Annotated in this window: 36 protein-coding genes and 5 pseudogenes (1 of these 41 only partly in view); 23 read left to right on the top strand and 18 right to left on the bottom strand. The window is 67.5% G+C overall.

Features of this window, described 5'->3' with window-relative positions:
* Both GGQ91_RS25090 and GGQ91_RS25085 read right to left on the bottom strand, forming a co-directional pair.
* Positions 1-1823, bottom strand: a pseudogene (locus GGQ91_RS25090) (glycosyltransferase); the annotation flags it as partial.
* Positions 1824-2178: 355 nt separating this feature from the next.
* Positions 2179-2781 (bottom strand): acyltransferase, encoded by a 603-nt coding sequence (locus GGQ91_RS25085; protein WP_043349829.1) that lies wholly within the window; start codon positions 2779-2781, stop codon positions 2179-2181.
* A 351-nt stretch (positions 2782-3132) separates the two neighbouring features.
* Here GGQ91_RS25085 and GGQ91_RS25080 point away from each other — a divergent pair, with 351 nt between their 5' ends.
* The gene (locus GGQ91_RS25080) at positions 3133-3657 is read left to right on the top strand and encodes a hypothetical protein (protein WP_179698451.1); all 525 of its coding nucleotides are present in this window, start codon (positions 3133-3135) and stop codon (positions 3655-3657) included.
* A gap of 197 nt (positions 3658-3854) precedes the next feature.
* Here GGQ91_RS25080 and GGQ91_RS25075 read toward each other — a convergent pair whose 3' ends face one another.
* On the bottom strand, positions 3855-5282 hold the full coding sequence (locus GGQ91_RS25075) for a MaoC family dehydratase (RefSeq protein WP_182593092.1): 1428 nt from the start codon (positions 5280-5282) through the stop codon (positions 3855-3857).
* 179 nt (positions 5283-5461) lie between these two features.
* On the opposite strand from GGQ91_RS25075, the gene GGQ91_RS25070 reads away from it, so the two are divergent.
* The 8 genes from GGQ91_RS25070 to GGQ91_RS25035 all read left to right on the top strand — a co-directional run bounded on the left by GGQ91_RS25070 (position 5462) and on the right by GGQ91_RS25035 (position 13601).
* Complete coding sequence (locus tag GGQ91_RS25070; protein WP_182593091.1) at positions 5462-7069, top strand: HAD-IIIC family phosphatase; 1608 nt, start codon at positions 5462-5464, stop codon at positions 7067-7069.
* Positions 7035-7346, top strand: a complete 312-nt coding sequence (locus tag GGQ91_RS28310) for a hypothetical protein (protein WP_083936015.1) — start codon at positions 7035-7037, stop codon at positions 7344-7346. The genes GGQ91_RS25070 and GGQ91_RS28310 overlap by 35 nt, the downstream gene beginning before the upstream one ends.
* Positions 7339-8376 carry a 3-oxoacyl-[acyl-carrier-protein] synthase III C-terminal domain-containing protein gene (locus tag GGQ91_RS25060; RefSeq protein ID WP_043349843.1) on the top strand — a complete coding sequence of 346 codons (1038 nt, stop codon included), beginning with the start codon at positions 7339-7341 and terminating at the stop codon, positions 8374-8376. Before GGQ91_RS28310 ends, GGQ91_RS25060 begins: the two co-directional genes overlap by 8 nt.
* Positions 8376-8603 carry a hypothetical protein gene (locus GGQ91_RS25055; protein ID WP_043349846.1) on the top strand — a complete coding sequence of 76 codons (228 nt, stop codon included), beginning with the start codon at positions 8376-8378 and terminating at the stop codon, positions 8601-8603. Before GGQ91_RS25060 ends, GGQ91_RS25055 begins: the two co-directional genes overlap by 1 nt.
* 10 nt (positions 8604-8613) lie before the next feature.
* Positions 8614-9336, top strand: coding sequence for an SDR family NAD(P)-dependent oxidoreductase (locus tag GGQ91_RS25050; protein ID WP_182593090.1), 723 nt, complete (start codon positions 8614-8616; stop codon positions 9334-9336).
* On the top strand, positions 9333-9998 hold the full coding sequence (locus GGQ91_RS25045; protein ID WP_343066859.1) for a PglD-related sugar-binding protein: 666 nt from the start codon (positions 9333-9335) through the stop codon (positions 9996-9998). Before GGQ91_RS25050 ends, GGQ91_RS25045 begins: the two co-directional genes overlap by 4 nt.
* Before the next feature lie 164 nt (positions 9999-10162).
* Complete coding sequence (locus tag GGQ91_RS25040; protein WP_182593089.1) at positions 10163-12805, top strand: glycosyltransferase family 2 protein; 2643 nt, start codon at positions 10163-10165, stop codon at positions 12803-12805.
* A gap of 4 nt (positions 12806-12809) precedes the next feature.
* Entirely contained in the window at positions 12810-13601 is a 792-nt protein-coding gene (locus GGQ91_RS25035) for a hypothetical protein (protein ID WP_182593088.1), read from the top strand.
* Positions 13602-13657: 56 nt separating this feature from the next.
* Here GGQ91_RS25035 and GGQ91_RS28305 read toward each other — a convergent pair.
* The 3 genes and pseudogenes from GGQ91_RS28305 to GGQ91_RS25025 form a co-directional block, all read right to left on the bottom strand.
* Positions 13658-14040: pseudogene (locus tag GGQ91_RS28305) on the bottom strand (IS630 family transposase); the annotation flags it as partial.
* Between the two features lie 114 nt (positions 14041-14154).
* Positions 14155-14832 (bottom strand): class I SAM-dependent methyltransferase, encoded by a 678-nt coding sequence (locus GGQ91_RS25030; RefSeq protein ID WP_182593087.1) that lies wholly within the window; start codon positions 14830-14832, stop codon positions 14155-14157.
* Between the two features lie 245 nt (positions 14833-15077).
* Positions 15078-23174 (bottom strand): rhamnosyltransferase WsaF family glycosyltransferase, encoded by an 8097-nt coding sequence (locus GGQ91_RS25025; protein WP_182593086.1) that lies wholly within the window; start codon positions 23172-23174, stop codon positions 15078-15080.
* 681 nt (positions 23175-23855) lie between these two features.
* Between GGQ91_RS25025 and GGQ91_RS25020 the strand changes: the two are divergent.
* From GGQ91_RS25020 to GGQ91_RS24990, 7 genes and pseudogenes are all read left to right on the top strand, one after another.
* Positions 23856-24927 (top strand): annotated as a pseudogene (locus GGQ91_RS25020) (IS110 family transposase).
* A gap of 17 nt (positions 24928-24944) precedes the next feature.
* Positions 24945-25225, top strand: a pseudogene (locus tag GGQ91_RS28300) (integrase core domain-containing protein); the annotation flags it as partial.
* A 119-nt stretch (positions 25226-25344) separates the two neighbouring features.
* Positions 25345-26112 (top strand): glucose-1-phosphate cytidylyltransferase, encoded by a 768-nt coding sequence (gene rfbF / locus GGQ91_RS25010; RefSeq protein ID WP_043349866.1) that lies wholly within the window; start codon positions 25345-25347, stop codon positions 26110-26112.
* A complete protein-coding gene (gene rfbG, locus GGQ91_RS25005) occupies positions 26112-27209 on the top strand; it encodes a CDP-glucose 4,6-dehydratase (RefSeq protein WP_182593085.1) in 1098 nt (365 codons plus the stop codon). The genes rfbF and rfbG overlap by 1 nt, the downstream gene beginning before the upstream one ends.
* The gene (locus tag GGQ91_RS25000; protein ID WP_182593084.1) at positions 27206-28468 is read left to right on the top strand and encodes a class I SAM-dependent methyltransferase; all 1263 of its coding nucleotides are present in this window, start codon (positions 27206-27208) and stop codon (positions 28466-28468) included. The genes rfbG and GGQ91_RS25000 overlap by 4 nt, the downstream gene beginning before the upstream one ends.
* Positions 28469-28473: 5 nt before the next feature.
* Complete coding sequence (locus GGQ91_RS24995; protein ID WP_182593083.1) at positions 28474-29019, top strand: dTDP-4-dehydrorhamnose 3,5-epimerase family protein; 546 nt, start codon at positions 28474-28476, stop codon at positions 29017-29019.
* A complete protein-coding gene (locus GGQ91_RS24990; protein ID WP_182593082.1) occupies positions 29019-29921 on the top strand; it encodes an NAD-dependent epimerase/dehydratase family protein in 903 nt (300 codons plus the stop codon). Before GGQ91_RS24995 ends, GGQ91_RS24990 begins: the two co-directional genes overlap by 1 nt.
* A gap of 14 nt (positions 29922-29935) precedes the next feature.
* Here the strand turns inward: GGQ91_RS24990 and GGQ91_RS24985 are convergent, their stop codons facing one another.
* The 3 genes from GGQ91_RS24985 to GGQ91_RS24975 all read right to left on the bottom strand — a co-directional run bounded on the left by GGQ91_RS24985 (position 29936) and on the right by GGQ91_RS24975 (position 33632).
* Entirely contained in the window at positions 29936-31420 is a 1485-nt protein-coding gene (locus tag GGQ91_RS24985) for a glycosyltransferase family 61 protein (RefSeq protein ID WP_343066858.1), read from the bottom strand.
* A 333-nt stretch (positions 31421-31753) separates the two neighbouring features.
* Positions 31754-32863 (bottom strand): aminotransferase class I/II-fold pyridoxal phosphate-dependent enzyme, encoded by a 1110-nt coding sequence (locus GGQ91_RS24980; RefSeq protein ID WP_043756255.1) that lies wholly within the window; start codon positions 32861-32863, stop codon positions 31754-31756.
* Positions 32864-32987: 124 nt separating this feature from the next.
* Entirely contained in the window at positions 32988-33632 is a 645-nt protein-coding gene (locus tag GGQ91_RS24975; RefSeq protein WP_051976374.1) for a NeuD/PglB/VioB family sugar acetyltransferase, read from the bottom strand.
* A 266-nt stretch (positions 33633-33898) separates the two neighbouring features.
* Between GGQ91_RS24975 and GGQ91_RS24970 the strand changes: the two genes are divergently transcribed.
* The 7 genes and pseudogenes from GGQ91_RS24970 to GGQ91_RS24935 all read left to right on the top strand — a co-directional run bounded on the left by GGQ91_RS24970 (position 33899) and on the right by GGQ91_RS24935 (position 45251).
* Positions 33899-36571 (top strand): glycosyltransferase family 61 protein, encoded by a 2673-nt coding sequence (locus tag GGQ91_RS24970; RefSeq protein WP_246410907.1) that lies wholly within the window; start codon positions 33899-33901, stop codon positions 36569-36571.
* On the top strand, positions 36568-37611 hold the full coding sequence (locus tag GGQ91_RS24960) for an NAD-dependent epimerase/dehydratase family protein (RefSeq protein ID WP_182593080.1): 1044 nt from the start codon (positions 36568-36570) through the stop codon (positions 37609-37611). Before GGQ91_RS24970 ends, GGQ91_RS24960 begins: the two co-directional genes overlap by 4 nt.
* 127 nt (positions 37612-37738) lie before the next feature.
* A pseudogene (locus GGQ91_RS28570) lies at positions 37739-38374 on the top strand (DedA family protein); the annotation flags it as partial.
* 605 nt (positions 38375-38979) lie between these two features.
* Positions 38980-41133: a glycosyltransferase family protein gene (locus GGQ91_RS24950; protein WP_182593078.1), complete on the top strand. Its 2154-nt coding sequence runs from the start codon at positions 38980-38982 to the stop codon at positions 41131-41133.
* A gap of 43 nt (positions 41134-41176) precedes the next feature.
* Positions 41177-42232, top strand: coding sequence for a glycosyltransferase family 2 protein (locus tag GGQ91_RS24945; protein ID WP_051976372.1), 1056 nt, complete (start codon positions 41177-41179; stop codon positions 42230-42232).
* Positions 42233-42397: 165 nt separating this feature from the next.
* Entirely contained in the window at positions 42398-42814 is a 417-nt protein-coding gene (locus GGQ91_RS24940; protein ID WP_043346792.1) for a hypothetical protein, read from the top strand.
* A 52-nt stretch (positions 42815-42866) separates the two neighbouring features.
* Complete coding sequence (locus GGQ91_RS24935) at positions 42867-45251, top strand: glycosyltransferase family 2 protein (protein ID WP_182593077.1); 2385 nt, start codon at positions 42867-42869, stop codon at positions 45249-45251.
* Between the two features lie 52 nt (positions 45252-45303).
* Here GGQ91_RS24935 and GGQ91_RS24930 read toward each other — a convergent pair whose 3' ends face one another.
* From GGQ91_RS24930 to GGQ91_RS24890, 9 genes are all read right to left on the bottom strand, one after another.
* On the bottom strand, positions 45304-46083 hold the full coding sequence (locus tag GGQ91_RS24930; RefSeq protein WP_075379853.1) for a class I SAM-dependent methyltransferase: 780 nt from the start codon (positions 46081-46083) through the stop codon (positions 45304-45306).
* A gap of 308 nt (positions 46084-46391) precedes the next feature.
* Positions 46392-48047 (bottom strand): SGNH/GDSL hydrolase family protein, encoded by a 1656-nt coding sequence (locus GGQ91_RS24925; protein ID WP_182593076.1) that lies wholly within the window; start codon positions 48045-48047, stop codon positions 46392-46394.
* Between the two features lie 23 nt (positions 48048-48070).
* A complete protein-coding gene (locus GGQ91_RS24920; protein WP_182593075.1) occupies positions 48071-49315 on the bottom strand; it encodes a discoidin/SUN/FTP domain-containing protein in 1245 nt (414 codons plus the stop codon).
* Positions 49316-49388: 73 nt separating this feature from the next.
* Positions 49389-50738 (bottom strand): coagulation factor 5 8 type domain-containing protein, encoded by a 1350-nt coding sequence (locus GGQ91_RS24915; protein WP_182593074.1) that lies wholly within the window; start codon positions 50736-50738, stop codon positions 49389-49391.
* 253 nt (positions 50739-50991) lie between these two features.
* Positions 50992-51942 (bottom strand): N-acetyl-gamma-glutamyl-phosphate reductase, encoded by a 951-nt coding sequence (gene argC / locus GGQ91_RS24910; protein ID WP_043389512.1) that lies wholly within the window; start codon positions 51940-51942, stop codon positions 50992-50994.
* A 169-nt stretch (positions 51943-52111) separates the two neighbouring features.
* A complete protein-coding gene (rpsI, locus tag GGQ91_RS24905) occupies positions 52112-52597 on the bottom strand; it encodes a 30S ribosomal protein S9 (RefSeq protein ID WP_043356850.1) in 486 nt (161 codons plus the stop codon).
* Positions 52598-52599: 2 nt separating this feature from the next.
* Complete coding sequence (gene rplM / locus GGQ91_RS24900) at positions 52600-53061, bottom strand: 50S ribosomal protein L13 (RefSeq protein WP_043356851.1); 462 nt, start codon at positions 53059-53061, stop codon at positions 52600-52602.
* 692 nt (positions 53062-53753) lie between these two features.
* Positions 53754-54368, bottom strand: coding sequence for a CoA-binding protein (locus GGQ91_RS24895; protein ID WP_051976370.1), 615 nt, complete (start codon positions 54366-54368; stop codon positions 53754-53756).
* 56 nt (positions 54369-54424) lie between these two features.
* Positions 54425-54940 carry the end of a nucleotide sugar dehydrogenase gene (locus tag GGQ91_RS24890; protein ID WP_052083562.1) on the bottom strand. The gene runs 783 nt beyond the window's last position, so 516 of the gene's 1299 nt are visible here — the last part of the coding sequence; its start codon lies beyond the right edge, outside the window — the gene reads right to left on this strand; its stop codon occupies positions 54425-54427.

Here is a 54940-nt window from a genome sequence, read left to right as displayed (position 1 = left end):
CCCTTGTAGACCGGGACGATCACGACGACCCGGGCCTGGTCGATGGGCAGGGCCCGGGGCAGGCGGTCCCATGCGTCGGGCGCGGGGGCCTCCATCGGCGGATAGGTGCCGAGATCCTCGGGGGCGGCCATCAGCCCGGCGGCCCGGCCCGTGCGCACGTAGTGCAGGAACGGCGACTCCCCCGCACCCAGGAGATGGCCGTAGGCCCGGCGGTAGAAGCGGGTCGAGAAGGTCTTGCTCGGATCGCGGTCCTCCTCCTGTCCGTGGGACAGGAAGTGGATCGCCGGCCCGTTCTCGAAGCCGCGGGTATCCGGGTAGCGCTTGAGGTACCAGGGCGCGTCGAAGAACGGCTCGATCAGGCGGGCCTGCTCGAACAATTCCGCGTCCTCCGCGGCCGGCGGCGCGCCGTAGCGCGGATCGAAGGCATCGCCCGCGAGGTCGTCGCCGCGCAGCAGCGCCCGGGCCAGATGGTGGACGAAGGGCGCGATGCCCGTCGCCTCCACGTAGGGATGGTGCGCGCGGTAGGCCCAGCCGTTGAAGTCGGCCCTGGGGTTGCGGCCCTTGCGCCAGCCGGTGTCGCAATAGTCGCGCACGGCGTCGTCCGCCTCGGACAGCCCGTAGCGCGCCCGGTAGAAGCCGTGGTCGAAATGCCCCGCCACCAGCCGCGCCTGCAGGTCCAGGAGCCCGTCCCGGTCGCAGGCCGCCTGCCCGATCGCCCCCAGCCAGCCCGTATCGGCGATCGGCGCCCGCGCCGGGCGCAGGCCGCAGACGCCCAGCAGCGCGGCCAGCGTCGAGCGCCCGGGCCCCGGGTCGCGCAGCTCCCGCCAGCCCGCCTCGGCGAAGTGCAGGTACGGCTCCCGCCCGCCCACGTCCGGGTAGGTCGCCCGGTACCAGTCCGCATCCACCGCCAGCAGGTTCAGCCGGTGCGGCTCGGCGAACGGCGCGCCCCCGGACAGCCGGGTCTCGGCGACGTAGCGGAAGAACGGGTCGTCGCCGACCGCCCGGCTGCCCGCGCGGGCCTGCACGAAGCCGGCCGGGTCGAAGTCCGGCCGCGGGCTGACCCGCGCCCGCCAGCCCTCCGTCACGTAGTGGCGCAGCAGCGCGGCGTCCGAGGCCCCGGCCAGCGCCTCGGCCTGGGGGCCGGGCAGGCGCTGCCGGTAATGGGCGGCGTCGAAGTAGGGGGCGAGGGTCTCCATCCGCAGGGCCAGCGCCGCGTCCGGGTCGGGCCGGGCGGGTCCGCCGTTGCGGACGTAGTGCACCAGCGGGTTCTGGGTGGCGAAGGTGAGGCCGCGGGTGAGGCAGTAGGCCAGGGTGTCGAACTGCGGTGCCGGCTCGCGGCCCTCGCGCCAGCCGGAGGCCATGTAGTGGTCGACCGGATCGACGCCGGCGGCGGCGAGGTCGGGGTTGTTGGCCAGGTAGAAGGCCCCGTCCACGAGGCGGCGGGCGAGGCGCTCGGCCTGGGCCGTGTCGGGCTTGGGCAGGGGCGCGCCGGCCGCCCCGCCCTCGCCGCCACCCTCGCCGCCGGCCCGGGCGCGCCGGCGCGTGAGGGCGTGCAGGAACGGGTTGATGCCGGCCCGGGCGAGGTAGGGGCGGTCGGCGAGGTAGGCGGCGGAGTCGAAGTCGGGGCGCGGGTCGCGCCCCTCGCGCCAGCCGCGGACGAGGTAGTCGCGCACCGGATCGGCCGTGATCCCGTACCAGCTCGCGTAGAAGGCCACGTCGACATGCGGGGCCAGAGTCGCGATCTGCGCGTCCGCGGTGACGAGATCGTTCGCCGCCGGAAGGCCGCGGCGCACCGCCAGCCGGATCAGCGGATTGCCGCGCATCCTGCGGTACAGGCGGAAGAACCGCTTCAACGCACCGCTCGCGCTGCGCCGCGCGCCGCGCGCGCCGGTCCGCGATCCGCGGCGTCGGAGGCGGTGCAGGCCACCAGCCCCGAGGCGGGCTTCGGCCCGGCGGCGCTTGAGACGAGACCTGAGGCTCGGAGGAGCATGTGTTCGCGCGGGCCGATTGTGGGCTTGATCGAAGGCGTGCCGGCGCGTCGGACGAGACGCCGTGTCGGCGGTTCATCGCCCTAACGGAACACGCGCACCGGGTAAACAACGGGGCTCCGACGGTGCTCCGCAGGACCGATCCGAGGCCCGGAGCCGTCCGCCCTCGCCTGCCTCATCGCGGGTGCGGTCAGATCAGGTCCGGACGCCACGTCACGTCCTCCCGCACGATGCGTGCGGGATTGCCGGCGGCCACGCAATGGGGCGGCACGGTTCCGGTGACGACAGCGTGTGCGCCGATGATGGCGTTGTCGCCGACCACGGAGCCTTTGAGGAGCGTGGCGTGATTGGCGATCCAGACGTGATTGCCGACGCGAACGGGCTTGGCCGGATTCAGCCGCTGCCCGGTATCCCGGGTGACGATCGAGTGAAAATCGCTCGTCGTCATCCAGACGCCGGACGCAATGGAGCAATCCGTCCCGATCTCGATCGCCTTCGCCTCGACGGGATTGAGATGGACCAGACCGGTGAAGCCGGTCCTGTCGCCGATGCGCAGGATCGAGCTGGGGCCGACATAGATGTTGGCCATCGAGAGCCGGACGTGCTCGCCGACATCGAACCGGCAGTTGGACTCGATGACGATGTGCATGTCCTTGTCGGACACGCAGCCTCTGCCTATGCGGATGTAGTTGTTGTCGCCGTTGATGTAGATCTTTCCGGCTTGGCTGTGCTGATCCCGCGAATCGATGTCGATGACATTATTCTCCCCTTTGTCGAAAATATTCAAAGACATAATTTGCTCTGCGGGATCTATGAATGCCCCTGGGCGCGACGCGGCCGACGTCCCGGAGCGGACGGCCGCACATCGAACCCGTGGAAGAACGTTCGCCTTCTGACGTGACGATTACGGTATCGGCGTGCCGAATTCGGAATCCGTCGAGATTCGGCAATTGCGCCGATGACTCCAAGCCGGCAGAGGCGTTCGAAGATGTCTCTAAGCCATCGGGCGTCGTCCTCACAACTCGCGCTGCCGATCGCGGGCCGTCACCGGGCCCGGCCGGCGAGCCTCCGCGCGCCTGTTGACGCCGCAATAGTCCTATGACGTATGCCGTCACCCAGCGAAATCATGGGATGAGGCCGTCCGGTGGCTGAGGACAACACCCTGACGAAGGCCCTGGTCGACGTGAGGGCGCGCAGGGCCGCGTTGCAGAGCGACTACGACCGGATCGGAGCCGAGCTGACCAAGCTCCGGGCGGCCGAGGCGGCGCTGACCTCGATCGTCGAAGGGATCCCGCTGGACGCCTCCGGTCTCCACGCGCCCGAAGGTCCGCGGGCCTCCGCGGCCGAACGCGCCGCGCCCGCCTCCGGCGGACGGCGCGGCGCCCGCGGTCCCCGGGCGAACTCGGCCAAGGGACGGCTGAAGGCGCTGCTCGGCTCGGCCGGCCCGCAGGGCCTGTCGCATGTCGAGATCGCCGAGCGGCTGCCCGACGTCGCGCCGAATACCCTCAACACCTATCTCAGCATGCTGGTGACCGGCGGCGAGGCGATCCGGAACGGCGACTTCTTCACGGCCGCCGCGCCCGTGGAGTCCGAGGACGGTGAGGCTGACGCCGAGGACGAGGCCGACCCGGACTCGGATGCGGAGGTCCAACACGACGCCGCCGAGTGAGCCGGGCGTCCGGCGAGGGCGACGGTGCCGCCTTTGGCGGGCGGAGCGAAACAAGACAGCGGCGCCGCGCGCGGAGATGTCGCGCTGGCCGGGCTCACCGTCCTGCGCTCGTGTCGGTGCAGGGGGGCGCTTGAATTGATCGACAGTCCTGTGACGGCCCCGTCCGGCCCGTCGATTCCGCGCCCCGGTCCTTCGGGTCAGGCCGACGCCATGCGCCGGATGATCGGCAGCATCAGCGCGCTCGGGGCGGCGGCCGGCACGGGGAAGATCGTGGCCGTCTGATCGGTCTTCACCCGGGGCAGCCGCTCGATCACGGTCCGCAGCTTCGGGAGCGTCCGCCCCAGAGTCGCGGCGAGGGTCTCGCCCGCGATCTTGGCCATGACGTATTCCAGGGTGTCGCGAGGCGCCTCGTCGATGGCGGTGGTCGACGGGTAGAAGGCCGCCACGGCGTCGCTGCGGTCGAGGCAGAACTGGCTCAGCTCGTAGAACGCGGCATTGTAGACGCGCATCATCGTGTCCAGGCAGGCCGGCTCGAAGGGCGCCCGCTTCTGGCGGAAGATGCGGGGCGTCGCGAAATGGTAGAGCTGCGACGGGCGCATCGTCAGCGCCGCGAGCTGCGCGGCGGCGGGTTCGGCGGCGTCGTAGCGGAGGACCTGGCAGCGCCCACCCGCGTCGCGGATCTCCCGGGCGACGGCCTCCGCCTCGTCGGCGCCGGACGCGTAGGTGATGCACACCGTCCCGCCGCCTGCGGCGATCAGCTTGGCGGTCGCCGCGCCGAGGCCCCGCGACCCGCCGACGATCAGCGCGGACACGTTGGCGAAGGCGCCCGGCTCCACCAGGGCCGCGAGGTCCTGCAGGCTCTCCTGCTCCACCGGCCGCGGGCGGACGAAGCCCTCGACCCGGGCCATGAGGCCGGGGCCGGCGGCGTCCAGCGTCACCGATTGCAGCATCGGCTGGAACCGCTTCACCGCGTAGCCGAGGCTCGAGCCGGCATCCCCGTCGGTGACGGTCACGTCGATCTTCGAGAGGATCGAGTGGAGGCCGGGCACGAACATGCCGACGAGCGTCGAGAGTCCGCCCAGGGCGGCGACCCGGCCGGGACCGAGGGCGCGGGCGAGGCGCGGCGCCAGCGCGGCGATCACCGCCGGGTCCGGCAGCGTGAAGGCTCCGGCGAGCCCCGTCAGGGCCGCCGGATCGCGGGCGATCGGCTCCGCGGGGATCGCGGTGGGCGCCGTCTCGACCGGCTGGGCCGGGGCTTTGTCCGCCGCGAAGGTCGCCTGGATCGTCAGGGTGCGGACGCCGTCCACCGCGAGGGACAGGCGCAGCTGCCCCGCGTCCGCCGCGTGGACCGTCAGCACGGTGCAATCCCCGACCAGCACGAACCGCTCGAACCGCATCTGCAGTGTCGCCAGCCGGTCGAGGGGATGGGCGTCGGCGCAGGCATCGAGGGCCCAGAGGGCGGCGTGGACGCCGTGGACGGCCCGCTCGCCGGCGAGCGTCCGCCGAGCCATCCGCGCATCCATGTGCATCGGGTTCACGTCCCCCGTGGCCCGCGCGAAGGCGGCCTGGTGCGCCTCGGTCCAGATCCGCGTCGCGGCGGCGTCGTCCGAACCGGATCCGTTCATCGCGCAGCTCCTCCTCGGCCGGTCCCCGCCCCGGCCGGGCTGGCCGGCCGCCGGGTGCCCGGCCCCTTGCTTTATGACACGCGATCTCGCAAGAGGGCGGCGCTCGCACGCACGGTAAGGGGCCGGTCGATCGCCGGAGGGCAGGCATCCGCAGGATGTCGCAGGGACCGGTATCGAGGATGACCACGGCTCGCGCCCTGTCGATCGGCTTCGTCGGAAACGTCGTCACCAACCCGTTCGGGAAGATGGCGGGCCGCCTTGCGGATCTCGCCACGGTCTCCTGCGAGCATCTCCCCATCGGACAGATCGAGCAGGTGCTGGCGGGTCCCGCCGCCGCCGACGTCCTGATCGTGCATCTCGACCACCGCTGGTTCTTCGACGTCGCCCCGGACGAGGCGGCCGTCGCCCGCGCGCGCGGCCTCGCCGAGCTGGTCTCGGCGCGGCTCGCCCGGGCGCCGGGGACGATCATCCTCAACACCGTGCCGTTCGTGCCATTCTCCTCCGTCGAGAGCGACCTCCACGACCAGCTTGATGCCCTGGCGCGGGTGAACGCGGTGCTGTTCGACCTCGCCCGGGCTCAGGAGCGGGTCAGCGTCGTCGACGCCGCCGGCGCCCTGGCGCTGCTCGGCTTCGCCAACGCCTTCCGCGAGCGCAACCGGTACATGTACCAGATGCCCTACGCCCCGGCCGCCGTGGACGCGCTCAACGCGCGCTACGCCGACGCCGTCGCGGCGCGGCTGCGGGCGCGGCGCAAGGTGGTGGTGGTCGACGCCGACAACACCCTCTGGGGCGGCGTCGTCGGCGAGGACGGGGTGGAGAACTTGGAGGTCGACAGCGACTATCCGGGGATCGTCCACACCCAGCTCCAGCGCCAGCTCCTGCGCCTGAAGGGCCTCGGGATCCTGCTCTGCGCGGTGACGAAGAACAACGAGGAGGATTTCCGCGCGGTCTTCGCCCAGCGCGCGATGCCGCTGCGGCTCGACGATTTCGTGGCCTACCGCAGCAACTGGTCGGAGAAGAGCGAGAACATCCGCGACCTCGCGGCGACGCTGAACCTCGGCCTCGACAGCTTCGTCTTCCTCGACGACAACCCCTTCGAGATCGAGGAGGTCCGCGCCCGGCTCCCCGGGGTCGAGTGCCACCTGTTCGACCGGACGCGTCCCGAGCAGGCGCTCACCCTGCTCGACGGCATCGCTTCCTTGCGCGCCCGGAACGTCACCGCCGAGGATCTGGCCAAGACGGAGCAGTACCGCGGCGAGGCGCAGCGGCAGGAGCTGCAGCGCTCGGCCGCCTCGATGGACGACTACCTCGCCTCCCTCGAGATCCGGGTTCATGTCGCCCGCAACAACCCGGGCTCCCTGCGGCGGGTCACGCAGCTGATCAACAAGACCAACCAGTTCAACCTGACGACCCGGCGCTACACCGAGGACGAGGTCGCCACCGCCATGCGGGAGGGCGGCGTCTACGCGGCCCGGGTGGTCGACCGGTTCGGCGACATGGGCATCGTCGGGGTCGCCATCGTCCGGGGCGGCGAACTCGAGACGTTCCTGATGAGCTGCCGGGCTCTCGGACGCCGCATTGAGAGCCAAGTTCTGCGCTACGTCTGCGGCGCAGAGGCCAACCCGGCGCTACGGGCCCATTACCGCCCGAGCGCCAAAAACCGCATGGTCGAGACTTTCCTGGACGAGAACGGGTTCGCGCTCATCGGCTCTGGCCCCGAGGGCAAGGACTATCGATTGACCCGAGGACCGGATGACACCGCCTACATCCACATCATCGCCGACTGAGGGCGCCGCCGCCGCGGCCCGAGCCACGCTGGACCGCCTCGTCGAGACATGGGGGCGCCCGGAACTCGCTGCGCTCGGTCCGGAGGACGACCTGTTCGACAAGATCGATTCTTTCGCGGTGGTGGAACTGCTGCTGGAGACCGAGTCCGAGATCGAGACCGTTGCGGGCCGTTACGTGCCGCTGGCCGACGAGAGCATCCTCGACAGCACACGCTCGCCCCTGCGCCGGCTCCAGAATTGGTTCGATTACGTCGCGGCCGCGGTGGCCCGTGGCTGAGCTGCGGTTCCGGCACGCAGGCCTCAGCGGCCTCGTCACCACGGTCGGCGGCCGGGCCCTCGCTTTCGACGCGGAGGCGGCCAGTCTCGGCATGTCGCCCGAGGAGGCCGAGCGGCTCAAGCGCGCGATGGGCTTCACCACGCGACACGTGGTCGTGCGCGACGACACGACGACGGCCGATCTCTGCTTGCACTCCGCCCGCACGCTTCTCGGCGGCCTCAGTCTGCGGCCGGAGGATCTCGACGGGCTGATCCTGGTCACGCAGACGCCCGACTACAGTTCGCCGTCAACGGCAATCAGCCTTCAGCACCGGCTCGGCCTGCGCACCGACACGCTCTGTTTCGACATGCGGCTGGGCTGCAGTGGCTTCGTGTACGGTCTCTCGGTCGCCTATAGCCTCGTCGAGTCGGGACTGAGCCGCGTCCTTCTCTGCGTCGGTGACGTGGCAAGCCGCATGGTCGCTGCGGACGACCGGGCCATCACTCCTATCATGGGCGATGCAGGCGCCGCCGTCCTGGTCGAGCGGCGCGACACCGACAGCGTGTTCCAGCTCCACAGCGACGGGTCGGGCGAGAAGGCCTTGTTCATCCCGCACAGCGGCCTGCGCGCGGATGCCGAGGACCGGGACAAGCCCGCTTCCATGCACATGGACGGGGCACAGGTCTTCAATTTTACGCTCAAGCGCGTCCCGCCGCTGATTACCGATATCCTGGCGGCCGCCGGCATGGGGCCGGAAGAGCCGGATTTCTACGTTCTGCACCAGCCGAACAAGTACATCCTGAAGAACCTGCAACGGCGCCTGGGCCTCGACGACGGCAAGCTTCCCTCGGGGACGCAATCCGTCTACGGGAACCAGAACTCAGCCTCGATCCCGGGCACGATCTCGGGCTTCCTGGCGGAGGATTTTTCGCACCGGCCGCTGCGCGCGGTGCTGGCCGGGTTCGGCGTGGGCCTGAGCTGGGGTGCGTGCGTGATCGAAACTGACCGGATCTACGCGCCGCCTGTCCTGAAGTTTGAGGAGACCACGTGATGACCGAGGCTGGGTTCCTGGATGAGCTCGGCGCGATCCTGGATCAACCGGGGCCGCTCGCGCGCGGCCAGAAGCTCGGCGAGATCGAGACCTTCGATTCCCTCGGCATCCTCAACATCATGGCGCTATTCGACACGTTGGGTCTCGAGGTCGAGCCGTCGCGTATCGCAGAGGCAGCCACCACCGACGATCTCCTCAGCATCGCCGGTACGAAGCTGCAAGCCTGAGGCGGTAAGCATGGCAGAGGCCGCGGGACACATCCTCGTCGTCGGAGCGAGCAGCGGCATCGGCCGGGCGGTCGCGGAGCGGTTCGCCGCGCAGGGCTCCGTTACGGCCCTCGCCCGTCGGACCGACCGCTTGGTCGAACTCGCGGCTGCCGGGATCGCCACGGTCGCCGCCGACGTGACGGATCTCGGCGCGATCGGCGGATTGCTGCAGGCTGCGGTCGCCGAGCGGGGCCTGCTGACCGGGCTCGTCTATTGTGCGGGCATGCAGATCATCAAGCCGATGCGCAGCCTGACCGTCGAAGAGGTCGAACGGCTCTACAAGACGAACCTCGTGGCCCCGACCCTGTTCGCCGCCGCCTTCGGCAACGCCCGGATCTCGACGCGCGACGCCGTATTCTGCGCCGTCTCCTCGGTGGCCGCGCAACGCCCGGAGCCCGCGATCGTCCCATACGCCGCTTCGAAGGCCGGGCTGGACGCATTGATCCGGGGCATAGCGCGAGAGCTTGCCCCCAGGCGAGCCGTCGGGGTTGCGCCGGGCTGGCTCGATACGGAAATGACGCAGGCGCATGCCCGGCTCTATGGAGAGGGGTTCAAAGAAGCCCTGGAGAAGCGCAGTCCGTCGGGAACGGCCACGGTGACGTCGGTTGTCGACGCCATCGCCTTCCTCATGTCGCCGCAGGCACGGCACGTGACCGGTGAAATCCTCCGGATCGATGGAGGAGCGGCGCTGTGACGATCGACCGCTCGTCAGGACTGGACATACCAACTGTGAAGCGTCTGGCTCTCATCGGCGGAGGGGGATTTGCCAAAGAGGTGGCGGAGATCGCCCGACTGAACGGTTTTGCGGTCCAGTCCGTCTACTCGACTCAGGAGCAGACCCAGGTGGCGCCGTGGCGCGGCTATCTGGATGAACTACTCGCGGACCGTGATCAGTACGATGGCGTTGCGATCGCCATCGGAGGGGTCAGCCGTCAGGTGATCAATGCTCGAGCGGATATCATCGCCTGGCTCTTCAAACACGAATTTGCCTGCCCGCCCTTGATCTCGCCGCACGCGATTGTCTGCGATGGCGTGACCATTGAGCCCGGTGCCTTCGTCGCCCACGGTGTCATCCTGAACGTCGACGCGCATCTTTCTGCGTTCTGCATGCTGAACTCAGCGGCCATTGTCGGACATGATGCACGTATTGGCAGAAACGCCACTGTGTCTCCGGGAGCTTTCGTAGGAGGTAAATGTTCTGTCGGGTCCGGCACCCTCATCGGGCCCCTCGCGAAGGTTTTGCAAGGACTGCGGATCGGCGAGAACGCGACGATCGGCATGGGATGCAACGTCATGCGAGACGTGAAGGACAATGCTGTCCTCTGGCCGCGACCGGATATCGTCGGAACCAGCTGAAGCGACGCGGTTCAGCAATCAGTCCGTTCAGTCAGCGCAGAACAACGTCGGGACTGCGTGCGGATGAAAAATGTCACGGGGCTGATACGTGGCGCACGCGGGCGCTCCTCATCGAACGCCGATGGCGTGTAAATATTTTATTTGTTTAGATCGGACATTTGGAGATGACCGAAGAGAGCGACATCCGAACTGTCATTGCTGGCGTCTTCGATGAGGATTGGTACCTTCATACGTATCCTGACGTCGCCGACGCCGGTGTCGATCCAATCTCTCATTATCTTTCAAGCGGCGCGGACGAAGGGCGCGATCCGCATCCTCTCTTCGATACGTCTTGGTATGCGGATCAGAACCCTGAGGTTGGGCAGACGGGGCTCAACGCGCTCGCGCACTATCTCCTTGTGGGCGCCGCTGGCGGAAAGGATCCGCATCCGCTGTTCGCGACCTCTTGGTATAGTGAACAGAGGCCGCAAATTCACGGCACAAGTCTCAACCCTCTCTTGGACTACATCGGCGCACCTGCACAAAGCCGTGTAAGCCCGCATCCACTCTTCGACAGCGCTTGGTACTTGCGCAACAATCCCGACGTGGCGGAGGCTGGGGTCGACCCTCTTCTTCACTACATCGGCAATGGTGAACGGGAGGGGCGTAGCCCAAATCCACTCTTCGATCCGGCATGGTATCTGCGGCAGTGCTCGGACGAGCGGCCACACGGTATGACAGCGCTCGAGCACTATCTTATAAAGGGAGCCGCACGGGGATTGGATCCGCATCCGCTTTTTGACACGGATTATTATGCGGAACAATGCACCCGGAGCCAGCTCGCGAGCATCAATCCCCTTGAACACTACCTTCGATTTGGAGTTCGGGACGCTTTTCGTCCGCATCCCCTATTCGACAGCCACTGGTATCTCAAGAAATATCCAGAAGTACTTGACGCTAACGTCAATCCACTTGTTCATTACCTCTTGGAAGGCGCCGGTTACGGGACCGAGCCGCATTGTCTCTTTCGCGGCAACTGGTATCTAAGAAATTATGAACACAACATTCCGCCGGGGATGAATCCTCTTCTGCATTACGTACTCTTCGGCGCCAAGAACCATCGCGACCCCAGTCCGGAATTCTCGGGTCGATTTTATACAGATCGCTATAGAGATGCAGACTGGGAGCGTACAAATCCGCTCTCCCATTACATCACGATAGGTCGCGCACAGGGCCGCAGCCCTGCTCCCATGTCTGTGCTGTATCGTGAAATACGACGAGCCGCAGAAGAAGCGTTTTCGGGCACAGGTTTTGAGGCGCTTCGTCACATATCGAGCATGGCTATCAAGCCAAAGTTTCTCGTCGTCACGAGCGGGGAGGACGACTGTAAGCATCGCATCACGACGCAGTCTTTGCTGGCACAGATTTATAAGAATTTCATCATTTTGTCTGTTTCTGACATCCTGTCGTTCGTCGAGCGCTCGGATGAAGAGTGCGACGTATACTTAATCTGGCTTGAGGCGGGCGATGTCCTGAAGCCTGCTGCGCTGTATCATTTCGCCTGTGCGATCAATCGGGTGCCGACACTCGATCTGATTTACGGCGACGAGGAAATCCGTTCTGCCGACGGGGATATCATTCCATTCTACAAACCGGCCTGGAGCCCGGATTATCTGGAGAGTTTTAATTATATTGGGCGCTCTATCTGCTACAAATTGACGTTCGCTGGCGAACTTCTCGCCTCCGCAGAAGACCCGTTCGATTTTCTTCTCAGGGTAACTGAGAAATTGGGTCATATCGGTCATGTGCGCGAGATGATCTCGACATGTCCGGATCGAAGGCACGGATCCGACACCGAAGTGCAGGCGGACCTTGCAAGCCTTAACCGACGCTGCCGCCGATTGGGGCGCCATGCCGAATTTGTTGCACATGCGCAACCGGCTCGGCTTTACAGATTGGGCTCGCCGATCACAACGACTGCTAAAATTTCGATTGTTCTGTACAGCACGAGGGCCATCACGTCTTCAGCAGTCGACCTGCCTTACCCCTTCTTGCGCCAGATCACTCTTCGGTCGTCAGCAGAGTTCGGGCTGCCCGAAGGCACCACGATCGAGGTGATCCCCATCGCGGCCACCCTCGACGATGCGGTCGTCTCCGATCCGAACGCAGTCCGGGGCAGTGATTTATCCGGCGATGTCGACACGGGAGGCCTCGCGGTCGCTCTCAATCGCGCCGTAGAAGCGGCAACTGGACAGTACATTCTGTTCTTGAGCGACGTACCGCAGCGTTCTGAGGCGATCTGCCTGACGCATATGGTTCGCCACATCATCAAACCTCACATCGGCGCTGTCGGCGCAAAGCTGATGGCCGCAGATGGGCGGACCGCACAATTCGGGCTGGTTTTGTTCGACGGGATGAAGCATCGGGTTCACCATGGTTCACGCCCGGATGGCGAGGATTATTTTTATAGCCATACGGCATCACGAAATTTTCGAGCTGTCGAGCTGGACGCCCTTATGACGGACAAGGGCTTGTTTCAAAGTGTAGGCGGATTCGACGCGACGGTCGATCCAAGCCAGATGGCCGTCGACTATTGTCTCGCAATTCAGGCGCGAGGAAAGATGGTTGTCTGCGATGCCGACACACTGGTTGAATCGGAGATCGATGTCGATGAATATGCCTCGGGATTTTCTGCGGTAGGGTTCGATCGGGATCGCGTTTTTGTTGAAAAATGGAGCCGCCAATTGATATCGGATCCTTATTACAACCTGGAGCGTCTCGCGATTAGTCCCGCCGCCTATGACGGGCGGCCGCAGAAAGATTGTTGAGTTGATGTCCGAAGATGCGACAGCGTTAGTTTTTCTGGCCCGGGGTTACGAAGACGATCATCTCGACCGGTTTCGACGCTTTATTCGCTCATACGCATCTTTTTCGACAGGCCAGCCGACGCATCTGCATGTCATCTTCAAAGGCTTCCACACCGCGGAGCATGAGCGTTCCGCCCGCCTGTTGTTCGAGGCCCTCCCGCACACTGCCCACGTGATGGAAGATGTTGGCTTTGACATCGGAGCATATGCTGCCGTAGTCGGGTATCTGAATGACCCGTATGTTTGTTTTCTAAACAGCAATTCGGAAATAATTTCGGAGAACTGGCTGAGAAAGCTGATCTCCAATTTGAGGGATCCCGCCGTCGGTATGGTGGGTGCGACAGGTTCGTGCGAAAGCCTGAATTACCTGCACCCTGACTTTCCGCGTTTTCCAAACCCGCATCTTCGCACCAATGCATTTGCTTTGCGCGTTAAAGATGCGCAACGTTTTCTCGATGGTATTTACATACGTGAAAAAATTGATGCGTGGCGGTTTGAAAGCGGTCCAGATAGCCTGACGCGAAGGGTCTTCTCCGCAGCTCTAACATGCCTCGTCGTTGGACGGGATGGACGCGGATATGGGCCATCTGCCTGGATCGATAGTGAAACGTTCAGGCAAGGGTTGCAATCAAATTTGCTTGTCGGAGATAATGTTACCCGGGCTTACTTCGACATGAGTCCCAGTGAAAGAGACCGCATTGTTTTCAAGACGTGGGGCGGCTTCGTGCATCCGAGGCTGTTTGCCTCGACGCTGTGAACCGTCGAGGCGTGTCGGCGATTTTTAGACCGCGAAGGCCGTTCGTTCGGCGCCATAAACCAAGCCTCGCCAGCCGCCCGCACGTCTGAGCAATCTGCTCTGTGGAGGAAACTGTATCCTTTGTAAGTTAGCTCGCCCGCGTTGCGGACGCTCCAGAGGGTTCCCACCCCGACCTTGAGACCATGCTCCGCTCGCAGGTGGGGCCGCATCCTCTTCAGGGTAATATCATCCCTTTCGGCGATCCGCCGCCTCCTCAGGAACGCCGCGTGCTGATCGTGCGTGGGAGCGGCGGCCCGTCCCCGTGGGCGGGCAGCAACCGTCCCGGTCGTGGCGAGCGCAGCCATCCAGCGGATCGCCGCCGCGGCGCCAAACCCAAAGCGGCTTTGGCTATGTGACGGCGGGCGGTCGCTCCTGCCGCGTCCACCACGCGTTCACGCAGATCCGGCCTGTAGGGTCGGCCCCTGCCTTGTTCCTCGTTCGAGGCCGGCCACGAAGCATCCCAACGGCGCCGCGTGGCACCGCATCATCCGACACAGCCCAAACCGAGAGCGCTTCAGAGATCCCCAAGACCACTGGTTCGGTTCTCCTGCGTGGATGCGACGGGTTCCCGAAGCTGCCACAGCGAAATACCGAATCGATGATTGAAGTCCATGACATGATCGAAGGTCGTCGAGGCCTTCAGCTCGTCATACACGCGTTTGCAGTCTTCAACGGCGAGCGTGTCGTGGAGAGCCATGAACGCCCCTGGCTTCAGGATCTCGCGCACGAGAAAAATATCCTGTCGCAGTCCGATATAGCTATGATCGCCGTCGACGTAGGCGAAGTCGATCTCGCCGCGAAACGGCAGCAGCGAGTCACGTACGGCCGGCGCATGAGAATCGTCAAAGATCTCAAGAATCAGATCGCTGTTCAGAGATTTCCGGATCCTCGGCCAGTTGTATGCGTCCGGATGCTGCCCGAGATCGACGACGATGGTCTTTTGGCATGCATAGTAGTCTCGGAGGAATTTCGTCTGTCCGCCCGAGGCGATGCCTATATCGAGTGTCAGATTGCTCGGAGGAACGCTGCTGGCCATATAGTGTACGAATTCTGCGAATTCCGCAGGATTTTGCTGCAGAAAGAGACCATCCTCTTTCAGTTCATACTCGAAAAATGCTGTCGATCCGGATCCTGCATCGACGATCCGCTCGATTAATTCGGGAATGGTCGGGACGGGGGCGACAGTGTACACGGCTTGGATGCTCACATGCTTGCTTAGATTTGCGGGACAAGAGTACGCACCCAACTTCCCCGGTGCTTGAAGGCACGAGCAATGTATACTTGGTACTCTCGATTCAGCAACGGGATCGCTGACTGGTCACGACACATTTCGAAGTCTGGCTGCTGGAAGAGCTAGCATATTTCGGATCGCTGAACAGTGGTCGCGCTGACACATTCGGTGCCTCCGCATAGCGTCGCATCGCTTCGGCACCCCGTTCACGCGCTGCGCGGGGGGCGGTAGGCCGCAGTCGCTTGCACGCCTGGCACCGGTGCCTCCGAACGGTCCAAGAAGCGACGCCAGACTCGGTTCGTGGATCGCCTTTCGAACGCGGACAATCTCGGCTGCGCAGTCTCCGCGGTGACCAGCGGCGTGTAGATGATGCGCCGATGCTGTGCGAGTGCGCAGGCACCGATCCAGAGTGCGATCTCCTCGTTCGGTGTCTGATCCGGCAGCGTCGCAAGACAGGCCTTCAGGAAGTTCGCGCGGGCGAAGAACCAATCGTCGACCGGAACAGCAATGCTGAGCGGCTTCAACGTTAGGGCGTACGAACCCGGATCCCCGCTGGGGCGGCCGCTCAGGAAATCGACCAGCGCTCCTCTCCCGTCCATAGCGAGGCCCGCCGACCGAATGACCCCATTGTGGACAACGGGTCCGGTCACGACCGCGGCGTCCTCGAACACCTCGAACATCTTCGCGATCTCACGGGTGGCGACGTCGCCTCCGGTTTCCACGACGCCGGAACCGATGACTGCGACGATCGTCGCGTCATCGATCGGATCCAGTGCTTCGCGCCACGATCCGAGAGATTCCTTCGAGACGAGGGGAGCGGCTTCGAAAAGCGGCGGTGCTGAGCCCGTGCCGTCGGTCAGGGCGATCAGCGACGGAAGACGATCCAGGTCTCGCGAGATCCACCATTCCTGGGCACCGCGCCAGATCGGGTACGGGGCGACGCGGCACCGGGTCTCGAGGCCGAGCCGATCGATCTTGCGTTGAAGGACGTGCCGGACGGAGGCCGCGGAGACCTCATTGGGTCCCTCGGAATTGGACGTGCTTCGGTCGTGATGGCGCCAGTGATAGACGATCTCGGGCACGTGGACAGGCCGATACCCCGCAGCGGCGAAGCGGTCGATGCTGTCCCAGTCGTGGCAATACTCAGCAGCCGGGTCGGTGTAGACGCCGAGTTCGAGGGCCGTTTCGCGGCGCATCGCGCAGGCGTGCCAGATCCAAGAATTCTCCAGGTCCAGCACCGGGTCCCAATCCGGTCTGAGGTAGGGATGCATCGGACGCGAGCCGATGATGATGTCCTCGTCGGTGTACAGGAGGGCCGGCGCGTCATTCTCCCGGATGGCGCGGGAGAAGATGGCGAGCGCGTCCTCCATCAGGAGATCGTCGCCGTCGAGGGAGATCACATACCGTCCCCGCGCCGCCTCCAAGACGTGGCGCATGCCGCCGACGATCCCGAGATTGGTGGGCAAGCGGAGCAATCGGATCCGCGCGTCAGGAGCGAAACGGTCCAGTACGGCGTCCAAGTCGCTCGTTATCGGCCCGTGCGCCAGGACAAGCCATTCGAAATCGCCACAGCTCTGCGCCAACACGCTCTCGGCCGTGGCCGCGAACAGCGCGGCATCCGTCTTGATGTACAGCGTTGTCAGCAGGGAGAAGGCCGGGACGGTTCCAGGGCGGTGGGTGGCAGCCGGCAAGGCCTTCGACCGGCGCGCCGCATGATCGGTGAGCCAAGCGGCATGATCCGGCAGCGGGACCTCCGCGGGGACTCGATAGCCCGGGACGGGCAGGACCGGTCTGTAGGCTGTCTCGGGATTCAGGCCTGTTCCGGCCGGCAGTAGGGAATCCTCCGGCATCAGGTCGATGAACGCGGATAGGAACGCGCTCCGCTCGGTCATTCCGACAAGCGCGTCGTAGTCGATCCGGGTGCGCGCGCTCAGGAACGGGGAATAGATGACCCGATGGCCCACACGCTTCGCGTGCCCGCCGGCCCAGGCGCCAAGGTGCGGAAGCGTGCCGCCATGCTCCGCGGCGATCGTCAGCACCTCGGCTAAGAACGCGGCGTCGAAGACGGCGTGCATCGCACAGACGGCACTTACCGAGCGCGGTTTCCAGACCTGCGCGGCATAGCCCGGATCCGTCATCGGCCGGCCTCGATCCGGGCAGCCACAGCCATCGCCGAAGCCGAGGAAGCGACCGGTTTCCAGAACGTGGCCGTCCGCGTGGATGCGTCCACCGACGGCAACCGTATCCGGATGGCGGTCGAAAAGGCCGATGGCCTCCCAGGCCCACTCATCGTCGTCGGGACAGATCGCGGACCCCATCAGATGGACGAGGCGTCCGCGCTTGGCGGCATCGATGACGAGCGCCTTGAGACTCAGCGGACCCGCGCCGATCTCCATCGTCGCGATCTCGTGATCCAGACCCTGGGCAATCCTGATGTCGGGGACGGAGTCGCCTTCGGTCTCCCCGCGCAGCAGAATCGTGGTGATCGGTCGGCCCTCGATCCGTCGGCGGCGCATCCACCAATCGGGCGTATTGCCGAAGAGCGGGCTTGGCACGAGTTCGAAACGATCGCCGTTCGGCGTACCGGCAAGAAACCGCTTCAGAACCGCGCGCTGCGAATCGAATACGACAGGCTTCGACTCCATGTTTCCGCCGGCGGTCGACTGCGGGTGGAGCCGCCACGCATAGAGCACATGCGGCACGTGGATCGGAGTGTGGCCTGCTATCCAGAAGCGCGTGAAGGTGTCCCAGTCGTGGCTGCCCTCGGGAGCGGGATCGCCGTACACGTCGAGTTCGAGCGCCCGTGCGCGGTCGATCGCGCAGAGATGGGCGATGTAGCACTGGGCCGAGAAGAGAACGGGATCCCAGTCCGGCTTCTGAAACGGATCGCTCAGACGCTCGCCGACGAGCTTGTCTTCGTCGGTATAGAGAAGCGGCGGATAGTCATATTTCTGTACATACCAAGCAAGCGTGCGTAGGCAGTCTGGATTGATGTAATCATCGGAATCCAGGGGCAGGATGTACCGGCCGCGCGCGCGTTCGAGGCAATAGCGCATGCCGCCGATGATTCCGAGATTCGATTCTACGCGCTCCAGGCGGACATAAGGCCGCCGTTCTGCCAATGTCTCGAGAAACGCCCGCGTCTCCGGCCGTGTTGTTCCGTTATCGAGGATGAACCATTCGAAGACTTGGCCGCCCACCTGACGGTGCAGGCTGCGGGCCAAGACGTCGAGATAGGCCGGCGCGGTGTTCCAGACCGTAGTGACGAACGTAAACAGCCCCGGTTCCGGAACGCCGTGATTGACCAGCGCACGGCGTGCCGCGGCATCTGCCAGGAAGGCCGCGTAGGCGCTGTCCGGGTCGGGTCCCGGTTTGCCCAGGCGGCTGGGTTCGCCGATAGGCGGGCGTGCAGGCGCATCGTTTGGCACACCCTGCGCTCGGATCATCTCAGAGAGCGCCGGAATTGCCGTCGCGAAGCTGTCGTCCCAGGTCGCCGGCAGCGCGAGGGTGGCGCCCGCCTCGCGCGCTGCGCAATCGTCCAGTCGGCCGACCGCCTCGATCAGGGCTTCGACTATCGCCGGTACGTTCGGCTCGACCGCGATGATGTTGGAGGAGAGCGCGGCCATCTTCGTCGCGGTCCGGCTGCCATAGGTGTTGGTGACGGCTATGCCGCCGCAGCCGGCCATCTCGAGCGGCGGGTAGCTCGGATGCGGCGACAGCATGAGCGAGAGGATGATGTCAGAGTCCCGCATCAGCTGCGCGTAACCGTCGAAGCCGAGCCAGGGCGCGCAAGCGAGGCGTGCGCCGCAGCCGAGGTCGAAGGGCGCGAACGCTTCGCCCATCCCGACGAACTCCCAGTTCTCCGCGCTCAGGGTCTGCTCGCTGATGGCCGCGCGCAGGGCTGCCACTCCGATCTCGAAGAGGTTGCGAATGCCGTTCGTCGGCCGCGCATAGAAGAGCAGGCGTCGCTTCCTCCGTTCCCTTTCGGGAAGCTCGGCCGGCAGCGGCGCTCCCCGGAATCGTGCGGGCTCGGGGTAGAAATAGGTCCTGTCGATCGCGGGATCGAAGAACAGCGTGCGCGCGCGGTGCTCCGGTTCGCGGAACAGGCCGATCTCCTCATCGACGAGGTAATCGCGCAGCAGCGTCGTGTTGACGAACGGGAGGTGCGGGAGGCTGTAAGTCTCCAGAGCCGCCGCATAGGCCGTCGAGGCCGGATACAGGATCGGCTCGAAGTCCTGAATCAGATAGATGAACGGGCGATGTCCCACCAGATCGCGGGCCGCATAGGCCATGCGGGCCGTCCACCACGCTGTGGCGAAGAAAATGTCATTGGCGCCGATCTCCACGGACTTGGTTCGGTCGGACGCGTCGATGATGCTCATATGCGCAAAGCGCTCGGAGCCGCCCGAAATGCTGACGATGTGATCCCAGATCGGATCGAGATCCGGGTCGGTCGGCACGTCGGTTGAGAAGATCCGGACGGCGAAGCCAAGCGCGGCGAGTCGATATCCGATGTTGAGAGCCGTGTTCGGTCCGCCCGACAGGCTCGCCTTCCGGACGCCCGGCAGCAGGAGGTTGATGGTCGGGTGCCGCGCGAGATGTGGCGCGATGCGAAGATTCAAGGCCGGTATGAGCGGCAGGTCGCGATGTTGACGACGCTCCGCGATCTCGTCCGGCCCCGGCAGCGCCCCGAAGCGCGCTCCGCACCGCGTCAAATGGGGCGAGATCGGCGGGTGGGCTGTCTCTGCTTTGAACCGGATCTGGAGGTGAACGCGCGTCGGCTCGCCTGCCCCAACGTGCGACGGGGCCGGGTCGAGGACTTCGCCTTCCATCGCCTCGTCCAACACGGAGGTGTAGCCGAGGCGACCGGCCTCCAGGCAGAAGGCAAGGCCATGCACGGTGTCCCGCCGGTCGAAACCGCCGAGCCGGCAGCCCGCGCGCAGCAGGTCGGCTCTCACGCACAGCGCCATACCAGGGAACCCGCTCACCCGGTGGGAGGCCTTCCCGTACATCCACGGAACCGACGCTGTTGGCCAGTTCCTGAACAGCAGGCCTGCCAAACCGTCCAGCCCGGCCATCAGACCGGCGCTGTGCGTGATTCCGCCGGGCAGTCTGAGCATGCCGCCGACGATGCCGGCTCGGCCATCCAGTTCGAGAAGGCCGACCGCCTGCACCAGGGCGTCCGCGTGATCGAGCCAGACGTCAGCCGTGACGAAGGCTTTGGCGAACGTGTCCGGCCCGACCGCATGGACCGCGTCGAGGAGGGTCTCGTGTGTCGCGCAGGGCACCCAGGTCACGGCTGCGTCCGGCAGGCTCTGACGCAGCGCGGCGACCTCCGCCTCCATGGAGGCCGGATAGAGGACGCGGGCTGACATGTCTGCCGTGTAGAGAAGACGGAGATTATGCTCCGTCGCGCCCAGGTCGTACGCGCCCCACGCGATGACAAAATCTATGGCGATCGAGGGGAGCGCACTGCGGAGCCGGCTGAATTTCTGCCGGGTTGCAATGCCGGTCGCATGATCGGTTGTCGCAAAACGGTCCTGCAAGCCGCGGCGCTCGAGGCTACTACGCAGGACAGCATGATGAGAAGTCCCGATGGTTGTCTTGATCTTGTTGTCTAACGCAGTCGATCCCGCATGGACGCGCCGGCCGTAAAGTACTTCCGGTACATGGACTGCGCCGGCGCCGTCTTCAGTGAGGCGCAGCGCAGTATCCCAGTCATGACAGCCGCGCGCGTCATCGTTGGTGTAGACGCCGCATTCCAAAGCACGTTCACGAGAGTAGACGAGCAGATGTGCCGCCGGAGCCGTGGTGTAGGCAGAGGCGAGGGAGTAAGGGTGTCGCCAGATCAGCTCAAGCGGTACTCCGTCTATGTCGACTTTCTGCTCATCGCTATAGACAATTGCGGGTGGGGAGCTGGCATGACGTCTCAACACATCGGCCAGGACGGCGAGGGTGTTGTCGTACAGGACGTCATCAGAATCGACGGGTACGATGTAGTGTCCGGCAGCCTCCTCGAGCAGATATCGATTGCCGCCAATGATGTGGCGGTTTTGCTCGATGCGAAATAGCTTCACCCGCGCGACGTCGGCCGCCGCTACAGCCGCGCAAGCGGCTCGCGTTGCGGGTGAGGTCGATCCATTATCGAGGATCAGCCATTCGAAGTCCCCGAACACCTGCCGGGAGATGCTGTCGGAGAGTTCCCGGATGAAATCGGGATCCGTGTCATAGACTGTGGTGGTGATCGAGAAGGTGGGAGATCCCGCACCGAAAGGCGGCGTCAGGTCGGCGTCGGCGAGCTCCGCGACTTGCGCGTTCAGCCGGCCTTCGAAACTCTCACGCCATGCCTTGCCTTTCGGCACATCCCATCCGGCAGGGATGACGGGACTTGGCGCAATCCTCAAACCGCGCTCTCTGCCGATCGTCAGATAATGCACCAGCGGCGCGCCGATATCTGCCTCACCCAGGCGGTTGGCAGCACGGTAATATGCGGTGCAGAAGGTCGGGCCTGGATCCGCTCCGGCCGGACCGCCGTGCAGGAGGTAATGGATCGCCGGGTTACCGGTTGCCTGCGCTGCGTCTGGGCATCGTGCCAGATACCAGGCCGGCTCGAAGAATGCATTCGGGGAGCGTCCCTCAGCGGCGCCGGAAGACAGGTAATGGACCAGGGGATTGCAGCCGGCCGCGGCGACGTCGGGGTTCCGCTCCAGATACCAGGAGGCATCGAACAGCGGGTGCGGATCCTGCCCGTTGGCGGCGCCCTCGAAAAGGTAGTGCTCGAGCGGATTGCCGCCGGCCGCCTTGAGGCCGGGGTTCTGCTTCAGGTACCAAGAGGCATCGAAGAACGGGTGCGGGTCCCGCCCCTCGGCGGCGCCCTCGAAAATGTAGTGCTCGAGCGGGTTTCGGCCGGCCGCGGCGACGCCAGGATTCTGCTTCAGGTACCAGGACGTGTCGAACAGCAAGTGCGGGTCCCGGCCCTCGGCGGCGCCGTCGAAAAGGTAGTGCTCGAGCGGGTTGCGGCCGGCCGCGGCGACGTCGGGGTTCCGCTCCAGGTACCAGGACGTGTCGAACAGGGGGTGCGGGTCCCGCCCCTCGGCAGCTCCTGAAGACAGATAATGGACCAGTGGAATGTAACCGGCGGCGGCGACGTCGGGGTTCCGCCGCAGATACCAGGAGGCATCGAACAGGGGGTGCGGGGCCCGGCCCTCGGCGGCGCCATCGAAAAGGTAGTGCTCGAGCGGGTTGCGGCCGGCCGCGGCGACGTCGGGGTTCCGCTCCAGGTACCAGGACGTGTCGAACAGGGGGTGCGGGTCCCGGCCTTCGGCGATGCCGTCGGCCATGAAGTGGACGAGCGGGTTGCGGCCGGCCGCGGCGACGTCGGGGTTCCGCTCCAGGTACCAGGACGTGTCGAACAGGGGGTGCGGGTCCCGCCCCTCGGCAGCTCCTGAAGACAGATAATGGACCAGTGGAATGTAACCGGCGGCGGCGACGTCGGGGTTCTGCTGCAGATACCAGGACGTGTTGAACAGCGGCTGCGGGTACGGCTCCCGGCCCTCGGCAGCACCCGCGAAAAGGTAGTGCTCAAGTGGGTTGCGGCCGGATGCGGCGACGTCGGGATTCTGCTCCAGGTACCAAGACGTATCGAACAGGGGGTGCGGGTCCCTGCCCTCGGCCGCCCCGTCGGACAGGTAATGCTCAAGCGGGTTGCGGCCAGATGCGGCGACGTCGGGATTCTGCTCCAAGTACCAAGACGTGTCGAACAGCGGGTGTGGGTCTCGGCCCTCGGCCGCGCCTTCGAACAGGTAGTGCTTCAGCGGATCGAGGCCGGCCGCAGCGACGTCGGAATTGCTGGCCAGGTACCAAGGCTCGTCGAACAGCCGCCGTTGCGGGTGCGGGGCCCGGCCCTCGGATGCGCCGTCGGACAGATAATGCTCAAGCGGGTTGCAGCCAGACGCGGCGACGTCGGGATTCTGCGCCAAGTACCAAGACGTATCGAACAGCGGGTGCGGGTCCCTGCCCTCGGCCGCGCCGTCGGTCAGGTAATGCTCAAGTGGATTGCGGCCAGATGCGGCGACGTCGGGGTTCTGCGCCAAGTACCAAGACGTATCGAACAGTGGGTGCGGGTCCCGGCCCTCGGCCACGCCGTCGGACAGGTAGTGCTCAAGCGGATCGAGGCCGGCCGCAGCGACGTCGGAATTGATGGCCAGGTACCAATGCGCGTCGAACAGCCGCCGAATTCGGTCCTTCGCAGAAGCCGCGTTGACCGAATTATGCTGATCCAACGCCGGTTCGAACTCTTTCAAGGGTGGGCTCCTGGTTCAAATCCGAAATCTGAGTTGGCCAGCACTTCGTCCGCTCGTTGGTCGGGTGCCGCTACGATTCGAAGGTCTCTGGCTCCTGCGACGGGCAGTTCGAGCCGTTGCCAATCACGGTTCCGATGCTTGGCGCCAAGGCAGGGCTCCACCGCTCATACGGTGCTGAATCCCGGTGTAAGCAGTTCGGACTCTTTGCAACTTTGAATTATACCTTAAGATTGTGGCGACTTGATTTCGATCGCCGCAGGGGGGCTGTTGCCCGTTGAGCGGTCTTCCTAAAGCTACAGCGCGCCCGAAGGCGCGTCGTGAGCGGCCCTCGGCTTCAAATGGCAGTCGCCCTCTCTCGATGATCCCCACAGTGGCACGTGAGATTTTCCCAATCTGTAGCTGGCAAGATCTTCCCCGTCTGTTCGCCGATCAGAGCAAATCGGTGGCGAATTAAACGATGCAGGTCCTGCACGGTCCGAAACGGAGATGAGAGGATCCATTCCCGGACGCCGGCCATCCTATCCGCAGCGAGCGGGCGCTCCGGTAGCACGTCGCCGGGACGGGCGGCAATTCGGCTTGCGGTCGGCCTCGGCCGCCGCGGCATGCCGACGGCGTTGAGCAAGAGACATGCCATGATGTGGAAATGCAGGGTCCAAACGCCGACGAACGCTTTCGCCAGACATTTTGGGTGCCCCGAATGCACCTCCAAGGGGCAGAGATAGGAGGCGCCGGGATAGTGCTCTTGCGGCTGGCTCCGACAGGTCCTTCGCTGTGTGGGGCTGGCATGCCTCAGCGCGTTTCGGCGCGACTCGACAGGGCGATTGGCAATGGCGGATCTGGATGCGTTCGGCGCGCGGCGTCGGGGTCGCGTTGACCGGCAGCTATGGTGCCGACCTGCCCCGCTTTCTGCATCTGGCTGGAATCGAGCTGCTGAAGGTGGCCGCTCCCGATGCTCAGGATCGTCGGCGGCAGGGCACGAGCGACGATTTCGATGCCGAGTGTGCGGCACACGCCGCCTTCGCCGGTACCCGCGCCGTCACGCCCCGCACCCGCGATGGCATGGCCGGGTCGTTGCGTGTCCTGAGCGCGTGCCGGAAGGGGGGCTGACCGGCGCATCACCTTGCAGATGATCCACAACACCATCCTGTGTGCGCCCGAAGGCCTGCGCGAGGCGCTGCGCCGGATCGCCTGAGTGCAGCTCATCCGGACCCTGGCGGCGTGGCGGCCTGATCTGGGCGCCTATCACGGCGCCGAGACCGCGTACCGGATCGGCCTGAAGACCCTGGCGCGGCGCTGCATGGAGCCGCGAGACGAGATTGCCGATCTCGATCCCATGAGCGGCGATCTCGTCGATGAGCTCGCGCCGGAACGCGTGGTGGCCCGCAACTCCATCGTCGCACCGGCACCGCGCAACTCCAACTGACGGCCGGCGACAATCCCGAAGGCTTGCGCTCGGAGGCGGGCTTCCCGGCGTCGTGTGACGTGAGCCCTGTGCCGGCCTCCTGTGGCAAGACGGTGGGCCATCGCCGCAACCGCGGCGGTGATTGCGCCGCCAACAGCGCGCTGCACATCCTCGCGATCGGACGCCGACGGACGGGTTATGCGGACCAGGGCGTACGCGGCGCGTCGTATCGCGGAGGGCCGCTCAAAACTGGACGCGTTTCGCTGCCTGAAACGCTGCTTCGCTCGCGAGGTGTTGACGCTCATCATCCATCGGCAGCCGGCGATCAACCGGACGCGCATCGCCGCTTGACACACATGAAGGGCGTCCAGGGCAGCCCCTCTACGACCGGGCCGTTCCAGCGGCTGATGGCCGGGCACGGCATCGTGTGCTCGATGGGCCGGTCGGGCAACGTCTGGCACGATGCGGCGATGGAGAGCTTCGTCTTCTCGCCGAAGTCCGAACGGACGGCGCGGCCGACCGACCGCGGGACAAGGCACGGGCAGCCGTGTTCGATGACATCAAGTCCCTCTATAACGCAGCGCGGCGTCACGCGACGCTCGGAAATCTCGGCCCGCTCGAGTTCGAGAAGCGGGCCAAACTCGCCTAGGTCGGTGTCAAACAAACGGGCAGCAGGCCAAGGGGCATCGCACTTGCACTGGCCGGCCGAGTATGTAACCGAGCAGCCCCTGTGGCAGGCATGTACGGCTGGCGGAGGTCATTCTCACAATGAAAGCTGTGATCTTGGCGGGCGGACTTGGCACGCGCCTGTCCGAGGAGACCGGGACGCGTCCGAAGCCGATGGTCGAGATCGGAGGACAGCCGATCCTTTGGCACATCATGAAGGGCTTCGCCGCCCACGGGGTGCGCGATTTCGTGATCTGCCTCGGCTATCGCGGGTATATGATCAAGGAATTCTTTCTTAATTACCGGCTCCACCTCTCCGACGTGACTGTCGAGACGGGAACGGGCGCAGTTGAATTTCACAGAAGCGGTGCCGAGGACTGGAACGTCTCGCTGATCGAGACTGGGCCCGAGACCATGACAGGCGGCCGGCTCAAGAGAGTGCGTCCCTATCTCGGCACGGAACCGTTTTTCATGACCTACGGTGACGGGGTCGCGGACGTCGATCTCACCGCGCTCAAGGCTTTTCACAAGGCGCATGGGCGAATGGCCACTCTGACCGCCGTGGCCCCGCCAGGCCGGTTCGGTGCCCTGGAGATGGACGGCGATGCGATCCGTAGCTTCCGCGAGAAGCCGGCCGGCGATGGCGCCGTGATCAACGGAGGCTTCTTTGTCCTCGACCCACGGGTGCTCGACTACGTCACCGATGACTCCACCGTTTGGGAAAACGAGCCGTTGGAGCGACTGGCGCGGGAAGGAGAGCTGCAAGCCTACCGGCATGCCGGCTTCTGGCAGGCGATGGATACCCTTCGCGACAAGAACCACCTTGAGACTCTCTGGACGGCCAAGTCCGCGCCGTGGAAGGTGTGGTGATGGCTGCCCGCAACCCCGATCCGGGATTCTGGTCCGGACGGCGTGTGCTGGTCACAGGCCACACTGGCTTCAAGGGCGCATGGCTCAGCCTCTGGCTCACGCGGCTCGGGGCGCAGGTCACCGGCTTCGCACTGGCCCCCGAGACCGAGCCAAGCCTGTGCACGCTGGCGGCCCTGGCGGATCGGGCCGACAGCCGGATCGGCGATGTGCGAGACCTCGCCGCGCTCAGCGCCTGTGTGGCTGAGACGCAGCCAGAGATCGTGCTGCATCTGGCCGCTCAGGCGCTCGTCCGGCCCTCCTACAGCGACCCGGTCGGCACTTATGCCAGCAACGTCATGGGCACTGTCCACCTGCTGGAGGCGGTGCGCGCCTGCCCGTCGGTGCGGGCCGTGGTGATCGTGACCAGCGACAAGGCCTACGAGAATCGCGAATGGGTCTGGGCCTATCGCGAGGACGAGCCGATGGGTGGGCGTGATCCCTATTCGAACTCGAAAGGCTGCGCCGAACTCGTGACCAGCGCCTATCGCGCTTCGTTCTTCGGCGCCGGCGGCCATCCAGCCCGGATTGCCAGCGCGCGGGCTGGCAACGTCATCGGCGGTGGCGACTGGTCGTTGGACCGTCTGATCCCCGACATGGTGCGTGCCTTCAATCGGGGCGAGCCGGTCGAGATTCGTTCACCCGGCGCCGTGCGCCCTTGGCAGCACGTGCTGGAGCCACTCTCAGGTTACCTACGGCTTGCTGAGGTGCTCTGTGAGCAGGATGGCGCACGTTATGCCGAGGGCTGGAATTTCGGGCCTTCCGACGAGGATTGCCGACCGGTCTCCGATGTGGTGGCCGGTCTGGCCCGGGGCTGGGGCGAGGGCGCGCGCTGGCAGCTTGCCTCCGGCACGCACCCGCACGAGGCCACCTTCCTTAAGGTCGACGCCTCGAAGGCTCGCGCGCATCTCGGGTGGGACCGGCGCCTGCGGCTGTCGGAGGCGCTCGACTGGACTGGGACGTGGTATCGGGCACAGGCTCGAGGCGCGGATGCCGCCGCGCTGACATACGAGCAGATCGCGCGGTACGAGGCGCTTGCGGAGACAGAGGACAAGGTATGAGCGCAGCAACGGACACCGTTCCGGCCCCGACAAGCCGGGCCTGCTGCCGGGCCTGTGGTACGCCGCTCACCCGCACCGTGGCCGATCTGGGGTTATCGCCTCTCGCCAATTCCTACGTGCCGCCCGAGCGTGCGGGGCAAGGAGAAATGGTTTACCCGCTCCACGCCTATGTCTGCGAGAGCTGCTGGCTCGTGCAACTTGAGGCCTTCGAGAGCCCGGAGCACATTTTCTCGGATTATGCCTATTTCTCGGGCTTCTCCGCCGGCTGGTTGCGCCACGCGGAAGCTTATGTTGCGAGCATGACCGAGCGCTTCGGTCTCGGGCCGCAGAGCAAGGTTGTCGAGGTGGCCAGCAACGACGGCTACCTGCTGCAGTATTTTGTTGCCCGTGGCGTGCCGGTCCTGGGCGTCGAGCCGGCTGCCAATGTGGCGGCGGTGGCGCGCGAGAAGGGGGTGGCGAGCGAAGTCGCATTCTTCGGCCGCGATACGGCCGAGCGCCTTCGGGCCGAGGGGCACGGTGCCGACTTGATGGCCGCCAACAACGTGCTGGCCCACGTGCCCGATATTCTCGATTTCGTGGCGGGCTTTCAAGTCTTGTTGAAGCGCGACGGTGCAGGCACCTTCGAGTTCCCGCACCTGTTGCGGATGATCGAGCACAAACAGTTCGACACGATCTACCACGAACATTTCTCGTATCTGTCCCTCGGCGTGGTTTCGGGCATCCTGGAGCGATCGGGTCTACGGGTGTTCGACGTGGAGGAGCTGCCGACCCACGGCGGATCCCTGCGCGTCTTTTTCTGCCACGCGGACGGACCGCATGCGCAGACGCCGGCGGTGGCGCGGGTGCTCGCCGATGAGCGGGCCGGCGGCCTGTTCTCGGCGGAGGGCTATGGGCGATTTGCCGCCGACGTGGTCGAGATCAAGTGCGCCAGCCTGGAGTTCCTGATCCAGCAACGACGGGCGGGTAAGCGGGTCTGCGGCTACGGGGCGGCCGCCAAGGGCAACACCTTCCTGAACTATTGCGGGATCGGACCGGAGTTGGTTGAGGCGGTGGCGGACCGCTCACCGCACAAGCAGGGCACGTTCCTGCCGGGCAGCCGGATCCCCGTGATCTCGCCCGAGGCCTTGCTGGAGATGCGTCCGGACTACGTGCTGATCCTGCCCTGGAACCTGAGGGCGGAAATCATGCAGGAGATGGCCGGAATCCGCGCCTGGGGTGGGCGTTTCGTCACTGCTATTCCGAGCCTCGCTGTAGAGTGAGCGGAATGAACTTCGAGGAGCTGCCGCTCGCAGGAGCTTTCCGGATCGACATCAACCCGCACGAAGACGAGCGCGGTTTCTTCGCGCGGACCGTGTGCGAAGACACGCTTGCAGCTCATGGGCTCGTCAGCCGATTTAGCCAGTCGAGCGTGTCGTATAATCGATCACGCGGAACGGTCCGCGGGATGCACTATGCCCTGGCGCCGTACGCGGAGACTAAACTTGTCCGCTGCACGATGGGTGCGATCCACGACGTGATCGTCGACCTGCGTCGGGACTCCCCGAGCTATCTGCGGGCGATCGGCGTCGAACTATCGGCCGGGAACAGGACTGCGCTCTACATTCCGGCTGGTTTCGCGCACGGTTTCCAGACCCTGCAGGACGAGACGGAGGTGCTCTATATGATCGATCGGCCTTATGTTGCCGGCGCCGCCCGTGGGGTTCGCTGGGACGATCCGGCGCTCGACGTCGCCTGGCCGGAGCCGGTGACCGTGATCTCCGAGCGGGATCTCGCCTTCCCGGCCTGGACCGGTCTCGATCCGGTCGTGTGATGTCAGGCGCGCGGCGCGTTCTCCTCACCGGTGCGACCGGTTTTGTCGGAACTCACGTGATCCCGGCCCTTCAGGCGCGCGGCTTCGAGGTTCATGCCCTCGGACGCCGCCCGCCCGCCGCGACGGTGGTTTTCCATCCTGTCGACCTTTTGGACGCTGAAGCCGTGCAAGCGTCGGTCGGTCGGGTCGGCGCCGTTCACCTTCTGCATCTGGCTTGGTACGCCGAGCCGGGGCTTTACTGGCGCTCACCGGTCAACCTCGACTGGGTCGCGGCGAGCCTGGCGCTGGTCCGAGCCTTCCGGGAGGGCGGGGGCGCACGGGCGGTCGTAGCGGGGACCTGCGCCGAGTATGCCTGGGGTCCGGAAAGGCTCAGCGAGGACGCGCACTGTGTGCCCGCAACCCTGTACGGGGCCGCCAAGGACGCCACGCAGCGTGTCCTGACAGCCTATGCGCGTGAGACCGGGCTCTCGTTTGCCTGGGGCCGCCTGTTTTTTCTGTACGGGCCCAGGGAGAAATCGGGCCGGCTGGTGAGCGACGCGATCCGGGCTCTGTCGTCGGGGGAGCGTTTCGGGACGAGCCCGGGTCACCAGCGTCGCGACTTCAGCCACGTAGCCGACGTGGCCGGTGCTTTCGCAGCCTTGGTCGACTCGGCCGTTGAGGGAGCCGTCAACATTGGGTCGGGCGCGGCTGTGCCTGTCCGCGTGATCCTAGAGCAGATCGGCCAGCTGACCGGACGGCCGGATCTGATCGACTTTGGTGCTCGCCGCCTCGCGGAGAGCGAGCCGGCGAGCATTGAGGCCGATGTCTCGCGTCTGCGCGAGGCGGTGGGCTTCCATCCTCGCTACGATCTCGGCAGCGGATTGACTGATACCTTCGGTGCGTATTCGGAACGGCAAGCCTGACGGCCCCGCCGCTGTCAGGATGCGACGATCCCGAGGATGTCGAGGCCTTTGTGGATCTTCGCGGGGACCACGCGGTAATTGGCGTGGAAGGGATGTGTCTTCTCGCCTGCGATAGTAGTGCCACGGACGAAGAGAAGCCGCGCTCCACTCGATTCGATCATGCTGGCATAGCCGCGGAAATTGAATGACCTGTTCTCGTGGATCAGGGCAATGACCCGCGCCTGAGGATTGCAAAAGATGCAATTCGTCAGAGCCGAGCTCGCGGATCCGACGATGACATCCGCAGAATGATAGAGCGCAATCTGATCGATAAACGAAAGTTGTTCGGGATGGACAACCTCGAAGCCGAGGCGAGTCAGGTCATCAATGATCTCCGACTCGTTGACGAGCTGCCGCTGCGTGAAATTGCGGCGCGAGAGAAAGATCCGCCGCCCCGTGGGGCGTATATCGGCGCCATGCGTCGCGATCTTGTCGAGCAGGGCACGGCGCATGCCCGCCAGGACATCCTTCGGCCAGATCGCGTCGTAGACCGGCATGCCGGGCCGTGAATCGAACGGGAAGAAGGTCGGCACCGGGGCGACGCCGAGCTCGCGGAACCGCGTCGCCTGTGCCGACAGCGGCAGAATCGGCCGATCGCGCTCGTCGAGCAACTCGACGATCTGCCGATGCGTCTCCGGCATGTGGTCGTCGATGCAGATCGGGAAGTCCGCGGGGCAGGCGGGATCGTTGAACCAGAGCATGCGCGGCACGAACTCGAGCAGCCAGTGGCCATAATTCTTGCTTTGGAGCCCGAACATCATCAGCCCGGCATCGAGCGTGCGCGTCTCGGCCGGCTCCTCGACCAGGGCCCGCTTCGCGCCGTAGACGGCCGTCATGATCTGGTCGGGGTTTACCCCGTCCTTGATGTCGGCGATGCCGCTAAGCGGGTGGGCGGCGAGATCGTAGATCAGGCGGTTGCCTTGAAGCACGAGATTGCTGCGCGGGAAGGTCAGGCAATCCTTGAACCGCGCGATGTATTGCGGCGGCGCGTCGAGGGATCCGCACGCTGAGGTCAGCGCCACCGGCCCTTCGAGAAAGGCGATCTCCGGCTCGGCAATCCGGCGGGCCCCGAGCAGCTCCCGGTATTCGCCTTGCCCGTCCGCGGCCGCTTGGCGGGCGGAAACAATGTCGTAGATCCGCAGCGGCCCGAGCCCCAGGACGTGCCGCGTCCGTTCGTGGAGCGTCTGCGCCTCCTCGTGCCGGCCCGCCTCGGCCAGGGCGTTCATCTGCAGGATGCGCAGGTTCCGGATCTTGCGCTCAAGGGTGTCGCCATCGATCGTCAGCGCCTGACCGCCCAGCTGGTCCCGCGCGATCCGCGCGAGCAGGTAGCTGCGCACCGCGCCTTCGGCGTCCCCGGCGAGTTCGTAGTCCCAGGCGATGTGGATGAGCGACGGGTCGTTCTGCCCGTGATCCCCGGCGGCCGCCTTGGCCTCCCGCAACTCTTGCAGCAGCCCTTCCACCGGATCGAACGCCTTGCGGCGGCAGAGATCGAGGATGCGGGTTCGGATGGCGGCGAGCCGATAGGCCGCTGCGGGTGCAGGCGTCACCCGGGCCGCGAGGTCGTAGGCACGCGCCGCGAGGTCGAGCCGGTTCTCGCCCATGAACCGGAAAGCCAGCGTGGCGAGGTGCTGCGCAGCGACCGCCGGTCGGCTGTTCGTGAGTGCGGACAGGCCGTCCTCGATCGCGTCGAGCGCAGCGGCGCCGTTCGAGGGATCGGCCTGACTCAGGATACGCCGAAAATCGCCTTGCATCGTCCTCGACCGTTCCTCTCGGCCCGGGCCCACCGTCGCCGCTCAGCGGGCCGCCAGAGACCGCTCCACGCTGCCGCAGACCGCATCGATCTGCGCCGGCGTGATCGCCGGGAAGAACGGCACCCCGATGGCGCTCGCGGCCGCCGCGGCGGTCCCCGCCAGCCCGTCGTGCCGGCAGGTCGCGAAGGCGGGGTGCGCCTGACAGCCGGTCCCGTACCAGCGCCGCCACTGGATCCCGTCCGCGTCGAAGCCTGCCGTCACCGCATCGGCGGTGCCGGGCTCGAACAGGGCGGTGATCGTCATGGTCAGCCAGTCCCTGCCGAAGCCCGGCTGCATGCGCACGCCGATCCGCTCGAAGCCCGCGACATAGGCGAGGGATGCGTCCCGCAATTGCTGGATGCGCGCCTCGAGCCCGTCGAACACCGCCAGTCCGACCGCGGCGGCGTATTCCGAAATCCGGTAATTGCCGCCCCGCACCTCCGACACGCGGCTGCTCGCCGAGAAGCCGAAGCCCGTCATGGCGGTGGTCTGGGCGACCAGATCGGTGTCGGTGGTGAGGATCGCCCCGCCCTCCCCGATCCCGAGCGCCTTGGTGGCGTGCAGGCTCACGCAGATCGGCTGCGCGCCCACGCGGTGCAGGTTGAGCGTGGCGGCGGCGGCGTCGAACACCACCGGGATGCCGTGCGCCGTCTCGAACGCTTCCCAGGCGGCGACGTCGATCGGCGCGCCGTAGGGGCTGACCACCACCACGGCGGCGACATCGCCCCCGGCCGCCGCCAGGGCCCGGGCGGCAATGGCCGGCGTCAGCGCCAGCGTCTCGGGATCGACATCCGCGAAGAACGGCTCCAGGCCGACATTGACCGCCGCATGCGCGGTGGCGACGAAGGTGTAGGCGGGCATCAGGCAGAGCCGGCCCTTCCGACCGGCGATCCGGTAGCGCAGGGCGAGCTCGATGGCCGTCGTCCCGCTGCCGGTGATCGTCGCCGCCACCGGCGCGCCGTCGGCGCGCTCCGAGACGAAGCGGCAGAGCGTCTCGGTGAACGCCCGGGAGAGCGGACCGTAATTGCTGTAGATGTGCGACTGATCGATCCGGCGCAGATACGGGACGATGGCATCCGTCTCCGGCAGGCTTGGAATGAGCACGGGGATCATCGTCGAGACACGTCCTGACTGTCTGCTGCCACCATCCTCACGGGCATGCTAAGGTGACGCGCCCGCTATACATGGCCGGACAGGACCGCGGAAGGCGGCGATCCGGATGCCGGCCCCTCCCGGCCTAGGCGCGCCGCAGGGACCGCGCCGGATTGCCGAACACCGTCTGGCCCGGCGCCACGTTCCGGATCACGACGGCGCCGGCGCCGACCACGGCGTGCGCGCCGATCCGCATCCGCGGGATCACGCAGGCCCCGGTGCCCAGGAACGCGCCCTCCTCGACGCGGACATGCCCGGCCAGGTGGACCCCAGGGCTCAGCGTGGCGAAATCCTCGAGCACGTCGTCGTGGGCGACGGTACAGCCCGGGTTGACGAGGACGTGCTCCCCGAGGCGCGCATCCGTCGTGATGGAGGAATGGCCGAGGATCACGGCACCCGCGCCGATCCGGCTGCTCGCTCCGATCAGCACCCCCGGATCGATGATCGAGGTGAACTGGGCGCCGATCTCCGCCCGAAGATGCGCGACCGCCCGGGCCCGGGGCCCGGGCTCGCCGAGGGCGACGACGAAGCGCAGGCTCGCGTCGCCCGCCAGGCTGCGCACATCCCGAATCACGGGCCGGCCCCGAAACGTCTCCGGCGCGTCGATCCCGGGATCGACGATGCTGGCTTGCAGCTCGATCGCGGTCCCGTGCGCGTTGAGGCGCTGCAGGGCGTCGACAATCTCGCGGGCGAGCGCGCCGGCGCCGTACAGGACGAGGCGGACGGTCATCGTGCCCGGATCCGGGATCGGATCCGTCCGCGGCCCGAATGCAGCGTGTCGTTCCGGTCGTCGTCCATGCGCGGGGATCCCTGCCTGCCCGGTGCCCTGCCCTACACGAGACCGCGTGCGCCCTCCAGCGCCGCGTCCGCCGGCCCTCCCAGGCGAGGGGCATTCGGATATCTCGTCACGGCACGCCGGTTCCAGTACACCGCCCGCGAGGGCGCGCCGTTCGACCGGCGCGCGGACGGGCAGGGTCGATCAGGCGCGCAACCGACATGAGGCCGACGCAGACCTTCATCGACCTGATCCGGACGGTCCATCGCGACAACGCGCCGGACGTCCTCGCACAGATCCGCACCCTTGCCGCCGAGGAGCGCGAGCCGGTTCGGCGCGGCGCGCTGTGCCGGCACCTCGAAACCCTCGCGTTCCGGCTCGAGGGCGACGAACGGCTCGGCGCCGCCGCCGAGACCTATGACCTTATCGCCGCCCTGGTCCCCGGCCCCCGGGCGCGCTGGACGAGGGCCGCCGCCGCGGCGCGCCTGCGCGACCTGTGCGAGCGCGGCCGGTTCGCCGAGGCCGAGGCTTACATCGCGGGCCTGCGCGCCGACGCTGAGGCGCCCGTGCTGATCCAGGACGGGCTTGCGACCCTGCTGCGGCTCGGATGGGCGTACGAGTGCCGGAACCAGCCCGAGCCGTGCCTCCATTGTTACCGCCTCGCCTACGACCTCAATGGCGGCGACGCGGGCGTGACGACGGAGGACGGAGACCGGCTCAGCACCAAGGTCAAGAACCTGCGCCGCCTGCTCCTCGACACCCTGCTGGAGGACGGGCGCTTCGACGCGGCGATCGCGCTCCACGCGGCGACGCGCCACGTCACCGGCTCCGGGCCCCTGGAGGCTTACGACATCGTCTCCGTCCAGGCCCTGGCGGCGGCCGGCGGCGCCCGCGCCATCACGGTGCTCCCGGAGCGCCGCATCGCCGCGCCCGATCTGCGTTTCTGGGAACCGCCCCCGGCCCTCCGGTCGGAGGCCGGCAGCCTGGACATCCCGGCCCAGTATCTCGCCTTCCTGGAGGGCGCGCGCGCCTTCCCGCGCAGCAACGTCGTCATCGCCGGCGGCAAGCTCGTCTATGACCTCGCCGCCCATCCGCGGCGCCCGGACATCCTGCTGCAGGACGGCCTCAACCCCGACCAGATCATGACCGCCGCCTTCGGGGCCACGCGGGCCCTCGTCGAGGTGCCCGAGGCCGAGCACACGATCGCGGCCGGCCTCATGATGTTCGGCCTGCAGAGCCGGAACTACGGGCACTGGTTCTGCGAGTTCGTGCCGCGGATGCTCTGCTACAACGACCCGCGCTGCCCCGACGGGATCCCGCTCTGCATCGACGACCACATGCCGGGGGCGCACGCGGAGATCCTGGGCCTTCTCGACACGCGCGACCGGCCCGTGATCGCGCTGCCGCCCAGGCCCGTCGCGTTCGGGCTCCTCGGAATGGCGCCGGTGCCGGCCTTCTTCCCCTTCGACATGAAGCCCGGCCGCCCCTTCTACGACACGGTCTGGCCGGCCGACGTCTTCGGGGCGATCCGCCAGCAGATCCTCGACCGCGCCCGCGCGCGCGGGGCCCTCTCCGGCCGGACCGACCGGCGCCTGTTCATCTCGCGCAAGGCCTTCACCCAACGCGCCCTCGTCAACGAGGCGGAGATCGCCGAACGGCTGCGCCCCCTGGGCTTCGAGGTGATCTATCCGGAGACGCTGACCTTCCTCGAACAGGTTGAGGCCTTCCATTCCGCCGAACTGGTGGTCGGCTCATCGAGTTCGGCGCTCAGCAACGCCCTGTTCTGCCGGCCCGGGTGCCGGATCCTCGGCCTGATCCACGAGGAGTTGTCCTTCAACTTCCGGGGCTATGCCAGCTTCATCGAGGCCGGGGGCGCGCGGATCCTGTTCCTGCGCGGCCGGACCCTCCCGCGCCCCGGCGTGCACGCCTTCCACGTGAGCTATACGGTCGACCCGGGGCGGGTCGTGGCCGCCGTGGCCGCACTCGAGGCCGAGGTCGCCACCGGCGCACCGGCCGGCTTTTCGATCGCGGCTGCGGACGACCGGCCGATCCGTGTGCCGGATCGCGGTGCCTCCCGGCTGCAGGACAAGCGGACCGTCGGGCCCGCGCGCGTCGACCCAGACCGGCTTGCGCGGGTCAGGACGCTCGCGGCCGGCCCCCATGCGGGCGCGGAGGCAGGCCTGTGCGCCCTGGAGGCGGTGGCCTACGTCGCCGGCGAGCCGCATTCGGATGAACCCGCCTGCGCGTCGCCCAGCATCGCCGCCTTTGTCCGAACCTGGAGCGATCGCCTGCCGCAGGATGCGCGCGATGCCCTGATCCTGCCGCTCGTTCCGCGCTTGGTCGGCACCCGGGGCTCGGAGGCCCTGGAGCGCCGGCGGGTCGCCCTGGTGGCCGATTGGCTGATCCGCACCCACCTGCCGGCGTGGTTCCGCCTCGCCAAGCTGAACGTGGAGGGGGACGAACTGGCCGACCTGCCCGAGGTCGAGGACGTCGCCCAACTCGTCTCCCTGTGCGATCACCTCAAGCGCGCGCGCAAGCGGGCGGCCGTCGCCAACCTGACCCTGCGGCAGACCGGCTCGGCCGTTCGGGCCGCGGCCTGGGACGCGGCCCATCAAGCGGCCTGGGGCACCGTTCGGGACGCATTGGAGGCCGCGGGCCCGTCAGTCCTCGCCGCCGGCTGGGACGCGGCCTACGCGGCCGCCTACGCGGCGGCCCGCGCCTGGGGGAAGGCGCCCCTCGAACCGACGCGGCAGGCGCTTCAGCGCTCAGCCCTGGCGCTGGTCGAGCGCATGATCGAGGCCCGTGAGCCCGATCCCGCCGATCCGGGCCGGCGGCCGGAAGATGCCTTTCCGGCCGCCACGTCGATCCAAGACGGCGCTGAATGTCGGCCATGAGTGAGACCCGGCAGGGCCCGCAGCCGCTCGATCCCGCCGGATCCGGTCAGCCCGCGCCGTCCATGGCGGGGCTCCGCTGCCTCGTGCTGGGCGGCGGCGGCTTCCTCGGGCTGAACCTGTGCAACCGCCTCGCGGCGGCGGGGGCCGAAGTCACCTGTTTCAGCCGCAGCCACATCCAGTCCGAGGTGCTCGACCGACGTGTCGCCCGGGTCACCGGCCAGTTCGCCGACCGCCTCGCAATCGCCAACGCCGTCGAACGTCAGGACGTCGTCTTCCACCTCATCGCCGGCTCGATCCCGGAAAGTTCGAACCGGGATCCGTCCGCGGAACTCGCCGCCGCGCCGATCGCCACCCTGCATCTGCTCGAGATCTGCCGCTCGGCCCGGATCAGGAAGCTCGTGTTCTCGTCCTCCGGCGGCGCGATCTACGGCATTCCCCGGGCCATCCCGATCCCCGAGCAGGCGCCGACCGACCCGATCTCGGCCTACGGCATCGGCAAGCTGATGATCGAGAAGTCGCTCCACCTGTACCGGCATCTCCACGGGATCGACTACCAGATCCTCCGGATCGCGAACCCGTACGGCCGGTTTCAGCTCGGCACCAAGCACCAGGGCCTGATCGGCAGCTACATCCACCGTGTCCTCTTGGGCCTGCCGCTGGAGGTCTGGGGGACCGGGGAGGTGGTGCGAGACTTCCTGCACGTCGACGATGTCAGCGACGCGTTCCTCGCCGCGGTGTCCTATGACGGGCCGCACAAGGTGCTGAATGTCGGGAGCGGCAGGGGCCTGAGCGTCAACCAGATCATCGCGGAGCTGGAGGTGGCCTTCGGCCGGGATCGCCTGCCCTGCATCCACAAGCCGAGCCGCGCCGCCGACGTGCCCGCCAACGTCCTCGACACCGCGCTGATCCGGTCCGAGCTCGACTGGCAACCGCGCGTCGCCCTGCGCGAGGGGCTCATCAGCACCATCGCGTGGATGCGCGCCCATCTCGCCGAGATCGGAGCGGGCGCTGCGGCGCCGCACCCCGCCCGTGAGGGATGAAGCGCCCGTGACCGCCGTCGCGGCCGACGGCGGGACGGCGCCTGTGCGGCGGTCTTGATCGTCACGCCGCCCCGGAGCGGCCACGTTTGTCGTCGACAGCGCGACCTGCGAGCCGCACGGAGACCGCATGTCCTTCCTGCACGATCTGCCGATCGCCGACCTGATCGCGCACTATGGCTACCTGGCGATCTTCGTCATCATCACGCTGGAGAGCGCCGGCCTGCCCCTGCCGGGCGAGACGGTCCTGCTGACCTCGGCGGCCTATGCCGGCAGCACCGGCAACATCAACATCGCCGTGGTGGTGGCCATCGCGGCAACCGCGGCCATCCTGGGCGACAATGCCGGCTACTGGGTCGGCCGCCGCTGGGGTCTGCCCCTGCTCCTGCGCAAGGGGCACCTGATCGGCCTCGATCACGGCCGGCTCAAGCTCGGCCAATACCTGTTCCGCCGGCACGGCGGGAAGATCGTGTTCTTCGGCCGCTTCACCGCGATGCTGCGCGCCTATGCGGCGGTGCTTGCCGGCGTGAACAAGCTCGACGCCCGCCGCTTCTTCGCCTTCAATGCGCTGGGCGGCGTCGCCTGGGCCTCGATCATGGGCTTCGGCGCGTATCTCTGCGGGCGCTCCATCGAGAACGTCATGGGGCCGGTCGGCCTCGGGCTGCTGGCCTTCGTCCTGATGGGCGCCGTCGCACTCTGGCTGTTCATGCGCCGGCACGAGGCGCGCCTGATGGTCGCCGCCGAGGCGGCGATCCCGGGGCCGCTGGCCGAGGGGCCGGACGGGAGCGCGCCGCAGGCGGCGCCGCTTGCGCGCGACGACGACGCCGCGCGGCGCGACCGGATCCAGGCGGATTTCGCCGACCAGGTCGAAGCACTCCTGACCCAGCGGGAAGCCGGCCGGAGCGAGACCGGCCTCGATGCGATCGTGCCGCCGCGCCGACGCGCCCTGCCCCTGTGGTTCAAGATCCCCGCCCTCATCGTCGCGTCGGCCGTCGGGATGACGCTGGTCTCGTGGCATGATGGCGTGACCGGTGGCTTCTACGGACGCCTCGTCGGGCATGTCGGGATCCTCGGCGCCGCGCTGATCCTCGTCGTGCCGGTCGTTCTCCTGATCGTCATCGGCTGGCGTCTGACGGGCCAGGGCGCCGCGCCCGACACCGCAGAGGGGACCGCCGGCGCGTTGGCCTGATGGAGCGGGCCCGCGCCTCAGGCCCCTCCTCCGCCGTCGGGCAGGGTAGGCACACGGGACCCGCTATGCGAGAAGCCCCCGCGCAACGGCTCGGCGGGACGTGAGCGCGCCGGCCGGACGGTCAGACGTCCCTCCGTCCGGAGCCGGCCCGTGCGGGCGCGCCGAGAGAAACGGACGACGGCATGCATCCGGATCTGGCTGGATTGTTCGACGCGGATTCGGTGACCCGCCGCTACGGTCACCGCGGCGTCGCGACGCCGGAAGCCTACGCGGCCGAGGGCTGGTGCTCCGAACGCGATCCGAATCCCCTCTTCGATTCGGCCTTCTACCGGGCGCAGGTGTCGGCCGCGGAGGCCACCAGCCTCAGCCCGGCCGAGCATTACTGCGTCCATGGCGCCGCGATCGGGCTCGATCCCGGTCCGCTGTTCAGCACCCGCACCTATCTGACCCTCTATCCCGATATCGCCGCAGCCGGGGTCAATCCGCTGGGCCACTATCTCCATTACGGGGCCCCGGAAGGACGGCTGCCCAACCTCCTGGAAGGCCGCGCCCTCGCCGAGGCCAGTGCGGCGGCGCTGACCCACGATCCAGAAAACCCCTATGCACGGGTCCAGGCCGCGTCCGAGCGGCTGCACGCCAACGATCCCGCGGCGGCGCTCGCGCTGCTGGCGGGCGGTCCGGTCGCCGGCCTTCAGGCGCTCCTCGTGCGCGTCGGAGCGCTGCTCGCCCTGGGGCGGCGCGACGGGGCGCTCGAGGCTGCCCGCGCAGCCGCGGAGGTCGAGGGCGCCGGCCTGATCGCCCGGTGCGGTCTGGCCGCCTACCAGGCCGAGACGCTGGGCCGGCTGGGGACCGCAGCGGCGGCCTACGAGATCGCCCTGGCGGTGGGCTGCGAGGATCCGGCCCTGTTCCGGTTCCGCCTCGCGGTCATCTTCCGGACCTGGGGCCGGCTCGTGGAATCCGAGGAGCAGGCGCGCCTCGCCCTCGAACTCGGCGATGCCAGCCCCCATACCCGAGCCCTCCACGACCTCCTCGCCCGCGACCGGACCCAGGCCGAGCGGCTCCATGCCGAGAGCCGTGCCGTTCCGGATTTCGCGCCGCAAGCGTGGCAGGCGGCCAACCAGGCCTGGGCCGCCCACCCGCAGGTGACGGGTCCGATCCGGCCGGCCCGGCTCCGAGGAACCGGCCTCCTCCTCGTCGATTCGAGCTTCCCGTCCCGGTTCTCGGCGTTCCGCTACGGCGAGCTGCTCACCTATCTGTCCGCCATCCCGGACAGCCGGGCCGCCTCGTCGCTGCGCGACATCGACCGCTACCGGCCGGACCGGACCTTCCTCGACGAAGTGCGGCAGTTCGAGGCGGAGCATCCGACCCTGGCCGGCCGGGTGCGCGCCCTGAACACCGGCCACGATCTCAGCGCCAAGGTCCTGCACACGACCTTCCTGCACAACGCCGCCGTGCTGCTGGCCTCGAACCCGGACCTGCGCGCCGAGCGCTTCGTCTTCACCCTCTATCCGGGGGGCGGCTTCATGCCGAACGATCCCGTGTCGGATGCCAAGCTCCGGCGCGTGCTCGGCGATCGCCGCTTCGCCAAGGTGCTCACGACCCATACCCTGCAGCGCGACTACCTGCTCGACCGGGGCTGGTGCGATCCGGATCAGATCGCCTTCGTCTTCGGCGCCGTCTCGCCCGATTGCTGGGATGTCGCGGCGAGCGCGCGTTGCTCGCGGATCGGGCGTCCGCTGCAGGACACGATCCGGATCTGCTTCGTGGCGCAGCGCTATACGGAGTTCGGCATCGAGAAGGGCTGCGACGTCTTCACCGACCTCGTCCGCCGCTACGCGGACGATCCGCGCTTCGAGTGGCACTATGTCGGCGACTGGACGCCGGACCTGCTCGGCCTCACGCGGATCGACCGTGTCCGTTTCCACGGCGTGCAGCCGGCCTCGTTCTTCCAGGACTTCTATCCCGGCATGGACATCGTCATCTCGCCCAACCAGTCGCCGATGGAGCGCGACGGCGGCCGCGGATCCTTCGACGGCTTCCCGACCACATCCTGCGTCGAGGCGGGCCTGCGCGGCGTGGCGATGTTCCTCTCCGATTCCCTTGCCCTGAACCGCCGGCTCGACGGGTCCCCCGCCATGCTGCCCGGCGAAGAATTCGAGCTGATCACGCGCGACGCCGACGGGATCGCCGCCCGGATCGAGTTCTACGCCGGAGACCGGGAGGCGCTCCGGCGGCTCGGCGAGGCCGGCCGGCTCGCCATCCTGCGGGAATACAGCTTCGAGCGGCAGATGCGGCCGCGCCTCGACCTGCTTCGGGGACAGCTCGATGCCGCGTAGAGGCGCGGCCCGTCGGATCGCGCAGAGATAGGTGCACGCGCCGATGTTGCGGTTCCTGACCAAGTCCGCGCGCCCGCGGCCCGAAGCCCGCCCGCCGACGGCGCGGCGGATCTCGGTCGTCATCCCATCCTACAACCACGCACCCTACATCGCGCAGGCGATCCGCTCCGTCCTGGATCAGGACCGCCCGGTCGACGAGTTGATCATCGTCGACGATTGCTCGACCGACGAGTCGCGGGCCGTCATCGCCCGGACGATCGAGGGCTATGCCGGACCGGTCCGGATCCAGTGCGCGCTGCTCGACCGCAACGGTGGGGCGCATGCGGCGATCGCGCTCGGCCTGTCCAAGGCCAGCGGCGACGCGCTCACCATCCTGAACTCAGACGATGCCTATGGCCCCGACCGGTTCCGGGTGATCTGCGACGCGCTGCCGCCGGAGGGTGATTTCATCGCCTTTACGGGTGTCGACTTCATGGACGATTCGGGTGCCCGGCTCGCCGAGGACGACCCGGTCCGCACGTGGTACCGTGACGTCCTGGGCCAGGCGGGGGCCTGCCCGACCGTCGGCTTCGCGCTCCTCCGCCACAACATCGCGGTGACGAGCGGCAACCTCGTCTTCTCGCGCGGGCTCTACGAGACGGTCGGCCCCTTCGCGGCCTACCGCATGTGCCACGACTGGGACTTCCTCATCCGCTGCATGGTCCACGTGGAGCCGGTCTTCGTGCCGACCCCGCACCTCCGTTACCGGACCCATGCGACCAACACGCTCAAATCCACCGGCGACCTGATGCACGGCGAGGGATCGGCGGCGCTGAAGACCTATCTGTCGCTGATCGCCCGGGGGGCGACGGACAACCGGCTGGCACCGACGCCCGAGAACTGGCCGGTCTACTTCCGGTTCTTCACCGCGACCTATGCGCCCTGGTTCACCGGCGAGCCGATCGAAACCGTCGCCCGGCAGCTCTTTCCGGACCCGGAGACGCAGCCCGCCTGGCTGTCGACGGAGGCCGGGGCGGCGGGCGGCTTCCGCACCGCCCCCTCCCCCGTGCAGGACGCCCTGGCGCTGCGCCGCGTCGTCGGACTGCTTATGCCGCGCTGACACGCGGCCGGGCGCGCCGATGCCTCAGGGTTGACCGGTCTGGGGGGCAATCGTATCACCCCGCCTCACCCGACAGGAGCGCGCTGTCGCGCCGGTCCCCGGCCGTTCACGCCGCGCCCATGCGCGCCAGCTCCTGAGAGCGTCGCGACTGAGACGGAGCCGACCGTGGGCGAGGACGTGGAAGCGCTGCGGGCCGAGCTCGCCGAGACCCAGGCACGGCTCAAGGAGGCCCAGGGCGAACTCGCCCGTCTGGTGCGTCTGGCCGAGGCCGACCTCCAGCGTCGGCGCCCCGGTGAGCAGTCGAGCGTCGTCGCTTCCTCGGTCCGCAGGCCGGCCGCCAAGGAGGTGGCCGCCCGGATCGCCCGGTTCGCGCATCTCTACCGCGAGGCTGCGGCTGCCACGCCCGATCGTGCCCCCGTCGTGCCCGAGGCGACGATGCTCGGATGGCTCGAAACCTCCGGGTTGTTCGACCGCCAGTACTACCTCGCGTGCAACGACGACGTCGCGAATGCCGGCGCCGATCCGACGCAGCACTATTACAACCACGGCTCCGAGGAAGGGCGCCTCCCCAGCACCCTCTGAGGGTCCGGTCTGGGGAAGCGGCCCGCTGACGCGCGTTCGAGGGATCTGATCGATGCAGGACGGTGCAGGAGAGGCCGCGCCGGCGCTCGAGCCGTGGCAGGACGATTTCGCGACGATCTACGCCAGCGGCCTGTTCGACCATATCGGCTACGCGACGCGCTATCCCGACGTGGGTCTCACCGACCTGTCGCCCCTCGAACATTACGTGAAGTACGGTGCCCGGCTCGGGCGCCGGCCCCGGGCCGACTTCACCGCGCCGCCGGACGAGACCTTCGACGGCAGCTTCGTCAATCCCTTCGCGGCCTGGATCCGGGCCCGCGCCGAGACCCAGCCCGCACCGGCCTGGAACCGGCCGGTCGTCTCGGTCCTGTGCATCACCTACAACCAGGCGGCCTTCATCCGGCAGACCCTGGACAGCATCCTCGGCCAGGCCACGGACTTCCCCTTCGAGCTGCTGGTTGGCGACGACCGCTCCACCGACGGGACCGCCGAGATCGTCGCCGAGTACGCCGCGCGCCATCCCAACCTCGTGGCGGTCCTGCGCAGCGAGAACCTCGGCCCGAATAGGAACTTCGCCGACCTCACGGAACGCTGCCGCGGCGAGTTCGTGGCGATCTGCGAAGGCGACGATTACTGGACCGACCCGCGCAAGCTCCAGCGCCAGGTCGACTTCCTGCGGGCACGCCCGGAATTCACCCTCTGCTTCCATCGGGTGCGGGTGGTCTACGAGGACATGCCGGGGGTCGAGGAGCTGTACCCGAAGCAGTGCAGCCCGCAGCCGTCGCTGTCCGACCTCGTGGCCCACAACTTCGTCCAGACCAACAGCGTGCTCTATCGCTGGCGCTACCACGGTGCCGAGGCGTTCGCGTTCGACGAGGGCATCGCCCCGGGCGACTGGTACGTCCACCTGATGCATGCCGAGGTCGGGCGCATCGGCTTCCTGCCGGAGGTGATGGCGGTCTACCGCAAGCACGCCGCCGGGATGTGGGCGACCTACGCCACCGAACTCGCCCGGCACAAGAAGCTCGGCAATTCCGAGATCGCGTTCTTCCGCAAGCTGCGCGGCCATTTCGGCGGCCGCTACGCGGCAGGCTACGAGGCCGCGCAGAAATCGATCTTCCGCCGGCTGGCCGAGGCCTATCTCGACGAGGAGGACGTCCCGAGCCTCGGACGGCTGATCGCGGCCAATCCCGACATCGCCCGGGACGCCCTGGGCGATATGGGCCTCGACGCGCCGGACGACCTCTCCGGCGAGCCGGAGGCCCTGCGCGCGTGGCTCTTGGAGCAGCTCACCGTCAGCGTCATCGTGACGGCCTACAACCATGCGGCCGATATCGGCCGCTGCCTCGACGCGATCCTGCGGCAGCGCGGCCTGTTACGGATGCAGGTGGTGATCGGCGACGACAAGTCGACCGACGGGACGGCGGGAATCGTCGAAACCTACCGGGCGCGCGACCCGGAGCGGATCGAAGTGCGGCCCCGGCCTCAGAATCTCGGCATGCTGCGCAACATGCAGGATTGCCTCTCGGCCTGCACGGGCCGCTACGTCGCCTTCTGTGAGGCCGACGATTACTGGCTGTCGGACCGCAAGATCGCCCTCCAGATGCGGATGCTACGCACCGACCGCAAGCTCGACATGTGCTTCAACTGGGTGCTGCTCCACTACCCGGCCACCGGCTCCTACCTGCCGCACGACGAGCAGGGCCGCTACCCGACCGGTACGATCAGCTTCCCGGTGCTGGCCAATTCGCCGCTCACCGCCAATTTCTCCTGCTGCTTCTACCGCGCCGAGGCCCTGCGCCGGGTGCCGGAGGCCTATTACGAGAACGCGTCGGCGGCCGACTGGCTGATGAACCTCTACGTCGCCGACAAGGGGCGCATCGCGTTCCTGCGCGAATTGCTCTCGGTCTACACGGTCCAGGCCAAGGGCCAGTGGTCGGGCCTGCCGGAGGACATCAAGAACGCCCGGATCGCCCAGTACCAGAAGGAATTCGCCGGGATCTTCGGCGAGGGGCGCGGCTTCGAGAAGTACGAGGTCGGCTGCACCGTGGCCGAGCTCGACGGCGAATTGCCGGATTCCTTCGCCCGCGCCAACCTCGAAGCCCCGCAGGATCGGGTCTGGGCCGAGATCCAGGACGGGCAGGTGGTGCTGGCCGGCTGGGTCGTGTCGGCGAGCCGCGCCAAGGCGACCCTGGTCGTGGAGGTGGACGGCGAGGTCCAGCGCATCCCCGTGGACGTCCACCGGCCGGACGTGATCGCGGCGGTGCTCGGCGACATCCCCACCACCATGGAGGAGGCCCGCTGCGGCTTCCGCTTCACCCTACCCTACGCCCTCCACCTCGAGGTGCTGATCTCGATCGAGGTCGAGCACACGGTGGTGCCCTGGCTCTCGGTGATCTTCACCCACCGGGTCAAGCGGTCGGGTCAACAGGGGTAGAGCCCGTCCCCCGAGCCGACGGCGGTCCGGCCGCCTCAGGCTGCCTTCTCGCTCAGGCTGCCTTCTTGGCCACCAGGGAGTTTCCGCAGGCCAGCTCCTCCCGGGCGGTTGCGGGCAAGGCCTCAAGCCACCTGCGCCACTGCTCCCCTTGAACGTCGAGGGCCATCAGCTCTCCGACCGTCATGTTGAGCAGTTCCGGCCGGATCTCGGCGGGCAGATGGTGGTTCAAGGCGCCCAGCACCCAGGAGACCGTGTAGGCGACCGTCTGGTTGACGAACGTGTCGCACAGCTCGACCTCGAACCCTTCGTCCTCGAAGATGGTCTTGAGCCCCTCCCGCGTCGCGTTGAAATAGTGGCTCGGGTAGCCGTGAACGGGTTGCAGGAAGGGCCAGTCGATGAAGACCGTCCCACCCTTGCGCAGCATGCGCCGCATCTCCCGGACGACAACCCAAGGCTGTCGGGTGTGTTCGAGGACGGCGAAGCAGCCGATGCCATCCAGAGTTTCGGATCGGATCGGGTACGGGCGGGTCGGATCGACGATGAGATCGGCCGAGCGGCTCGGGTAGACTTCCACATTCAGGACATTGTGGAATAGGATATCGCCTCGATATCCGCATCCGAGGTCCATAAACAGCTTGTCCGGCTGGACTTCGACGAAGTGCGTGAAGATTTCGGGGAGATTGCCCTGGCTCTCGCTCTGGTAAGTCTCGAGATCGTAGGAGCGATCGGTGGTGAAGAGCGGAAATGTTCCTGCCTTCGACTGGTGCCACGGCTCCTCAAGGATATGTCTGAAGCGCTCGAACTTGGCCGCCCGATCCGCGGAGCTGATCATCGGAACGATTTCCTCTCGGACTGCGACAACCTAGAGAAGATCGACTATCCTCAGCAAAACGTAAACACTCTCCGAATGGGCGAAAAAAATTGAGATACGGCATCCAGAAGTTGCCGGCCTCGGAGGGCTGGCCGCCCTGCCGACGACCAGGGCCCGGAAGCCGGTGGCATGTTCTTCGGTTTGCAGATTTCGACGATGCCCGGTTGCCGCCGCGACGGGGGCGGGGCCTCGTTTGCCGGCTCCGGGAACCGGGCTCTCCGTCATCCGCGCAACGGCTGAGCGCCGGCTGAGACGGAGCCGCGGCGGCCCTATCGCCTGCGGCCGCCCGTCAGGAAGCGGCGGACCCGCGCCATGGGGGAGCGGGGTTGCGCGAGCAGCCGCCGCACTTCGACCGCCAGCCGCGTCGCGACGATCTCGCGGGCGGGATCGTCGTAGTGGACGATGTCGTAGAAGGTCCCCTCTTCCCGGTCGCGAAAAATCCCGCTGAGGTCGAGGGCCGTGAAGGTGCGCCGGTAAGGGCGCCGCGCGGCGAGCTGCGCGGTGAAGGCCTCCAGCTTGGCGTATTGCCGGTCGAGATAGGCCAGGAACGCCCCCGAGGCGACGCCGCGCTCCGCTTCGGTGAGGTGCCGCTTGCGCAGGATCGTCGGCTGCAGGACGCTGACGATCGGCACCTGGTGGTCGTGCGACAGCTTGGTCAGCCGGTGGGCTGCGAGCGCGTAATGGTGGATGATGGCATCCTCCCAGCCGGGGCTCTGCCAGCCCACCTCGGCGCGCAGCCGCTTCAGCTCCTCGTAGATCAGCGTGATCAGCGCCTCGTAGGACAGGCCGTCCTCGCGGGCCCGGGGATCGTGCGTGTCGAAGAAATGGTCGTAGAGCCGCTGGGTGATGAAGGCGTTGTAGGGATGGCCCGGCCGGGGATCGTAGGTCCAGGGCTGGAACAGGTCGGTGCTGCCGCTGAGCACGAGGATCGCGTCGGGAGCGTAGGTCACGAGACGCGACCAGATCAGGTGCGTCATCTGCGTGAGGCAGCTCGACATGACCCCGAAATTGTAGACCTTCGCGCTGTCGAGCCCCTCCGCCCGCAGGATCCGTTCGAGGCGGCCGGGAAGGGTGTTGGCGATGTCGCCGCCGTCGATGGTGGTCGAATCGCCGACGACCAGGATCCGGGTCTCGCCTTGCGGCTTGCGCTCCACGATGGGGGCGGCGTTGAGGAAGCCGTCGGCGTCGAACGGCACGCCGTAATGGCTGGCACCCGGTTTGCCGGCAAACTGGATGAACGGGCTCGGATAGCGCGTGTTCGAATCGAGATAGCCGAAATGGTGCAGGAACTTGCGCCGGCGTACGGCGTCCTCGCTCTCCGGCGGGGCCCAGATCTGCTCGACACCCGGGGCCGTCAGGGCCGCCATCATCGCGTCCCGGAGCGCCGCATAGCCGGCGGCGTTGAGCCGGAGTCCGTCGTCGCTGAATCCAGGCCTCAGCGCGCCCGTCTCGGTGGCCAGGACGGCGTCGTAGTCGATGAACTGCGCCCCGTAGGTCCCCACGTGGTCGCGCAGCCACGCGTTGACGTCCCCGATGAGCGAGACCGGCAATCCGGCCGCTCCCGGCGCGTCCGGATCCACCGGCGGGATCGAGCCGACCCAGGTCCGCACGTAGAGGTCGCGTGCGTCCTGCAGCATGGCCGCGATATCGGCCACGATGCGGTCCAGCGACGGCACCCGATCGCGGTTCAGGATATCGTCGCGGCCGCCGATGAGGTGGAGGCCCCGCGCGCCGTAAAGCGCGATGTCGGAGCGAAGCCGCCGCACCATGTCCCGGGTCGACTGCCCGCCGATCCCCCGCGCGACCGTCTGAGGGCCGGAGAAGAGCGGCGGCGTCTCGGCCGTCAGGTCCGCCGTCACCGAATCGCCGAAGAACAGGATCGGCCCGAACGGAAACAGCGGTTTGTCCTGTGCCGGGGCGCTCATGCGGGACTGATGGCTCTGTCGTCTCAGCGCGCCGCGAAGATCTCGACCCCGTCGAGGTGCAGGTACTGCTCCTCGTCGAGATCGATCTTCAGGTAGCGGAACCGGGCATTGTCGAACCGCAGGTGGAGGGGCAGGCCCGGATGGCAATGGGCGTCCACGGCATCGAAGACGAGACGGTAATCGGTCTCGGTCTCGCCCAGCCAGACGCGCATGAATTGCGCCCGTTCGCTGAGCTGCCCCCAGCGATTGTAGATCCGGATCTCCGAGACCCGCTCGACCGCGCCGAGATCGAGGACGAACCAGGGGTTCCGGTCGAGCCCGGTGTGAAAGAAGAAGGACGGGTCGCCGGTGGTGCGCTCACCGTAGGTGCCGGTCGTCCCCGACCAGGCAGAGGCGGAGCTCGCCCGCCAGGTCTTGCCCAGCGCGATGTTCTCCGAGGGACGCGCCGTCACCAGCGTGTCCGTCTCCAGCTCCTCGATCAGGGTCCGGATCTGCTTGGACGGTTGCCGCAGCGGCGGGATCTCCAGGTCGAGCTTGTAGATCAGGTTCGACAGGATGCTCTGGTCGAAGCGGTGGTCGATGAAGCCATCGAGATCCGGCAGGCCCATCGCGTTGGGGCTGTCGGTGACGATGCGTGGATCGCCCGCGTAGCGCAGCCATTCGGCGACGAGGTGGCGGGTGGCGGGGCTCACCATGAAGGCGATCCAGGAGGCCTGGATCTGGTCGGCCTCCCAGTAGCGCTCCGCGTCGCAGTCCATCAGCACGAAGCAGTCGCGCTTGGTCCAGGCCCGCTGCGGCCGTCCGTGGAGCACACCCACCGCGACCCGGCGCTCCGAGCCGTCGAGCCACGTGAGCAGCGGCGCCACCGGCGGCAGCGGATCGTCGCCCACCGCCTGCATGCCGGTGTCGCTGAAGACGATGAAGTCGCCGTCGCGGCGCTGCGCCAGCGCCTCGGCGATGACGTAGGGCTTCCAGGCCCAGTTCCCGGCGCCCCGGGACCGGTCGAGGATCCCCCGGTGCGCGCGGTAGAACGGCGTCTCGCGCAGCCGGTCGGGGGACCAGCTCTCAATCGTGTCGAAATCGCCCGTGGTGGCGGCCGCCGCGACCAGCCGGCGCTGGCTCTCGACGTAGTGATACTTGGCGGCGAAGCTGACCAGGGTGGCATGGCGCGGCCGGAGCCGACGCCGCTGCAGCATCAAGACCTCGGCGCGGTGCATGTCGAAGGCGTTGATGCGCAGGGCTTCCGATGGCTGGTCAGCGCTGGCCAAATCTGTCCTCCGACGGATGAGCCGGGCGCTTGTCACCGGTTTTGCCGGCTTCGGCAAGGCGGTCCCGGCGGGATCAGGCGTCGTCGAAGGCGAGGTTCTCGGCCGGGTAGTCGAGCATCAGGGCCCGCCGCTCGGGGGAGTTGTCCCATTCGCCCACCTTCGTGTAGGCGCCGGCCACGTCCAGCACCTCGACGACGCGCCCGATGGTCGGGATGCTCTTGAAGTGCTGTGGCCAGCCGGAGGCGAAGTAGAAGACCTGCTCGACATGCTCGGAGAGCTGGCAGACGCCCGGTCCGAAGGTGCCGAGCCCGAAGACGAGGTAGCGCCCGTTCATCAGCGCGGCGACGTCGTCGACGAGGGTGCCGCTCTGCGTCGTCAGGGGGACGCCGAGATCCGCGATCCAGGCTTCCAGAACCGGGATCACCGGGTTGAGCCGGTTCTCAAACACCATCGTGATCCGACGGATGCGGCCCTCCGACAGGAGCCGCCGGATGACCATCTGGTAGAAGGCGAGCGGCGGCTGCGGGTAGGTCGGCGCCACCCAGGTGCTGAAGATGTCCCCCGAGCGGATGTGGATCAGCAGCGCGTCGTCGGGCTTGGCGGGGATGGTCGGCGGCAGCCGGCTGAACAGCGGCCGGATGCAGGTTCGGACGATGTCCCGGGTCTCGGCGGGGCCGAGGGGGCCGGCGAGCTGCTGGATCCCGAGATCGAAATACATCCCCGACAGGAAGGCGCCGTCGTCCGGCAGGGGCGCGGAGCCGGGGATGAAGGTGATCCCGCCGCAGGTCAGCGGGCCGGTCAGCCCGATCACTTCGCTGCGGTCTGCGGCCGGGAGCTTGATGTATTTCAGGTTCAGGTTGCGGGCGATGCCGATGGCGAGCAGCAACTGGATCAGGCAGTTGCCGAAAGCGCCGCATTCGTAGAGCGCCAGCCCCACCAGGGCGCGCGAACGCGGCCGCTCGGCGCTGACGAGGCGGTAGGAGACGTAAGGGTTCGCGCCGGGCCGCTCGTCGGCCATGTCGAAGGGCACGTCCAGCACGCGCCGCAGGACAATGAGGTCGAAATCGGCCTGCGCGCACAGGACCTGTACCGCAGGCAGGCCGCTTCCGGCGGGCGCGTCCAGGGTGACGCGGACATGGCGCGCCCAGGCGCCCTCCCCGGCTCCGAGGATCAGGGTGGCGGCCTCCGCCCCGCTCTGGGAGGCGTCGAGGTCGGGCGTGCGCCAGACCTGTCCGTCATCGGACAGGGCGAGGCTCGGCCGCGCGGCACAAGCGGATCCGATCTCGACGCGTCGAATCGGACATCGAAAGCCGAGATCGACCTGCAAGCCCAGGGTGCCGCGCGGCAGGGCGGTCTCGTCCGCCGCAGCGTCCCTGCTGCGCCAGGGCCGGCCGAACGCCACATCGATCAGGTCGCCGTTCATCGCCTCTCGCGGTGCGAAGGGAGCGGTTCGAGGGCCTTGCCTCACGGCCCTCTCTTCGCCGGCGGCGTCCCCTCTGTCGAGGAGGGCCTGAGGCTCTCGTTGCCGCGTCGTGCTCACGCGGAGCCCGACACGGTCCTCGACGTCTTGCCCGCGGGGCGACTCGAACGGGACGCGGCACGCCGCCAAACGGCGCGCGGCCCTCGATTCCTTCGCTCCGCGCGCAAAGCCGGGGCGATGCGTCTGCCGCCGCCGGCTAGCCGGCGAGCCCGAGCATCAGCCCGAGATTCTGCACGGCCGCCCCGGAGGCGCCCTTGCCGAGATTGTCGAGCCGCGCCACCAGCACCGCCTGCCCGTGCTCGGACGAGCCGAACACCCGCAACTCCAGCCGGTCGGTGTCGTTGAGGTCCTCCGGCTCGATCTTCTCGCGGTGCGCGCCGGTGGCGGCGCCCGGCACGACCTGCACCAGCGGCTGACCGGCGTACCAGTCGCGCAGGGCGGCCTCCAGGTCGGCGGCCGCCGGCCGGCCCGGCAGCGCGTCGAGATGGAGCGGCACGCTCACCAGCATGCCCTGCCGGAAGTTGCCCACGGCCGGCACGAAGATCGGCCGGCGGGTCAGCCCGCTGTAGCGCTGCAGCTCCGGCAGGTGCTTGTGGGCGAAGCCGAGGCCGTAGAGCTGGAACGGCGGCGCCGTGCCCTGCGCGTAGGCCTCGATCATGCTCTTGCCGCCGCCGCTGTAGCCGCTGACCGCGTTGATGCTGATCGGGTGATCGGCCGGGATCAGGCCGCCTTCCACGAGCGGGCGCAGGAGCGCGACGCCGCCGGTCGGGTAGCAGCCGGGATTGGCCACCCGCCGGGCGCGGGCCACCGCGGCCCCCTGCTCCCGGGTCAGCTCGGGGAAGCCGTAGGTCCAGCCCTCCGCGACCCGATGGGCCGTGCTGGCGTCGAGGACGCGCGGGCCGCCGCCGGGCAGGCTGTCGGCGAGCGCCACGGTCTCCTTGGCGGCCTCGTCCGGCAGGCAGAGCACCACGAGGTCGACCTCGGCGAGCAGCGCCCGCTTGGCTTCCGGATCCTTGCGGTGCTCCGGCGCGATGCTGCGCAGGGCGACCCGCCCGTCGCGCTCCAGGCGCTCGCGGATGCCGAGGCCGGTGGTGCCGGCCTCGCCGTCGATGAACACGGTGGGCTTCTGTACGCCGTCGCCAGCCATCGTCCGTCTCGCTCTCTCCGAAAGGCAGTGCCGCCCGAGTCGGCCATCGCGGCCGGGAAACTGGTGAGCGCGGTGCGACAGCCTGTCAACGGCCGCGCCGCAGCCCCGAAACGCGAAAGGGCGGCTCCCGCAGGAACCGCCCTCTCCGTGACACCGGTGTGACCGGATATCAGCGCTTGGAGAACTGGAAGCTGCGGCGGGCCTTCTTGCGGCCGTACTTCTTACGCTCGACCACGCGGGCGTCGCGGGTGAGGAAGCCTTCGCGCTTCAGCGGGGCACGCAGCTCCGGCTCGTAGTAGGTCAGGGCCTTCGACAGGCCGTGGCGCACCGCGCCGGCCTGACCGGAGAGGCCGCCGCCCGCCACCGTGACGGTGATGTCGTACTGGTCGACGCGACCGGCGATCTCCAGCGGCTGGCGCAGGATCATGCGCAGCACCGGACGGGCGAAGTAGGTCTCCACCGGGCGCTTGTTGACCGTGACCGTGCCGTTGCCGGGCTTGATCCAGACGCGGGCGACCGCGTCCTTACGCTTGCCGGTGGCATAGGCCCGGCCCTGGGCGTCCAGCTTCTGGACGTGGATGGGCGCTTCGTTGGCCGGATCGACCGCGCCGGTGTTCGACCGGTTGAGGTCGGCGAGGGACTGCAGGGTCGCCATGATCAAGCGCTCACGTTCTTGCGGTTGAGGGCGCCGACGTCGAGCGCCTGCGGCTGCTGGGCCTCATGCGGGTGCTCGGAGCCCTTGTAGACGCGGAGGTTGCCGAGGATCTGACGGAAGAGCGGGCCGCGGGGCAGCATGCGCTCGACGGCCTTCTCCACCACGCGCTCGGGGAAGCGCCCCTCGAGGATGAACTTGGCCGTGCGCTCCTTGATCCCGCCCGGATAGCCGGTGTGGTAGTAGTAGCGCTTCTGGACGTACTTGCGGCCGGTGAACTTCACCTTGTCCGCGTTGACGACGATGACATGGTCGCCGCAATCGACGTGGGGCGTGTAGGCGGCCTTGTGCTTGCCGCGCAGGCGCATCGCCACGATCGACGCGAGGCGGCCGACGACGAGGCCCTCCGCGTCGATCACGATCCACTTCTTGTCGACCTCGGCGGGCTTCAGCGAGGTGGTCTTCATAGCCAAATCCCAGGGGTTCCGACGGACCAGGGCCCCGACGCGTCGGGATCCGAGAACATCGGGGTGCCGAAAAACGAGCCGCCGCGTGGGGCACACGCGGCGGCGGTGGCCAGTGCATAGACGGGCCCGGATGCCGGGTCAACAGCGAAATCGGAAATCGCGAAAATGCGAGCAATCAGAGAGGTTTGGCTGTTAAGGTATCACAATACCACATCATGGCGGGCACGGGGCCGCGGAGGGCCGGCTCGGCTCTCCCCGTCACCGCCGCATCGTGAGGGGCCGGAGAGCGGCGGAGGCCTCCTTCAAGGCTCGCTGCGCTCACGCCTCGGAATCAGGGTGTCGGGTGGGCTGACCCGATCAGGCTGGAATCGTTCCCGATCGCGCTGAGACGGGGGGCGATAGCCGAGCCCGTTCCACGCGATGCGCGGGTCCCCTCTCCCGTGCGGGAGAGGGACAGGGTGTGGGATCAGGTTCGTCCGGACGAGGCTCGCCTGTCCGAGCCGTGATGGTGCGCTCGACCGCGAAGCGTCGTGTCCCTCACCCCGACCCTCTCCCGAACGGGAGAGGGAGGATGGCGCGGATGTCTCGAACGGAATCGCCTTCCTTCCAGGCCGTTGCAACACGATCGGACGCGGCGCTGCGAATGGGGCGCTGGCCACGGGGCGCTGTCTCGGACCGTATGAGGATCGGATTCAGTCGCCCCGCCGGCTCCGCTCCGCGATGGTGAGCTTCTGGACGCCCTTGGCCGCCAGCACCGGTTTCCGGGCGCTGAGGATCCGGGAATTCACGCCGGTCCAGCCGATCTCGCCCGAGAGCCGGCCGTACTCGATCTTGGGGCAGCGGTTCATGATCACCGTGAGGCCGCGCGCCTCGGCCCGGGCGGCGGCCGCGTCGTCGCGCACGCCGAGCTGCATCCAGATCACCTTCGGCGGCGGGCTGAGCGCCAGCGCCTCGTCGACCAGCGGCCCGGCGGCGGCGGAATTGCGGAAGATCTCCACCATGTCGATCGGCTGGTCGCCCAGGCTGGCCTGGACCTCGGCCAGGGAGGCCGCCACCCGGCGCCCGAGCAGGTCCTGGCCGGCGAGGCCGGGATTGACCGGCGTCACCGCGTAGCCGCGGTCGAGCAGGTATTTCAGGACGATCCAGCTCGGGCGCGCCGGGTTCGCCGAGGCCCCGACCAGCGCGATCGTGCGCGTGGTGTTCAGGAGGGCGCGGATCTGCGCGTCGGGGTAGCGGGCGTGGCGCTCCGCGAGCGCCGCCATGTCGCCGGGCGCGGGCTGCCGGTGATCGTGGCCGGTCTCGTCCATGGCATGTCCCCTCGTCGTCCGGATGATCGCAATGCTTGCCGGCGGCCCGGCAATGGTCACAGCCGCCAGACCTCGTAGCCCAGCCGTGCGAACGCCGCGCGCTCGTACAGCGCCTTCACGTCCACGATCAGGCCGCCGGGCTTCACCCGGGCGGCGATCGCCTCCGGCCCGAGCCGGGCATAATCCCGGTGCGGGACCGCGATCACGGCCGCGTCCGCGTCGGCGGGCAGGTCGGCCCAGTCGACGAGGGTGATGCCATACTCGGCCCGGGCCTCCGCCGATCCGGCGCGGGGATCGTGGACCGACACGGCGCAGCCGAATTCCTCCAGCTCCCGCACGAGGTCGGCGACCTTCGAGTTGCGCAGGTCCGCGCAGTTCTCCTTGAAGGTCAGGCCGAGGACGATGACCCGCGCCCGGCCGGCATGGCCGCCGCGCCGGACGATCCGCTTCACCGTGCTGCGCGCCACGTGGGCGGCCATGCTGTCGTTGATCCGGCGCCCCGCCAGGATCACGTGGGGATGATGGCCGATCATCGCGGCCTTGTGGGTGAGGTAGTACGGGTCCACGCCGAT

The sequence above is a fragment of the Methylobacterium fujisawaense genome (genome assembly GCF_014138435.1).
Lineage (GTDB): Bacteria > Pseudomonadota > Alphaproteobacteria > Rhizobiales > Beijerinckiaceae > Methylobacterium > Methylobacterium fujisawaense.
This window is presented reverse-complemented; position numbering and strand designations above follow the sequence as displayed.

Excerpts from the sequence above, each read along its gene's own strand:
- GGQ91_RS25085 (WP_043349829.1), bottom strand. The coding sequence starts at position 2,781 with ATGTCTTTGAATATTTTCGACAAAGGGGAGAATAATGTCATCGACATC.
- GGQ91_RS25075 (WP_182593092.1), bottom strand. The coding sequence starts at position 5,282 with ATGAACGGATCCGGTTCGGACGACGCCGCCGCGACGCGGATCTGGACC.
- GGQ91_RS25070 (WP_182593091.1), top strand. The coding sequence starts at position 5,462 with ATGACCACGGCTCGCGCCCTGTCGATCGGCTTCGTCGGAAACGTCGTC.
- GGQ91_RS28310 (WP_083936015.1), top strand. The coding sequence starts at position 7,035 with ATGACACCGCCTACATCCACATCATCGCCGACTGAGGGCGCCGCCGCC.
- GGQ91_RS25055 (WP_043349846.1), top strand. The coding sequence starts at position 8,376 with ATGACCGAGGCTGGGTTCCTGGATGAGCTCGGCGCGATCCTGGATCAA.
- GGQ91_RS25050 (WP_182593090.1), top strand. The coding sequence starts at position 8,614 with ATGGCAGAGGCCGCGGGACACATCCTCGTCGTCGGAGCGAGCAGCGGC.
- GGQ91_RS25040 (WP_182593089.1), top strand. The coding sequence starts at position 10,163 with ATGACCGAAGAGAGCGACATCCGAACTGTCATTGCTGGCGTCTTCGAT.
- GGQ91_RS25035 (WP_182593088.1), top strand. The coding sequence starts at position 12,810 with ATGTCCGAAGATGCGACAGCGTTAGTTTTTCTGGCCCGGGGTTACGAA.
- rfbF (WP_043349866.1), top strand. The coding sequence starts at position 25,345 with ATGAAAGCTGTGATCTTGGCGGGCGGACTTGGCACGCGCCTGTCCGAG.
- rfbG (WP_182593085.1), top strand. The coding sequence starts at position 26,112 with ATGGCTGCCCGCAACCCCGATCCGGGATTCTGGTCCGGACGGCGTGTG.
- GGQ91_RS25000 (WP_182593084.1), top strand. The coding sequence starts at position 27,206 with ATGAGCGCAGCAACGGACACCGTTCCGGCCCCGACAAGCCGGGCCTGC.
- GGQ91_RS24995 (WP_182593083.1), top strand. The coding sequence starts at position 28,474 with ATGAACTTCGAGGAGCTGCCGCTCGCAGGAGCTTTCCGGATCGACATC.
- GGQ91_RS24990 (WP_182593082.1), top strand. The coding sequence starts at position 29,019 with ATGTCAGGCGCGCGGCGCGTTCTCCTCACCGGTGCGACCGGTTTTGTC.
- GGQ91_RS24980 (WP_043756255.1), bottom strand. The coding sequence starts at position 32,863 with ATGATCCCCGTGCTCATTCCAAGCCTGCCGGAGACGGATGCCATCGTC.
- GGQ91_RS24975 (WP_051976374.1), bottom strand. The coding sequence starts at position 33,632 with ATGACCGTCCGCCTCGTCCTGTACGGCGCCGGCGCGCTCGCCCGCGAG.
- GGQ91_RS24970 (WP_246410907.1), top strand. The coding sequence starts at position 33,899 with ATGAGGCCGACGCAGACCTTCATCGACCTGATCCGGACGGTCCATCGC.
- GGQ91_RS24960 (WP_182593080.1), top strand. The coding sequence starts at position 36,568 with ATGAGTGAGACCCGGCAGGGCCCGCAGCCGCTCGATCCCGCCGGATCC.
- GGQ91_RS24950 (WP_182593078.1), top strand. The coding sequence starts at position 38,980 with ATGCATCCGGATCTGGCTGGATTGTTCGACGCGGATTCGGTGACCCGC.
- GGQ91_RS24945 (WP_051976372.1), top strand. The coding sequence starts at position 41,177 with ATGTTGCGGTTCCTGACCAAGTCCGCGCGCCCGCGGCCCGAAGCCCGC.
- GGQ91_RS24935 (WP_182593077.1), top strand. The coding sequence starts at position 42,867 with ATGCAGGACGGTGCAGGAGAGGCCGCGCCGGCGCTCGAGCCGTGGCAG.
- GGQ91_RS24930 (WP_075379853.1), bottom strand. The coding sequence starts at position 46,083 with ATGATCAGCTCCGCGGATCGGGCGGCCAAGTTCGAGCGCTTCAGACAT.
- GGQ91_RS24925 (WP_182593076.1), bottom strand. The coding sequence starts at position 48,047 with ATGAGCGCCCCGGCACAGGACAAACCGCTGTTTCCGTTCGGGCCGATC.
- GGQ91_RS24915 (WP_182593074.1), bottom strand. The coding sequence starts at position 50,738 with ATGAACGGCGACCTGATCGATGTGGCGTTCGGCCGGCCCTGGCGCAGC.
- argC (WP_043389512.1), bottom strand. The coding sequence starts at position 51,942 with ATGGCTGGCGACGGCGTACAGAAGCCCACCGTGTTCATCGACGGCGAG.
- rpsI (WP_043356850.1), bottom strand. The coding sequence starts at position 52,597 with ATGGCGACCCTGCAGTCCCTCGCCGACCTCAACCGGTCGAACACCGGC.
- rplM (WP_043356851.1), bottom strand. The coding sequence starts at position 53,061 with ATGAAGACCACCTCGCTGAAGCCCGCCGAGGTCGACAAGAAGTGGATC.
- GGQ91_RS24895 (WP_051976370.1), bottom strand. The coding sequence starts at position 54,368 with ATGGACGAGACCGGCCACGATCACCGGCAGCCCGCGCCCGGCGACATG.